Annotated in this window: 39 protein-coding genes, 3 tRNA genes, 2 rRNA genes and 1 pseudogene (1 of these 45 cut by a window edge); 36 read left to right on the forward strand and 9 right to left on the reverse strand. The window is 66.1% G+C overall.

Annotated features, from left to right (window positions below):
- Positions 1–332: 332 nt before the first annotated feature.
- The 4 genes from ASG07_RS00020 to ASG07_RS00035 all read left to right on the forward strand — a co-directional run bounded on the left by ASG07_RS00020 (position 333) and on the right by ASG07_RS00035 (position 3,738).
- Positions 333–3,128, forward strand: a 23S ribosomal RNA gene (locus ASG07_RS00020).
- Between the two features lie 145 nt (positions 3,129–3,273).
- A 5S ribosomal RNA gene (rrf, locus tag ASG07_RS00025) occupies positions 3,274–3,388 on the forward strand.
- Positions 3,389–3,494: 106 nt separating this feature from the next.
- Positions 3,495–3,571: transfer RNA gene (locus ASG07_RS00030), tRNA-Met, on the forward strand.
- Positions 3,572–3,661: 90 nt separating this feature from the next.
- Positions 3,662–3,738, forward strand: a tRNA-Met gene (locus ASG07_RS00035).
- Between the two features lie 710 nt (positions 3,739–4,448).
- Here ASG07_RS00035 and rsgA read toward each other — a convergent pair.
- Complete coding sequence (gene rsgA, locus ASG07_RS00040; RefSeq protein WP_055840518.1) at positions 4,449–5,489, reverse strand: ribosome small subunit-dependent GTPase A; 1,041 nt, start codon at positions 5,487–5,489, stop codon at positions 4,449–4,451.
- Positions 5,490–5,776: 287 nt separating this feature from the next.
- On the opposite strand from rsgA, the gene ASG07_RS00045 reads away from it, so the two are divergent.
- The 4 genes from ASG07_RS00045 (at position 5,777) to ASG07_RS00060 (ending at position 9,543) form a co-directional block, all read left to right on the forward strand.
- On the forward strand, positions 5,777–6,142 hold the full coding sequence (locus ASG07_RS00045) for a hypothetical protein (protein WP_055840521.1): 366 nt from the start codon (positions 5,777–5,779) through the stop codon (positions 6,140–6,142).
- Positions 6,143–6,189: 47 nt separating this feature from the next.
- Positions 6,190–6,528, forward strand: a complete 339-nt coding sequence (locus ASG07_RS00050; RefSeq protein ID WP_055842624.1) for a hypothetical protein — start codon at positions 6,190–6,192, stop codon at positions 6,526–6,528.
- A gap of 270 nt (positions 6,529–6,798) precedes the next feature.
- Positions 6,799–8,391, forward strand: coding sequence for a tetratricopeptide repeat-containing sulfotransferase family protein (locus tag ASG07_RS00055; RefSeq protein WP_055840524.1), 1,593 nt, complete (start codon positions 6,799–6,801; stop codon positions 8,389–8,391).
- 432 nt (positions 8,392–8,823) lie between these two features.
- A complete protein-coding gene (locus ASG07_RS00060) occupies positions 8,824–9,543 on the forward strand; it encodes a PEPxxWA-CTERM sorting domain-containing protein (RefSeq protein WP_055840527.1) in 720 nt (239 codons plus the stop codon).
- Positions 9,544–9,687: 144 nt separating this feature from the next.
- Here the strand turns inward: ASG07_RS00060 and ASG07_RS00065 are convergent, their stop codons facing one another.
- Positions 9,688–10,512 (reverse strand): TrmB family transcriptional regulator, encoded by an 825-nt coding sequence (locus tag ASG07_RS00065; RefSeq protein ID WP_055840529.1) that lies wholly within the window; start codon positions 10,510–10,512, stop codon positions 9,688–9,690.
- A gap of 316 nt (positions 10,513–10,828) precedes the next feature.
- Between ASG07_RS00065 and ASG07_RS18070 the strand changes: the two genes are divergently transcribed.
- Genes ASG07_RS18070 through ASG07_RS00085 form a run of 4 tightly spaced genes read left to right on the forward strand, consistent with a single transcriptional unit; the run spans position 10,829 to position 19,597 of the window.
- Complete coding sequence (locus tag ASG07_RS18070; RefSeq protein ID WP_055840532.1) at positions 10,829–16,063, forward strand: M10 family metallopeptidase C-terminal domain-containing protein; 5,235 nt, start codon at positions 10,829–10,831, stop codon at positions 16,061–16,063.
- A gap of 41 nt (positions 16,064–16,104) precedes the next feature.
- The gene (locus ASG07_RS00075) at positions 16,105–16,527 is read left to right on the forward strand and encodes a hypothetical protein (RefSeq protein ID WP_055840534.1); all 423 of its coding nucleotides are present in this window, start codon (positions 16,105–16,107) and stop codon (positions 16,525–16,527) included.
- The gene (locus ASG07_RS00080) at positions 16,524–18,278 is read left to right on the forward strand and encodes a type I secretion system permease/ATPase (protein ID WP_055840536.1); all 1,755 of its coding nucleotides are present in this window, start codon (positions 16,524–16,526) and stop codon (positions 18,276–18,278) included. Before ASG07_RS00075 ends, ASG07_RS00080 begins: the two co-directional genes overlap by 4 nt.
- Positions 18,278–19,597, forward strand: a complete 1,320-nt coding sequence (locus ASG07_RS00085) for an HlyD family type I secretion periplasmic adaptor subunit (protein ID WP_156361668.1) — start codon at positions 18,278–18,280, stop codon at positions 19,595–19,597. The genes ASG07_RS00080 and ASG07_RS00085 overlap by 1 nt, the downstream gene beginning before the upstream one ends.
- Positions 19,598–19,604: 7 nt before the next feature.
- Here ASG07_RS00085 and ASG07_RS00090 read toward each other — a convergent pair whose 3' ends face one another.
- Positions 19,605–20,351, reverse strand: a complete 747-nt coding sequence (locus ASG07_RS00090) for a FadR/GntR family transcriptional regulator (RefSeq protein WP_055840539.1) — start codon at positions 20,349–20,351, stop codon at positions 19,605–19,607.
- A 208-nt stretch (positions 20,352–20,559) separates the two neighbouring features.
- Here ASG07_RS00090 and manD point away from each other — a divergent pair, with 208 nt between their 5' ends.
- The 20 genes from manD to ASG07_RS00190 all read left to right on the forward strand — a co-directional run bounded on the left by manD (position 20,560) and on the right by ASG07_RS00190 (position 50,196).
- The gene (gene manD, locus ASG07_RS00095; RefSeq protein ID WP_055842627.1) at positions 20,560–21,771 is read left to right on the forward strand and encodes a D-mannonate dehydratase ManD; all 1,212 of its coding nucleotides are present in this window, start codon (positions 20,560–20,562) and stop codon (positions 21,769–21,771) included.
- A 148-nt stretch (positions 21,772–21,919) separates the two neighbouring features.
- Positions 21,920–25,159, forward strand: coding sequence for a TonB-dependent receptor (locus ASG07_RS00100; protein ID WP_055840542.1), 3,240 nt, complete (start codon positions 21,920–21,922; stop codon positions 25,157–25,159).
- A gap of 212 nt (positions 25,160–25,371) precedes the next feature.
- The gene (locus ASG07_RS00105; RefSeq protein WP_236694451.1) at positions 25,372–26,622 is read left to right on the forward strand and encodes an MFS transporter; all 1,251 of its coding nucleotides are present in this window, start codon (positions 25,372–25,374) and stop codon (positions 26,620–26,622) included.
- 45 nt (positions 26,623–26,667) lie between these two features.
- A complete protein-coding gene (locus ASG07_RS00110; RefSeq protein WP_055842633.1) occupies positions 26,668–27,114 on the forward strand; it encodes a cupin domain-containing protein in 447 nt (148 codons plus the stop codon).
- 13 nt (positions 27,115–27,127) lie between these two features.
- Entirely contained in the window at positions 27,128–28,297 is a 1,170-nt protein-coding gene (locus ASG07_RS00115) for a Gfo/Idh/MocA family protein (RefSeq protein ID WP_055840546.1), read from the forward strand.
- Positions 28,294–29,673: a Gfo/Idh/MocA family protein gene (locus tag ASG07_RS00120; RefSeq protein ID WP_055840549.1), complete on the forward strand. Its 1,380-nt coding sequence runs from the start codon at positions 28,294–28,296 to the stop codon at positions 29,671–29,673. Before ASG07_RS00115 ends, ASG07_RS00120 begins: the two co-directional genes overlap by 4 nt.
- 71 nt (positions 29,674–29,744) lie before the next feature.
- On the forward strand, positions 29,745–32,417 hold the full coding sequence (gene galB / locus ASG07_RS00125; RefSeq protein ID WP_236694452.1) for a beta-galactosidase GalB: 2,673 nt from the start codon (positions 29,745–29,747) through the stop codon (positions 32,415–32,417).
- Positions 32,418–32,520: 103 nt separating this feature from the next.
- A complete protein-coding gene (locus ASG07_RS00130; protein WP_168377279.1) occupies positions 32,521–33,045 on the forward strand; it encodes an RNA polymerase sigma factor in 525 nt (174 codons plus the stop codon).
- Positions 33,045–34,022, forward strand: a complete 978-nt coding sequence (locus tag ASG07_RS00135; RefSeq protein WP_055840556.1) for a FecR family protein — start codon at positions 33,045–33,047, stop codon at positions 34,020–34,022. Before ASG07_RS00130 ends, ASG07_RS00135 begins: the two co-directional genes overlap by 1 nt.
- A 98-nt stretch (positions 34,023–34,120) precedes the next feature.
- Positions 34,121–36,988, forward strand: a complete 2,868-nt coding sequence (locus ASG07_RS00140) for a TonB-dependent receptor (protein ID WP_055840559.1) — start codon at positions 34,121–34,123, stop codon at positions 36,986–36,988.
- Positions 36,989–37,089: 101 nt separating this feature from the next.
- A complete protein-coding gene (locus tag ASG07_RS00145; protein ID WP_168377280.1) occupies positions 37,090–39,771 on the forward strand; it encodes a TonB-dependent receptor in 2,682 nt (893 codons plus the stop codon).
- A 66-nt stretch (positions 39,772–39,837) separates the two neighbouring features.
- Positions 39,838–41,613: a hypothetical protein gene (locus ASG07_RS00150; RefSeq protein ID WP_055840564.1), complete on the forward strand. Its 1,776-nt coding sequence runs from the start codon at positions 39,838–39,840 to the stop codon at positions 41,611–41,613.
- A complete protein-coding gene (locus tag ASG07_RS00155) occupies positions 41,610–42,374 on the forward strand; it encodes a FadR/GntR family transcriptional regulator (protein ID WP_055840567.1) in 765 nt (254 codons plus the stop codon). Before ASG07_RS00150 ends, ASG07_RS00155 begins: the two co-directional genes overlap by 4 nt.
- Positions 42,375–42,462: 88 nt before the next feature.
- Positions 42,463–45,297, forward strand: coding sequence for a glycoside hydrolase family 127 protein (locus ASG07_RS00160; RefSeq protein WP_082474475.1), 2,835 nt, complete (start codon positions 42,463–42,465; stop codon positions 45,295–45,297).
- On the forward strand, positions 45,294–45,641 hold the full coding sequence (locus ASG07_RS00165) for a hypothetical protein (protein ID WP_201780932.1): 348 nt from the start codon (positions 45,294–45,296) through the stop codon (positions 45,639–45,641). Before ASG07_RS00160 ends, ASG07_RS00165 begins: the two co-directional genes overlap by 4 nt.
- A 69-nt stretch (positions 45,642–45,710) precedes the next feature.
- A complete protein-coding gene (locus tag ASG07_RS00170) occupies positions 45,711–46,316 on the forward strand; it encodes a TetR/AcrR family transcriptional regulator (protein ID WP_055840577.1) in 606 nt (201 codons plus the stop codon).
- 41 nt (positions 46,317–46,357) lie between these two features.
- Positions 46,358–46,978 (forward strand): hypothetical protein, encoded by a 621-nt coding sequence (locus ASG07_RS00175; RefSeq protein WP_055840580.1) that lies wholly within the window; start codon positions 46,358–46,360, stop codon positions 46,976–46,978.
- Between the two features lie 159 nt (positions 46,979–47,137).
- Positions 47,138–47,446 carry a hypothetical protein gene (locus ASG07_RS00180; protein WP_055840583.1) on the forward strand — a complete coding sequence of 103 codons (309 nt, stop codon included), beginning with the start codon at positions 47,138–47,140 and terminating at the stop codon, positions 47,444–47,446.
- A 90-nt stretch (positions 47,447–47,536) separates the two neighbouring features.
- A complete protein-coding gene (locus tag ASG07_RS00185; protein WP_156361670.1) occupies positions 47,537–48,286 on the forward strand; it encodes a hypothetical protein in 750 nt (249 codons plus the stop codon).
- A gap of 86 nt (positions 48,287–48,372) precedes the next feature.
- Positions 48,373–50,196 carry a DUF885 domain-containing protein gene (locus ASG07_RS00190; protein WP_082474386.1) on the forward strand — a complete coding sequence of 608 codons (1,824 nt, stop codon included), beginning with the start codon at positions 48,373–48,375 and terminating at the stop codon, positions 50,194–50,196.
- Positions 50,197–50,344: 148 nt separating this feature from the next.
- Here ASG07_RS00190 and ASG07_RS00195 read toward each other — a convergent pair whose 3' ends face one another.
- Positions 50,345–51,199: a 3-keto-disaccharide hydrolase gene (locus ASG07_RS00195; protein WP_236694453.1), complete on the reverse strand. Its 855-nt coding sequence runs from the start codon at positions 51,197–51,199 to the stop codon at positions 50,345–50,347.
- 165 nt (positions 51,200–51,364) lie between these two features.
- Between ASG07_RS00195 and ASG07_RS00200 the strand changes: the two genes are divergently transcribed.
- Both ASG07_RS00200 and ASG07_RS00205 read left to right on the forward strand, forming a co-directional pair.
- Positions 51,365–52,363, forward strand: coding sequence for a bile acid:sodium symporter family protein (locus tag ASG07_RS00200; protein ID WP_055840591.1), 999 nt, complete (start codon positions 51,365–51,367; stop codon positions 52,361–52,363).
- 197 nt (positions 52,364–52,560) lie between these two features.
- Positions 52,561–53,025: a hypothetical protein gene (locus ASG07_RS00205; protein WP_055840594.1), complete on the forward strand. Its 465-nt coding sequence runs from the start codon at positions 52,561–52,563 to the stop codon at positions 53,023–53,025.
- A 1-nt stretch (position 53,026) separates the two neighbouring features.
- Here ASG07_RS00205 and ASG07_RS00210 read toward each other — a convergent pair whose 3' ends face one another.
- Both ASG07_RS00210 and ASG07_RS00215 read right to left on the reverse strand, forming a co-directional pair.
- Positions 53,027–53,470 carry a hypothetical protein gene (locus tag ASG07_RS00210; RefSeq protein ID WP_055840596.1) on the reverse strand — a complete coding sequence of 148 codons (444 nt, stop codon included), beginning with the start codon at positions 53,468–53,470 and terminating at the stop codon, positions 53,027–53,029.
- A gap of 40 nt (positions 53,471–53,510) precedes the next feature.
- A tRNA-Arg gene (locus tag ASG07_RS00215) sits at positions 53,511–53,587 on the reverse strand.
- Between the two features lie 144 nt (positions 53,588–53,731).
- On the opposite strand from ASG07_RS00215, the pseudogene ASG07_RS17725 reads away from it, so the two are divergent.
- Positions 53,732–54,436 (forward strand): annotated as a pseudogene (locus ASG07_RS17725) (glycosyltransferase); the annotation flags it as partial.
- A 210-nt stretch (positions 54,437–54,646) separates the two neighbouring features.
- On the opposite strand, the gene ASG07_RS16755 reads toward ASG07_RS17725, so the two are convergent.
- Genes ASG07_RS16755 through ASG07_RS17385 form a run of 3 tightly spaced genes read right to left on the reverse strand, consistent with a single transcriptional unit; the run spans position 54,647 to position 57,070 of the window.
- Complete coding sequence (locus tag ASG07_RS16755; protein WP_082474388.1) at positions 54,647–55,228, reverse strand: class I SAM-dependent DNA methyltransferase; 582 nt, start codon at positions 55,226–55,228, stop codon at positions 54,647–54,649.
- A complete protein-coding gene (locus ASG07_RS17115; RefSeq protein WP_168377281.1) occupies positions 55,218–55,934 on the reverse strand; it encodes a PIG-L deacetylase family protein in 717 nt (238 codons plus the stop codon). The genes ASG07_RS16755 and ASG07_RS17115 overlap by 11 nt, the downstream gene beginning before the upstream one ends.
- 26 nt (positions 55,935–55,960) lie before the next feature.
- Positions 55,961–57,070 carry a hypothetical protein gene (locus ASG07_RS17385; protein WP_055840605.1) on the reverse strand — a complete coding sequence of 370 codons (1,110 nt, stop codon included), beginning with the start codon at positions 57,068–57,070 and terminating at the stop codon, positions 55,961–55,963.
- A 378-nt stretch (positions 57,071–57,448) separates the two neighbouring features.
- Between ASG07_RS17385 and ASG07_RS00235 the strand changes: the two genes are divergently transcribed.
- A protein-coding gene (locus ASG07_RS00235; protein ID WP_236694454.1) for a methyl-accepting chemotaxis protein crosses the window boundary here: on the forward strand, positions 57,449–57,671 show its 5' portion. Its footprint extends 1,214 nt past the window's final position; the window shows 223 of its 1,437 coding nt (coding positions 1–223); it begins with the start codon at positions 57,449–57,451; the stop codon falls past the right edge of the window.

The raw sequence follows: 57,671 nt of genomic DNA on the forward strand, positions 1-57,671 counted from the left end.
ATTGGCAGCGGTATTTGGAGCATCTGGCTCCTCTTTGACATTGTGAATGGGTTCTTAAAATCGATGCCGTGAAGGTATCGGCTTTTGAGTGGAGGTGAGCGGGCCGCAAGGCTGGCGCATCGCTGCGAGACAAGGTCGGTAATTCACTTAAACGGCATGTCGGTGGGGTTTTGCCCCGACGATGTGCCGGTACAATCTGGCTGAGATTATAATCATCCGCACCAGGCTGGCGTTTTCCGCAAGGGAGACGATCCGGCGCCACAGCGACGTCGCTCTGCCGAGTTGATGGTCCGAGAGGACTGTCCGGCGTTGATGTTGGTGGTGTGGACTCTCAAGCGTGAGGTAAGGGCAATTCGTGGATGCCTTGGCATGTACAGGCGATGAAGGACGTGGCACGCTGCGATAAGCTGCGGTGAGGTGTGAGCAACCTTTGACCCGCAGATTTCCGAATGGGGAAACCCACCTATCCGTTTAATCTCGATCGTGTGGCGACACACGGGCGAAGGTTAGGCGGAAACAGGTATCTCGAGACTGAATACATAGGTTTCGAGAAGCGAACCCGGTGAACTGAAACATCTCAGTAGCCGGAGGAAAAGACATCAACCGAGATTCCGTTAGTAGTGGCGAGCGAACGCGGACCAGGCCAGTGCCTTCAATTCAAGTAGCAGAAGCTTCTGGAAAGTAGCGCCATAGCGGGTGACAGCCCCGTATGCGAAACTGATGTTGAAGGACTCGAGTAGGGCGGGACACGTGTAATCCTGTCTGAACATAGGGGGACCACCCTCTAAGCCTAAATACTCGTACATGACCGATAGCGAACTAGTACCGTGAGGGAAAGGTGAAAAGCACCCCGATGAGGGGAGTGAAACAGTACCTGAAACGGATTGCCTACAAGCAGTAGGAGGGGTCTTGTGCCCTGACTGCGTACCTCTTGCATAATGGGTCTGTGACTTAATGTTTCAAGCAAGCTTAAGCCGTTAGGTGTAGGCGCAGCGAAAGCGAGTCTGAATAGGGCGCCATAGTTTGAAGTATTAGACCCGAAACCCGGCGATCTAGGCATGACCAGGATGAAGGTGCGGTAACACGCACTGGAGGTCCGAACCGATTAACGTTGAAAAGTTACCGGATGAGTTGTGTTTAGGGGTGAAAGGCCAATCAAGCCGGGAAATAGCTGGTTCTCCGCGAAAACTATTGAGGTAGTGCCTCGAGCGAATACCGTAGGGGGTAGAGCACTGGATGGATGCGGGGGTCGCGAGATCTACCAACTCTAACCAAACTCCGAATACCTGCGAGTACTACTCGGGAGACAGACGGCGGGTGCTAAGGTCCGTCGTCAAAAGGGAAACAGCCCTGACCTACAGCTAAGGTCCCCAAGTCACGTCTAAGTGGGAAAGCATGTGGAAATCCCAAAACAACCAGGAGGTTGGCTTAGAAGCAGCCATCCTTTAAAGAAAGCGTAACAGCTCACTGGTCTAAACAAGGGTTTCTGCGGCGAAGATGTAACGGGGCTCAAGACGTGCACCGAAGCTTAGGGTGTGGATTTATTTCCACGCGGTAGCGGAGCGTTCCGTAAGCCTGTGAAGCGATCTGGTAATGGGTCGTGGAGGTATCGGAAGTGCGAATGCAGACATGAGTAGCGATAAAGAGGGTGAGATGCCCTCTCGCCGAAAGACCAAGGGTTCCTGCGCAAGGCTAATCCGCGCAGGGTGAGCCGGCCCCTAAGACGAGCCCGAAGGGGGTAGTCGATGGGAACCACGTTAATATTCGTGGGCCTGGTGGTGTGTGACGGATGGTGTGTGTTGTACGTCCTTATCGGATTGGACGTGCTTCGAAACTGTCCCGGGAAATAGCCCCACCGTATAGACCGTACCCGAAACCGACACAGGTGGTCAGGTAGAGTATACCAAGGCGCTTGAGAGAAGTGTCCTGAAGGAACTCGGCAAATTGCCTCCGTACCTTCGGAAGAAGGAGGCCCTCACAGCGGGCAACCGTTATGAGGGGGCACAGGCCAGGGGGTAGCGACTGTTTAGCAAAAACACAGGGCTCTGCTAAGTCGGCTTCAAGACGACGTATAGGGCCTGACGCCTGCCCGGTGCCTGAAGGTTAAGTGGAGGGGTGCAAGCTCTGAAATGAAGCCCAGGTAAACGGCGGCCGTAACTATAACGGTCCTAAGGTAGCGAAATTCCTTGTCGGGTAAGTTCCGACCTGCACGAATGGCGTAACGACTTCCCCACTGTCTCCAGGACATGCTCAGCGAAATTGAATTCTCCGTGAAGATGCGGAGTACCCGCGGTTAGACGGAAAGACCCCGTGCACCTTTACTGCAGCTTCAGAGTGGCATTAGGAAGGAACTGTGTAGCATAGGTGGGAGGCTTTGAAGCCAGGTCGCCAGATCTGGTGGAGCCATAGGTGAAATACCACCCTGTTGTTTTCTGATGTCTAACCTCGATCCCTGAAGCGGGATCAGGGACCCTCTGTGGCGGGTAGTTTGACTGGGGCGGTCGCCTCCTAAAGAGTAACGGAGGCGCGCGATGGTGGGCTCAGGCCGGTTGGAAACCGGCTGCAAGAGTGCAATGGCATAAGCCCGCCTGACTGCGAGACTGACAAGTCGAGCAGAGACGAAAGTCGGTCATAGTGATCCGGTGGTCCCTCGTGGAAGGGCCATCGCTCAACGGATAAAAGGTACGCCGGGGATAACAGGCTGATAACCCCCAAGAGCTCATATCGACGGGGTTGTTTGGCACCTCGATGTCGGCTCATCACATCCTGGGGCTGGAGCAGGTCCCAAGGGTTTGGCTGTTCGCCAATTAAAGTGGTACGTGAGCTGGGTTCAGAACGTCGCGAGACAGTTTGGTCCCTATCTGCCGTGGGCGTCGAAATTTGAGAGGAGTTGACCCTAGTACGAGAGGACCGGGTTGAACGTACCTCTGGTGTACCTGTCGTCGTGCCAACGGCGCAGCAGGGTAGCTATGTACGGACGGGATAACCGCTGAAAGCATCTAAGCGGGAAGCCTCCCTCGAGATAAGATTTCTCAGAGCGGTCGAAGACCACGACCTTGATAGATCGGATGTGGAAGCGCGGTAACGCGTGAAGCTAACCGATACTAATCGCTCTATTCGCGCTTGAGAGTTCCACCATCAACATCAATCCCGGGCAACCGGCCGATGACGATGGTGCGGATGATAGGCTCGACGCCAGAATACGAACACAGGTGCATCGATTTCAGAACCCCGTGCGATAAAACGCATCCTCGACACGCACAGGCTTCATTGCCTGGTGACCATAGCGTCGGTGTCCCACCCGATCCCATCCCGAACTCGGCCGTGAAACCCGACCGCGCCAATGGTACTACTGCTCAAGCAGTGGAAGAGTAGGTCGTCGCCAGGCATTGTAGCTTGTGCGTCGTCGAGAACGCATCCCCGCACGGGAAAGAACCCATTCACATGTTACCCTCCCCAAACGGGAGGCGCGCCCAAAAGGCCATACACAGTGTCGCGGGGTGGAGCAGCCCGGTAGCTCGTCAGGCTCATAACCTGAAGGTCACAGGTTCAAATCCTGTCCCCGCAACCANCCTGCTCCGGCTCGCGGGGCAGCAGCAGCGCCCATTCACATGTTACCCTCCCCAAACGGGAGGCGCGCCCAAAAGGCCATACACAGTGTCGCGGGGTGGAGCAGCCCGGTAGCTCGTCAGGCTCATAACCTGAAGGTCACAGGTTCAAATCCTGTCCCCGCAACCAAACAGATAGCAGCTGTACCGTCTCGGGGTCTCCCGCGGCGGTTTTTTTGTGCATTTCTTCTGCGGCTTGGGCCTGGTCAAATACTAGAGACGCGCCCAGCGCTTTACGCCATGGGTGCGATGCCTCGTGATGTAGAACCTGCACGATAGACAGCAAGGCGTGATGTCGAGCCCCTTTTCGCAAGTCATCGCCTCATCGCTCGCGTCGCTCCTGCCCGGGTCGACACCGTACATCGCGTGATTGACCACTGGAGTGCCTCAATCCGGTGCGCCCCGGTACGGCCCCTAAACGGGTCCGATGCATTCCGAACATCGCGTCGTGCCATGCCGCTCGCCGCTTTGAGCGATGATGTTGCCGGCACCGACTGGGCGAAGATGCGTCCGCCGACACAGCGGCACGAACACGTCGCTGGCGTGCGATGCGCGCCATGGGTGCGTTGCGTATGATCCTGTTCGTCAGTGCGCCGCGAGACGATATCCGGTTCCCATATCAGCAATCCCTGCGCAGGAAGATGCGGTCCGCCTGCTGGTCGCTTACGGCCGGGCGGGAGCGATCAAAGGCGCTCGAATAGTTAGGGTTCTCCGTACCACCGGACAGGGCCCAGCTTCTTGCCACGCTTTTGAACCGAGGTATCGGCGTTCATGCGATGGCTCGCCAATGGTCGAGTTTCGGGGCGAAAGCGTCTGTCGCCACATCGTAGACCAAACCTGTCACCCTCTCCTTGCCGAACCCGCTTTCCCGCCACGCGCACGCCGACCGGCGACGATACCGGTGTTCACGTTATCCTCCAGATCGAGCTTGCGCCAACGATCGACGCGGGCGGGATCGAGGTCGCCATCCGCGATGGCGCGGCGGATGGCGCATGCGGGCTCATCGCCATGCCCGCAATTGGTGAACCGGCATTCCAGAGCAACCGCCATCACGTCGTCAAACACCTCCGTGACGCCGGACGCGACCTCGGACATCTGAAGCTCACGCATGCCGGGCGTGTCGATCAGCCAGCCGCCCCTGTGCGCACCGCCGGCAAGGCGGTGCATCTCGCGAACGGTTGTCGTATGCCGGCCCTTCCCGTCGTCGTCGCGAACGGCCTGCGTCGCGATCTGATCTGACCCTCTCAGCGTGTTGACGAGGGTCGACTTGCCAACGCCGGACGATCCCACCAGCGCGACCGTTTCCCCGAAGCCGCAATATGCAGCCAGCCCGGCGGAACTCGTCGGATCACGTCCGTCGACCCGCACCACATGCAAGCCTGACTGGAGTGCGCGAGCCGCATCTACGAAATGGTCCGGTGTGGCGGAAAGGTCGGTTTTCGTAACAACCACGACCGGCTGAACACCCGTCTCGCGTGCGAGTACGAGGTAGCGTTCGAGACGTGCGAGGTTGAAGTCCTGATTGCCGGACGTGACGATGAACAGGGTGTCGACGTTTGCGGCGATGAGTTGTGTCCGGCGATCGTCGCCGGGAGCTGGCCGCTTGAACAGGCTCGTCCGGGCAAGGAGGCGGACAAGATTTCGGGTACCGCGATCGATCAGCAGCCAATCGCCGACCGTCGGCCTGTCATCCGCCTCGCCACAGGCTGGCATTCTGGACGAGATGGACTCCTCGCCCGCTTCGCCTGCGATGGTCACTCTTCCTCGATGAACCGATATGACGCGGACAGGCGTGCAGGCACCGAACTCCTCGACCGAAATCTGCTTGCCGAAGAAGGATGTCCATCCGAGTTCCGCAAGAGCGGCAGAGATGGTGTTCATCGTCGTGTCAACGGTCCTGAGCATCCCCTGACGGATCGGGATTCGCGGTCACCTGCCCGCCCGCCCGCTTCTCCGCCTTGGCCTGCGCCTTTTTGGCCGCATCCGCCGTTCTGGTCTTTTCGCGCTCGCGGCGTTCGAAATCGTAATTTGGTTTGCGAGGTATGTCCGTGCTCCACACATCGGTAGCGCATCGGAGCGAAGTGCCCGGTCGCCGAATTGTTCACAACGGGGTACACCGATCCGTCGCGCGGGACCAGCCTCGCGATCCAGGATCAGGACTGTGCGACATGACAAGCGGATCTTCGGAAGCGTGGGACGGCGATCGTGTTCGCACGTGGCTCGAACGCCGGCTCACTGCGGCACGTCTCGATCAGGCGGCAGCGGACAGGCAGGGTTATGCGGCCCGAGACGATTATGACAAGGCCGCGGCCGAGGAGTGGGTCTACCGCGCCCTGCAAGCCGGCGGCCATGCCGACGGCCAGTCCGCATTCGCCGGACATGTGAAAGCGCTGCTGGACCAGGACGTCTATCGCGCCACGGGAGTCCATGACGATCTGCGGTTCGAAAGGCACGTCCGTGGCGTGCTTCGGAAGCTTGCCAAGATGACCAAGACCAATGATGGGTTCGGTAACACGTTGCGGTATCAGGGGTGACCCCGCCATGCGGGCAACGCACGCGATAACGCGATTCAGGGATGTCTATGGCTCGTAAACACCCGAAGCATGGCCCGTACCCGGACGTCGAACACGAGGATGATGCGCCGCCCGTAGCGGTGGCGTGCTGGCTGTGTGGACGCCCGACGGGCAAGACGATCGTCTGGCACCATCCCGTTCCCAAAAGCCGGGGCGGGCGGGACGTCGTTCCGATGCACTCCATCTGTCAGCAAACACTGATGGTCAACTTCACCAACTCGGAACTTCAACGCCATGGGCTTGATGTGGAGGCTTTGCTCGCCAACCCCGGGGTGCGGAAGTTCGTCGAGTGGGTCGCGCACAAGGACCCCGATTTTACGGCGACGATAGCCAGGAAACAGCGTTAGCACCTCTCCCGATCGGCCATGTTGATTTCGGCTGTTCGAACGCTCCCTGCGGCAGGCTTGACGCTGTATCGTCGCTGACGACCATGACCGGCCTGCCGTGCACGGCGGCTCGATCGGCCGGTTCGCGCACGACGTGCCGGCGCGAAAATCACCTCTGGTCGCGGCGCACGACCTATACGTCGGGAGGCCGGCAAGCGCACCCGGTCGGTCATGACGCTTGGCCGGATGCCCGTTCCGGCGTTAGCTATCGGACATCGAGCGGGAGGTGTGATGTCCGAGGCGGTGAAGCGGGTGATGGAGCGGGTCGCGCAGGCGGATCGTGCGGGCGCGCTGGCGCTGGCGGGGCAAGCCTTCGCGTCGGGCGAGCGCCATCCCCTGGTGGTGATGCTCGCGGCCGAGCAGATCGAGGCGATGGACGATGCCGGGCGCGCCATCCAGATGCTGCGCGACGGGGTCGGCGATGCGCCGCACGAGCCGGAGGCTTGGCGGCGGCTGGGCGTGCTGCTGGGGCGTACGGGCCAGCACGTCGAGGCCCGGGCGGCGCTGGAGCAGGCGGACATGCTGTGGCCGGACCAGCCGATGATCGTGGAGCCGCTGGGACACGCGTGCCTCGCGCTTGCCGATCTCGATGCCGCCGACGCGCATTACCAGCGGCTGGAGGCAATGATGCCCGGCCGGGCGGCACCGCTCGCCGCCAGGGCGGCGGTGGCGGTGCGGCGTGGCGACGTTGCCGGTGCCACGATGCTGGGCGAACGCGCGCTGACGGTCGAGCCCGACAACATCACCGCCGCACTGTCGCTGGCGCGTCTGGCGCTGGACCAGGGCGACGCCGCGGAGGCAGAAGCGCGCGCCACGGCGCTGCTCACAAGGGTCGGCGAGCATGGCGAAGCGGCGGTCGGCGTACTCGGCCTGCGCGCCGATGCCCGGGACGCCATGGGTGCTTATGATCTCGCCTTCGCCGACTATGTCGCGCGCAATCAGGAGGTGCATCGTCGCACTGCGCCGCTGCTCGCCCGTCAGGGCAAGGAACGCCGCGTCGATCAGGCGCGCCGCCTGCACCGCGGCCTGAAACCGCTGCCTGTCACGGGCAGCCTGCCGCGGGAGGAACACGGCCTTCGTGGCCATCTGTTCGTGCTGGGCTTCCCGCGATCGGGCACGACCCTGCTGGAAAAGGCGTTGGCCGGCCATGACGCGATCCGGACGCTGCCGGAGATCGACATCGTCGGCCGCGTCGCCGGCGGGCTGCTGGAGCGGGATCAGATAACGAGGCTGGACAGTCTGACTCCCGCCGATATCGCGGCGCTCCGCCAACGGTATTTCGACGCCGCCGCCGTCGAGGTCGGACCGTTGCAAGGCATCGTGCTGGTCGACAAACTCCCCCTGCACAGCGTCGCGCTGCCGCTGATCGCCAGGCTGTTTCCCGATGCGACCCTGCTCCTGTCGCTGCGTGATCCGCGCGATGTCGTGTTGAGCTGCATTCGCCGTCGTTTCCAGATGAATGCCGCGATGTTCGAACTGTTGCGTCCCGTCGACGCGGTAAATTATTACGAAGCGGTCATGCAGTTGATCTTGGCGTGTCGCCACACGTTACCCGTCACGCTGCACGAGGTGCGTCACGAGGCTCTGGTGACGGATCTGGAGAAGGAGCTTTGCGGGATATTGCGGCTGGTAGGGCTGGAATGGCAGCCGGCCATGGCGGACTTTGCCGGCCGCGCCGCCGCGCGCGCGCGAACGCCCAGCGACCTCCAGTTGACCCTCGGCCTTAACGCGAACGGCGTAGGCTATTGGCGTCGTTATACCGATGTGCTGGCACCATGGCTGCCGCGAATGCAACGCTGGGTGGATCATTGGGGCTACGCCTGAGGCGATGTAGACGAACAACAGGAGTTCACCTGTAAACTGCAAGATCACTGGTTCGTAAAAACTGAAAGACATGACCATCGCATTACTGCCGTTGTCGTTCCGACGCGTGCCGACCTTTTTGGGTCGCCCCGCGACGGCGCGTTGTGAAGTTTCCATGCAAGTACAAGCTCATGGGGTTTGCAGTACTACGATCATGACATTGTAGTGTCTGCCCGTTTTACACGTCGTCATCGATCTGGACGATGTCCCATCATCTCGGAACGGTTCACCCGGCCGGATCATCACATAGTATATAGTGATCGGGACTCTGCTTGTCGTTGACACTGTGTTAACCTTGGCATCTGGGATGCAACGAGTCGCCGGTATCTTTGGTGATGAAGTGCAGACTCAGGGGCAGGGCATCCCGATGGGGATACAACAGGGGTAATATCAATGCGCAAGACAGCGATGGCCGTAACGATGGCACTGGGAGCGTTCGCAGCCGCACCCACGTCCGCTCAGGTGGTCAGCCTGAACTTCGAAGGGGTGAACTCTACCTATCCGTCCGGCTTCGCCCAGATCCGTGATTTTTATAATGGCGGTACCAGCGGCGACGGTACGACCGGCACCAATTACGGTATCTCGTTCGGCAGCAACGCGCTGGCGATCTGTCTGAACACGCCGGGTGTGAGCTGCTCGAATACATCCCGTGGCGGTGTGGGTGATCCCGGATCGACGCGCGGCGGACTGTTCTTCATCAATGGCAGCGAGACGTTTCTGAACGTCGACGCGGGGTTCACGACGGGCTTCTCGCTGAACTATGTTTCGGTCAGCTTCGCCGGGGCCGTGAATGTTTATGATGGTCTGAACGGCACGGGCAATGTGCTGGCCAGCCTGAACCTCACGCCGAACGGCGTCGGGTGCGGCGCTCCCTATGGCGCAGGGTTCTGTCCGTTCGGGGCAGCCGGGGTGGCGTTCAACGGCACCGCCCGTTCGATCGGCTTCGGCGGCGTCGCCAACCAGATCGTGTTCGACGACATCACCTTCGGATCGATTACTCCGGGCGGAACGGTTCCCGAGCCGGCCACATGGGCCATGCTGATCGCGGGCGTCGGTATGGCGGGCGGTGCTCTTCGCCGCCGGCGTGGCGCGGCAAGGCCCAGCCTCGCCTGATCGCAGCGAAGCTGAAATACATCGTGAGGGCCGCCGGTCGAAAGACCGGCGGCCCTTTTGAATTTCCGGCATGCGGTTGCGGAACGGGCGTGTGGCGGCCCATCCGGACGGTGGAGCTACCGAAGGCCCGTCAAGCCTCGCCGCTCACCCCGCCACCGCGGGTACGTCCGTCTGCAGATCGCGCAGCCCCGGCGGCGGGGTGATGGTCAGGGTCAGGTCGGCAAGGGGATCGGTCGCATCGGCACGCAGGGCGACGAGCCGGATGTCCGACGAGACGGCGCTATGTAGCACGGAACTGAGGAACACGCTGTCGGAATAGACGGCGTTCAGGACGTTTTCCATGTCGCGCGTGAGCTGCGCGATGAGCTGTTCGCGACCGTCGATGATGAGGATGAGGCCCAGCCCCGGCCAGCGGCTCTCGACGTCGCTGGTCTTTTCGCCGTTATAGGGGATGGTCGCGGCCGCATCTTCGGGGCGATAGGCTATGCCGACGACCTTGACCCCGCGCTGCGCGGCCTGATCGATCGCCGGGCGCAGCCGGGCCGAGATGGGCGGCATCATGTCGAACAGGATGATCTCGTCCGCGGCCTCGATCATCGCGAGCGCGCGTTCGAAGACCTGCTTGACGTTCCGCAACTGGTAGACCGATTCGTGCGCGGTTGGCGCATGGATCGCCTCCAATATGGTCAGCGCAGCGTGGTGACGCTCCGCAAAGTCGTCCTTGATCGCGGCGAACAGCTGGCGTGGCGGCACGGGAAAGTAACTCGTCGCGCTTTCGGCATCTTCCGCGGCGACGATCGCGCCTTTTTCGACCAGTCCCTTGAGCGTCTGATAGATGTTGGGCGGCGCTTTGCCGACATCGCGGGCGAGTCGATAGCCCGTCGAGGGCGCGCTGCGAAGAAGCTCGGCGTAGATCAGGGCTTCCAGTTGCGTGAAACCGAAGCCGCAGAGTGCCGAGTTTGCGTCCATGTTCCCGCATTGGCACAGATGCCGTTGCCGTCAACCTTTGCAATCGCTGGCATCGGGTGCCCGTATCGAACCATGGATCGGGAACGCGTGCGGAGTGGGGTGCGAGGGCGTGGGCTTTCGGACCGACCGTCGCCGCGCTTGCGTGCGGATCGCGTGCGGATCGTCTCACGGACATGCGGTCGTAGCAGCCTTCCACCGAACGGATGCTGACATCGCGGCAACACCCGCCATAGAGTTATATGCGATGGCAAATAACCCCTTTACATCTTTTGTGGGGCGTGCTGACTTGCATTAACGAAATTGTAAGGAACCCGTCATGACGACCGCTGCACAGGAACTCTCCTATTTCGACGTCACGTCGGGTGCTCTTTCGGGCATGGCGTGCGGCTGTGGGGCGTGCGGTGGGTTGACGTCGGCGAAGGGTAGCTTCGGGTCGCCGATGTCCTCGGTCGCGGCGGGCATCCATTCTGGCGTGCGCGGAGCCGAAATGCTGCCGCAGGTCGCCAATGGCGACGGCACCTTTTCATTCAGCGGAGATCGCAACATCGATGCCGTGCTGATCGGATCGCGCTGGACGAGTTCGACGTTGACCTTCACCTTTCCCGACAATGGCGACTATGCCGATCCGAACTACGGCGCGGGTCAATTTTCGTTCAACGCGCAACAGCAGGTTGCCGCGCGCGATGCGTTCCGCATGATCGAGGGCTACACGAACCTGACGATCACCGAGGTGGCTCCGGATCAGGTCAAGGACGCGACCTTCCGCCTGTCGAACACGGTGTCGCAGGCGGTCCCGTCCGCGCAGGGTGGCTTCCCCAACTTCGTCGACGACGAAGGCGGCAACATCTGGTTCGGCCGCACCGAGCAGCCCTATTACGAAGCTCCTCAGCGCGGCAACTGGGGCTATGCCACCATGCTGCACGAGATCGGCCATACGATGGGCCTGAAGCACGGCCAGGACGATTACTCGAAGGAGGATTTGGGCGGCATCTTCGAAGGCGGCCCCACGCTCTACGGCACCCGGGCCATCGAATACGACAAGGACGGTCAGGCGTGGTCGTTGATGACCTACACCGGCGGCCCCTACGGCGTGACGAGCTTCGAGGGCGAGGGGAAGAACCAGGCACAGACCTATATGCAGCTGGATATCGCCGCGCTCCAGTATCTGTATGGGGCGAACTTCACGACGCAGGGCGGCGACAGCGTCTATCGCTGGGATGCCGCGACCGGCCAGGGCTTCATCAACGACGTCGGGCAGGGCATGCCGGGCGGCAATGTCGTGTTCGAGACGATCTGGGACGGTGGCGGCAACGACACCTATGATCTGTCCAACTATGGCGGCGGCATCACCGTCGACCTGCGGCCCGGCGCCTTCTCGACCTTCTCCGTTGAACAGCGCGCCGACAATAATGCGCTGACCGGTGGCGATATCGCGGCGCCCGGCAATATCGGCAATGCCCTGTTGTATCAGGGCGATGTGCGCTCGCTCATCGAGAATGCGATCGGCGGGGCGGGCGACGACCGGATCACCGGCAATCAGGTGAACAACGTCCTCGTCGGTCTGGCCGGCGACGATGTCCTGGCCGGCGGTGCGGGCAGCGATACGCTGATCGGCGGCAGCGGCACCGACATCGCCGATTTCACGGGAGCCACCAGCGGCATCAGCGTCGCGGTCGATCGCGACGCGACCGACTTGCGGGTCGTCAACGGCGTCGACACCGACGTGCTGAACGGCATCGAGGGCATCATCGGCACCGCCTTCGACGATCGCCTGACCGGCGACGACGGCGCCAACACGCTGTCGGGCGGCGCGGGCGGGCGGGACGTGCTGATCGGTGGCGGCGGCGACGACGTGCTGATCGGTGGCGGCTATACCCTGGCATATCGCGACGAAGCCGATATCGTGCGGGACGCGACCGCGCTCAACCGGTCGATCGCGTCCGCCATCACGCTCGACGGCGCGTTCGAACTGGCCGGTCGCGACGGCGTCTCGACGTTTCCGGCCTATGGCGGAGAGGTGTTGCCGCATGCGACGGTCGTCGCGGCAGCGGCGGGCAGTCTCGGCGTCGACTATTACAGCTTCACGGCGGTCGCCGGCGCGCGGTCGCTGTTCGATATCGATGCGACGAACAACTATACCGGGCTGGAGATCCTCGACGCGACTGGCACCGTGATCGCCTCCAACTATCTGGAATTTACGACCGACGACGGCAGCCGCCGCGGTTACGACGCACGACTGGCTTATACATTCCTGGAAAGCGGCACCTACTACGTCCGCGTCACGGGCAGCACGTTCAGCGCCGAGGCGCGCGATCTTCGTGAGGATCAGCCCTATACGCTGCATGTCTCGCTCGAAAGTGCCGCCGTCGCCGCGCCGGTGATCCGGCAGACCGGGTCCGCCATGCTGGACGGGGGTCTGGGCGACGATCTGCTGGTGGCGTCGGCGGGCGATGACCGGATCGACGGTGGCGCGGGGATCGACACCGTCAGCTACGCGAACCACTTCCGCGGCGTCGCCGTCACGCTCGGCACAACGGCGCAGGATACCGGTGCCGGCCGCGACACGATCCTGAACGTCGAGAATATGACGGGCACGCGGTTCGCCGATCGTCTGACCGGCAACGCCGGCGCGAACGTCATCGATGGCGGCGGCGGCAGCGACGTGCTGGACGGCGGCAAGGGCATTGATACCCTGTCCTTCGCATCGCAGGCGACGGCGGTGTCGGTCAGCCTGGCGGCACAGGGCGCGGCCCAGGCGTACCGGCTGGGCCAGACGGTGGACGCGCGCGGTTTCGAGAACCTGACGGGCGGTGCAGGCGACGACGTGCTGGCGGGTGACGACCGGGCGAACACGATCGACGGCGGCGCGGGCGACGACGTCCTGATGGGCGACGCGCTGGGTCGCCGGTCCGGGCTGGACATGTTGATCGGCGGTGAGGGCAACGATACCGTATCCTTCGTGACGTCGAGCGCAGGGGTCACCGCGGCTCTGCGCGACGGTGCACTGGGCAGCGCCTCTATCGGCAACCGCACGGTCGCGCGGATGCAGGATGTCGAGAACATCACGGGCGGCAGCGGCGACGACCGGATCAGTGGCAACGCTGCGGCGAACACTCTGATCGGCGGCGCCGGCAACGACATACTCTGGGGTGCGGCGGGCGACGACCGGATCGACGGCGGACTCGGCAACGATACGATCAGCGGTGGAGACGGTATCGATACGGCCGTGTACGCGGGCGCGATCGACACGACCATCGACCTGCGGAACCATGCGTCGCAGCAGACGGGCCACGGGATCGATCGACTGACGAGCATCGAGAACCTCGTCACCGGGGCCGGCAACGACACGATCTCGGGCAGCGACGGCGACAATCTGTTCGTCGACGGCGGCGGAACCGACATGTTCAATGGGCGCAGGGGCTTCGACACACTCAGCTTCGCCCAGGTCGGCACGCGCGTGACGATCGATCTGTCATCGACGCAGAGCCAGGACAGCGGCGCAACCGGCATCAAGACGCTGGTCGCCATCGAAGGACTGGTCGGCGGTTCGAACGTCGATTACCTGACGGGCAGCGCGGCGGACAACGCCATCGATGGCGGCGACGGCGGTGACGTGCTGGTCGGCGGCCTGGGCCGTGACGTCATCACGGGCGGCGACGGCAACGACTTCCTCGTCGGCGACACGCTTGGTCTGTCAGCAGACTCGAACGCCGACAACTCGATCGACACGCTGTTCGGCGGCGCAGGATCGGATGTCGTGATCGGCGGGGCCGGCAACGACGTGTTGAGCGGCGGCGACGGCGACGACACGCTGTCCAACGGCAGCTTCGCGACGACCGTCTTCAACTCGTCCTTCGGCCTCTCCGTCGATCGCGGCAACCTGATCCGCGTCGACGGCGGTGACGACGTTATCGATGGCGGCGAGGGCATCGACTTCGCGATCCTCGCCTATAATGGCCGTTCGGAGGGCATCTTCGTCGATGTGCGCGATCCGAACGCGAAGACGACGATCCTGTCGGGCGGCCGTGCCGCCGGATCGATCGTCGGTATCGAGAAGCTGGGCTTCGAAGGCGGCGATGGCGACGACGTTGTTTTCGGCGGCGCGGGATACGACTTCATCGCGACCTATGGCGGCAACGACCGGGTCGATGCCGGCGCAGGCGACGACACCGTGTTCGGCGGAACGGGCGACGACGTGTTCGACGGCGGCGCGGGATATGACATGATGAGCTTCGCGAACGCGCAGGCCGGTGTGACGTTCGACCTGATGCGGACCGACGCTCAGGATACCGGCGGCGCGGGCCGTATCACCGCCACGAACTTCGAGACGGTGGCGACATCCGCCTATGGCGATACGATCTATCTGACCGATCGATCGGACAATCTGCAAGAGCAGGACGGCGGTAGCGATCGTCTCTACGGGCGGGGCGGGGACGACAAGCTCTTCGTCCTGCGCAGGGGCGGGCCGGCGGACGACATCCTGCTCGACGGCGGCGATGGCAATGACGACCTGTCGTTGTTGTCGTTCGTCAATGATCTTCACGCGATCACCATGTCGGGCGGCGCCGGCGACGACGTGATGGTCATCGTCGGCGCCCTGTCCGCAACGCTGGATGGCGGCGATGGGGACGATTATATCGGCCTGAGCCTGGGTGGCGAGGCCGGGACCAACACCTTCCGCGCGACGTTCGGGGCGGGCAACGACCGGCTTTACTTCAACGCGGACCTGTTGACGGTCGTCGTCGACCGACACGACACGATCATCACCGATTTCTCGGTGGCAGACGACGTGCTGTCGATGAACAACCTGCTGGAAGTGCATTACGACGACAGCTTCAATCCCATCAGCCTGCTGGATGGATACACGTTCGGAGACGATCCTTTCCAGACGGGGCACTATCACCTGACCCAGAGCGGATCGTCGACGCTGGTCCAGGTCGACAAGGACGGTGGCGGCGATGAGTTCGGCACAGTGACGATCCTGACGCTGGAAAATCTGGTCGCGACCAGCCTGACCGCAGAGAATCTGAATATCCGTCCCTCGGATGTTGCGAGCACGCTGGTCGGCGATCCGAGCTGGGCGTTCGTCACGCCGACCTATGGCACCGACGGCGGCGACATGCTGTCCGGCAGCGATGGCCGCGACAGGCTGTTCGGGCTGGCCGGCGACGATACGCTGGCGGGGCTGGGTGGCGACGACGTGCTGAACGGCGGCGGTGGCAACGATGTGCTGATCGGCGACGCGGGCAAGGACCTGCTGTATGGCGGTGCGGGCGATGACGTGTTCCGGTTCGTCGGCGCCAACGCCGTGGATGGCGACGGTATCCGCGATTTCGCCGTCGGCGATGCGATCGACTTCTCGGCGATGGCGGACGGTCTGGTCTGGGTCGGCGAGGACGCGTTCTCGGGCGTCGCCGGCCAGATCCGGATCGGCGGCAGCCTGGACGGGTTGTACACTCTGCTCGGCGATCTCGATGGCGACTCGATGGCCGAGTTCACGATGACGGTGCGCAGCGACCACTTGCTGACGAGCGCCGACTTCCTGCTCTGACCGTGGCGCACGGGCCGGGTAACGCGTACGGAGATCGGCGGATGGACATCGACAAGCCCCCCTCTGCCGAACCGGCGTTCGTACAGGGTCGCGCCGCGCCGGTTCGGGCCGGTGAGGCGCAGGGTGCGCAGATCATCGCCAGCGGCGTCGGCTGGACGCTGGTCGACCTTGGGGAGGCGATGGAACTGCGGCTGGCCGGCGCGGCACCGCTGGTGGCGAACGACGGTCGCTGGCGCGACACGCCGCGCGGGCCGCGGCTGACCGCTGTCACGGCCAACGGGCCGTTGATCCTCGACGTCACCCACGGCCTGTGCCGTCCTGCGGACCTGCCGCCGGGCGCGGAGCCCGCGACGGGGGGCTTCGCGCGCATGACCCTGCCCGACGGGCGGCAGGTGCATGGCTGCATGTTCGCCGCCGGCCCCTATGTCGGCTCCCGTGGCGACCGGGCCTATCCCGCGCGATGATCGAGAAGGGTTCGATGACGGGGGAACTGGGCGTGGCCGTCGCGCGGTACCGCCTGGCCTTCGTCACGGTCGCCATTCTGAGTGCAGCGCTCAACGTGCTGGTGCTGGGCGGTTCGCTGTACATGATGCTGGTCTACGACTCGGTGCTCCCGAGCCACAGCCTGCCGACGCTGTTCGGACTGCTGGCGATGGTGCTGGTAGTGTATCTGTTCCAGTCCCTGTTCGACACGATGCGGACGCGCATCCTGTCCGACGTGGCGGCGGGTCTCGGCCGGTCGCTGGCGGCGCGGGTGCAGCAGGCGACGTCCGATCTGGCGCTGCGCGGCGGCAAGGTCGCCGGCGACGGGCTGACGGCGATGCGCGATCTCGACCAGATCCGCGGCTTCCTGAGCGGGTCGGGGCCGGGCGCGCTGATCGACCTGCCGTGGATCATCTTCTTTCTCGGCGTCCTGTTCCTGCTCCATTACTGGCTGGGGATCACGGCGCTGGCCGGGGCGGTCGTCCTGCTCGGCCTGACCTTCGCGGCGGATCGCCGGACCCGTGCGCCGCTCCGCACGGCATCGGACCTGTCGGCGCGGCGCAACGGCATGGCGGAGTCCAACCTGCGCCATGTCGAGGTGCTGACCGCGCTGGGCATGCGGCGGCGGATGCAGGATCGGTGGGAGACCGTAAATACCGCGCATCTCGTCGCGCAGGACGACATGGCGCGAACCGCCGGCGTGCTGGGCGGGGTGAGCCGGATGTTCCGCCTGTTCCTGCAATCGCTGATCCTGACGGTGGGCGCATTGTTGGTGATCGACGGCAAGGCCTCCGGCGGTGTCATCTTCGCCTCCTCGATCCTGTCGGGACGTGCGCTGGCACCCGTGGACTCGGCGATCGCCAACTGGCGCGGATTCGCGGGCGCGCGGCTGGGATGGAAGCGGCTGACCGAACTGCTGGAGCGCGTGCCCCAGCCGAACGAGCCGCCCACGAAACTGCCGGTGCCCGAACGCACCTTGACGGTGCAGCAACTGGCGGTCGCACCACCCGGTACGCAGCGCGTGACGGTGCACAATGCCGATTTCACCCTCAATGCCGGCGAGGCTTTGGGCATCGTCGGCCCGAGTGCGGCGGGCAAGACGTCGCTCGGTCGGGCGCTGATCGGCGTGTGGAAGCCGGTGCGTGGCTTCGTCCGGCTGGACGGAGCCACGCTGGACCAGTGGCATCCCGAAACGCTGGGCGGGTTTATGGGATATCTGCCGCAGACGGTCGAACTGATCGACGGCAGCGTCGCGGATAATATTTCCCGCTTCGACCCGGAAGTTGAATCCGCAGCGGTGATCGCCGCGGCTCAGGCGGCGGGCGTGCACGACCTGATCGTCCAGTTGCCGCAGGGGTACGAAACGCCGGTCGGTACGGACGGCAATACGCTGTCCGCCGGCCAGCGCCAGCGTATCGGGCTCGCCCGCGCGTTGTACCGCGATCCGTTCGTCGTTCTGCTCGACGAACCCAACTCCAACCTCGACGTGGCGGGGGAGGCGGCGCTGGAGCGCGCGATCCGGAGCATCCGTATGCGCGGCGGCATCGCCATCCTGATCGCGCATCGCCCGTCCGTGCTGGCGCAGGTCAGTCATGTGCTGTTCCTGCGCGATGGCCGGATGGAAGCATTCGGTCCGCGTGACGAAGTACTGGCGAAGATCGCCGCAAAACCGGCGCTGCCGAAGCCGAAGCACGATCCGACGCGGGCCGATCCCGCCGGAAAGGACGTTTGATGGCCAGCATCGCTCCCGCCGGATCGCCGGCGTTCGACGCCGATGCCGGCATCCGCGCCAAGACGCGCGTATCGCTGATCGCGCTGGGCGTGCTGGTGTTCGGTCTGGGCGGGGCGGCGGCGTTCGTCCCGATCGGCGGCGCGGTGGTCGGTACCGGTCAGGTCGGCGTCGAGTCCCGGATCAAGCGGATCGCGCACCCCGTCGGTGGCATCATCGAGGCGATCTCCGTCAAAATGGGCGATCATGTCCGCAAGGGCGACATCCTGATGCGGCTCGACGATACGGTCAGCGGTGTGGACGCGGAACTGACGACGCTGTCGGTCGACCAGATGATGGCGCAGCGTGCCCGGCTGGAGGCGGAGCGACTGGGCGCGCCGACGATCGACTTTCCCCGCGCCCTGCTCGACCGGGACGATGCGGGCGCGCGCAAGGCGATGCAGGACGAGCGCCGGCTGTTCCGGATCCGCCGCGACGAGGCGGGCGGGATGCGCGCGCAATTGCTGGCGCGGATCGGCCAGTACAACCAGCAGATCGCCGGCTATGCCGCACAGATCGGCGCCTTGCAGCAGCAGGCGGTGCTGATCGGGCCGGAGCGCAAGGGCGTCAAACAACTCTACGAGCGCGGGCTGGTGACGATCGGGCGGATGAACCAGCTGGAGCGGACCGAGGTCGACCTTCAGGGCAACATCGCTTCGCTGCGCGCGCAGATCGCGCAGACCGAGGCGAAGATCACCGAAGCGCGCGAACAGATCATCCAGACACAGCAGACCCGCCGGTCGGAGGCGGGAACGCAGCTGACGACGGTGAACGCGACGCTGAACCAGCAACAGGTCAGGAGCGTCTCGGCGGGCGACCTTCAGGGGCGCAGCGTCATTCGCGCGCCGTATGCAGGCGTCGTCGACAAGCTGGCGTTCGCGACGATCGGCGATGTCGTTAAACCCGCCGAGACGATCATGGAGATCGTCCCCGACAACGACACGCTGCTGGTCGAGGCGGCCGTCAGTCCCGCCGATGTCGACCAGCTCCGCCCCGGCCAGACCGCGCGCATCCGCTTCACCGCGTTCAATTCCACGGCGACGCCGGAAATCCACGGACGTGTCACGGTCGTCGCACCGGAACGCACCACCGAGGCGCAGTCGCAGCGCAGCTTCTATGCCGTGCGCGTCGCCATCGATCAGGCGGAACTTGCCCGCGAGCACATGACGCTGGTGCCGGGAATGCCGGCGGACATCTTCATCGAAACCGGCCACCGGTCGATGCTGTCCTACGTCACCAAACCCCTGCGCGATCAACTGGCGCGCGCGTTCCGCGATAATTGAACCGTACTCAGGCCGCGCGATAGTCGGCGAAGATACGCTGACGGAGATGGGCGCTGCGGCGGCGCACAGCGGCGACTTCCTCGTTCTCCGTCTTCGCGAGCAGATGTTCGATCACCGCATCGAGGTGCCGCCTCATCTCCGCACGCGCGGCATCGGTGTTGTGCGACCGCAGGGCATCCAGAACGGCGCGATGCTCCTCGACGCGCAGCAATTCGCCGCCCCCGCGGGCGCGTTCGTGGATCGTCCGCGCCAGATCGCAGCGGTCGCGCATCGCCCAGAGATCGGTGACGACCGCGACCATCGCGCTGTTGCCCGTCGCTTCGGCGATGACGAGGTGGAAGTCGCGGTCTGCCCGCTCGCTGATCGCGATATCCGGATCGGTCATCGTGGCGAGCAGCGTCTCCAGTCGGGCGAGATCCTTGTCGTCGATCCGTGGCGCGGCCAGCGCCGCCACCTCCGCCTCGATACTTCGCCTCGCCTCAAGGATTTCGAAGGCACCGATGTCGAGAGTCTCGGCCTGCTGACCGGGCAGGCGCAGGGCGGCGACATAGATCCCCGATCCCTTTCGCATTTCGACGACTCCCATCATCTCCAGGGCGACCATCGCCTCGCGCACGGTCGTACGACTGACGGCGTGATGTTCGGCGATCTCGCGCTCGGTAGGCAGGCGGCTGCCGATCTCGAACTCACCGGTGCCCAGACGCTGGAGGATGCCGTCGGTGATGCGGCGATAGAGCTTGTCGGATTGGGCCATGGCACCAGCATCGCCGGTTCTGCGTCCACGCGCAACGCTCCTCATCGCGCTGCCATCGGACTTAAATGCATGAATGTGCCCGGCCAAAATACTTGACCTGCCGGGCCAAATGGCGAAGATCGGCCGTATGTTCGGGAGGTCCGCCGAACGGGTCCCAGATTTTCCCCGGCAGCGGTCGACCCTGCCGCTTCAGGAGCAGCGTTCCGTCATGCCCCGTATCGTGTCCGCCCGCGTCATCGTTACGAGCCCGGGCCGCAACTTCGTCACGCTGAAGATCATCTGCGACGACGGCACGACGGGGGTCGGCGACGCGACGCTGAACGGCCGCGAGATGGCGGTGGCGAGCTATTTGTCGGAGCATGTCGTGCCCTGCCTGATCGGGCGCGACGCGCACCGGATCGAGGATATCTGGCAGTATCTGTACAAGGGCGCGTACTGGCGGCGCGGACCGGTGACGATGACGGCGATAGCCGGCGTCGATATGGCGTTGTGGGATATCAAGGGCAAGGTCGCGGGCCTGCCTGTGTACCAGTTGCTCGGCGGTGCCAGTCGCGAGGGGTGCATGGTCTATGCCCATGCCAACGGCACGACGGTCGCGGACACGATCGCAGTGGCACAGGCCGAGGTGGCGAAGGGGTACAAGGCAGTCCGCCTGCAATGCGGTGTGCCGGGCCTCGCCAGCACGTACGGCGTCGCCAAGGCGGGGCAGCGCTACGAACCCGCCGATGGCGACCTGCCGACGGAGAGCGTCTGGTCGACGGAGAAGTACCTGCGCATCGTCCCGGAGCTGTTCGCGGCGGCGCGCGAGGCGCTGGGCTGGGACGTGCACCTGCTCCACGACGTGCACCACCGGCTGACGCCCATCGAGGCGGGGCGGCTGGGCCGGGATCTGGAGCCGTATCGCCCGTTCTGGCTCGAGGATCCGACCCCGGCGGAGGATCAGGAGGGTTTCCGCCTGATACGCCAGCATACCACGACGCCGATCGCGGTGGGCGAGGTGTTCAACAGCATCTGGGATGCCAAGCACCTGATCGAGAACCGTTTGATCGACTATATCCGGGCGACGGTAGTCCATGCCGGCGGGATCACCCATCTGCGCCGGATCGCCGCGCTGGCCGACCTGTATCACGTCCGCACCGGTTGCCACGGCGCGACCGACCTGTCGCCGGTCGCGATGGCCGCGGCGCTGCACGTCGGATTGTCGATCCCGAACTTCGGCGTTCAGGAGCATATGCCGCATACCGACGAGACCGACGCCGTCTTCCCACATGCCTATACCTATGCGGACGGCATGATGAAGCCAGGCGATGCGCCGGGACTGGGCGTCGACATCGATGAGGAGCGGGCGTCCAGCCATCCCTACAAGCGGGCGTTTCTGCCGGTGAACCGACTGGAAGATGGTACGCTTTTCAGCTGGTAACGCGATGTATCACGACGGGATGCCATACAGATAATGCGAATTGGACAGGTTGCCTGTTGACAGTCCAATTTCGGTAGCGCTAACATCAATTCATGACAGGACGGCCAGGACAATGGCTGCCTGATGTTTTCACAGGGGAGGATCAACCATGACCCGATCAGCACTCCGCCACGTCGGCACGCCTATCGCGCTCCTGCTCGGCACCGCCTCCTGGCCGGCATTGGCCCAGAGTGCATCGACGCAGACCGTCGACCAGCCGGCACCCACCGCATCGTCAAGCAGCAGCGCCACGACCGTGCCGACGCCGACGACGCAGGATGGCGCGGGCAACACCGCCCCGACCGAGATCAATTCGACACAGGACGCCGCGGCGGATCCGTCGGCGACCGGCAATCAGGACATCGTCGTCACCGGCTACCGCGCCTCGCTGCAAAGCCAGGCCAACGCCAAGAAGAACTCGATCGGGTTCACCGACACGATCTTTGCCGAGGATATCGGCAAGTTTCCCGACACCAACATCGCCGAATCGGTCAACCGCATTCCCGGCGTGACCATCAGTCGTGAAGTCACCGGCGAGGGCGCGAACGTCGCGATCCGCGGTCTGGGCACCAACTTCACCCGCGTGCTGCTCAACGGCGCACCGGTCGCGATCGCATCCGTCCGCTTCGATGCGCAGAGCACTAATCGCGAAGTCGATCTCGACCTGATCCCGACAGAGTTGTTCACGCAGTTGACGGTCAGCAAGTCGCCGATCGCCAGCCAGCTGGAGGGCGGCGCCGCCGGTACCGTCAACCTGCGGTCGGCGCGGCCGTTCGACAATCCCAAACCGTATGTCAGCTATGGCTTTCAGGGGTCGAAGGTCAGCGGCGCCGACAAATGGGGCTATCGCGGCTATGCGCTGGCCAGCGCCACGTTCGGCAATTTCGGCATTCTGGTCGGCGGTGCGGCGGTCAAGAACCGCTTTCAGGTCGACGGATACGAGACGATCGGCTTCACCAATCCCAACCTGACGGCCGCGCAGAACACCGGAACGCGCAATGCCACCGGCGGCGGCAACTTCACGATCCCGGCGACCGTGCCGGCCAATGCGGGTAACGGGCTGGTTCCGGGTACCGTCATCGATCAGGCGTTCCTGCTGGCGCGCAATCCCGGTGCGACGATCCAGCAGATCGACAACGGCCTGCTGCCGCGCCTCAGCCGTCCCCGCAACGAGGTCGGCGAGCGCACCCGGTACAACGGACTGGTGTCGCTGGAATGGCGTCCGAGCGATGCGCTGCATTTCTACGTCGACGGCATGTATGCCAAGCGCGATACGGATTTCGAACGCTCGGCAATGAACTGGGTGGTGCGCAACGGCGCGGCCATCCCGCTGAACACCACCTATGACCAGGCGGATTGCTCGGCCGGCTGCACCGTCACCGGCGGTACCTACGCCAATTCCCAGTTCTTCCTGGAATATCGCCCCTATCGCGACCGGCAGGATTACTGGGGCGTCAATCCCGGCATGGAGTTCACGATCAACGACTCCATCAAGGGTGATCTGCAGGCCAACTACACGAAGAGCAATTTCCGTCGCGAAAGCCCGACGGTGCTGGTCATCACCCCGCCTAGCAGCGGCGTGACGGTGAACTACACCAATGGCGGCGGCATCCCGACGGTGTCGACCAACATCGACCTCAACAATCCCGCCAGCTTCGGCTGGGCGGGCGGCGGCCGCGTCAACCTGAACGGCGAGGAGCGCGACACCGAGACGAAGGGCATCCGCGGCAGCCTGTTGTTCGGCGACGAGAAGCGCTTCAGCGTCCGTGTCGGCGCGGCCTATGACGATGTCAGCCGTCGCATCACGCCGTTCGACAACACCAATCCGTGGCAGGCGGCGATCTGCGGCAACAATCCCAACGTCGTGCTGCCCGGCCCGAACCGTCAGCCGATCTGCGACGGCACCAACCTTCCCGGCACCGTCGCGCCCCCGGGCTACCCGACCTATCCGGCTTATGGCACCGGCTTTTCGGCAGGGTCGCCGCCGCTGGTCTATGCGGGTTCGATCATCCCGACCGCGGCCGTCCCCAGCTATCTGCTGCCGGGCGCGAACGGCTTCGTCACCGTCGACTGGAACAAGTTCAAGGGCGCGACCAATTACGATGCGCTACTGGCCGGCGCGACGGAGACGGGCTCCGGCAGCAGCGGCGCCAATGGCGGCCTGATCCGGGAGAAGGTGACAGGCACCTTCGTCGAGGCCAACGGTATCTTCGACGTGGGCGACGACGATACGATCCGGCTGAACGGCGGCGTCCGCTACGTCCGCACGCAGCAGATCGTCGGCGGGCGCACCAGCATCCCCGATCCGCGCAACACGCGTGGCGGGGTGACGTGCCCCGGCGTCAGCCCGAGCTTCGCGCTGGATGGGTCCTGCTATCCGGTGCAGGTCAACTTCACGCAGACCAACCGCCTGTATTCGAACTTCCTGCCGTCGGCGAGCGTCGCCTACAGCTTCGGCACCAAGGCGGTGGCGCGCGGGTCTATCTCGCGCACGCTGACGCGGCCGGACCCGAACCAGCTTCTGCCGGGCGCGAGCTTTGTCCAGCCGTCGGCGGACGTGGGGACGCTGGGCAACAATGCCCTCAACCCCTACATCTCCGACAACCTCGATCTCGGCTTCGAATATTACACCGGCGGCGAAGGCGTCATCGCGTTCGCGGCGTTCCGCAAGTCGATCACGGGCTTCACCGTGAACGGCCTGACGACGGTGCCGTTCTCGACGCTGGAGCCGTTCGGCATCACCTTCGGCTCGCTGACGCAGGCGCAGCAGCAGGCGCTGATCGACCGGGTCCGCGGCACCGGCGTCGCGCCCGAACAGGCGTTGATCCAAATCCAGCAGCAGGTGAACGCGGACGGCAAGCTGAAGGTCAACGGACTCGAGTTCCAGCTGACGCAGCCGCTCGACTTCCTCACCCAGTATATCGGCGTCCGCGGCTTCGGCTTCCAGGGCAATCTGACGCTGATCGACCAGAAGGGCGAGGGAGCCGGTGCGCCCGCGATCGCGCTGGGCGTCGCCCCCACGACCTACACGCTGACGGGCTATTACGAGGGCAACGGCCTCTCCACGCGCCTGACCTACACCTATAACGAGGGATCGCAGGGTTCGTCGCTGAACCAGAACGGCATTCCCGCGGCGGCGATCTTCGGGCGCGATTACGGACAGCTCGACTTCTCGGGCAACGTCGATCTCGGCAAGATCCTGGGCAACCCCTATCTGCCGACGCTGGTCGTCAACGTCATCAACATCACGAAAGAATCGCAGGCGAGCTACTTCCAGTTCAGCAACGCCCTGTTCAACGAGTATAATCCCGGCCGCACGCTCCTCGTCGGAATTCGTGGCCGGTTCTAGGATCCTTGGAACCCCTCCCAGGGTACTTGCAGGGGCTGGCTTTCGGGCCGGCCCCCCTTTTCCCGGATATCGAACAGAGCATCGGGGACGCGCGTGGCTGATGTGACGATCGTGGCGTGCAGCGGGTGACGGTGGCCGTTCAGCCTGCCGTTCCGGACGTCGGTCCGCCCGGCGCTCTTCCGGTCAAACCGCGGGGCAATACGCGGTGGATCGTGTGTGCCCTGCTGTTCTTCGCGGTCGTGCTGAGCTACATCGACCGCCTCGTCATCTCGGTCCTGAAACCCGATCTGTCGGCCCGCTACGGCTGGACCGAGACGGGCTATGCCGATCTCGCCCTCTATTTCCAGCTCGTCTACGGCCTCGCCTATGTCGTGTCGGGGCGCATCGTCGACCGGGTCGGGGCGCGCGTCGGCTATGCGGCGGCGGTCGCACTGTGGACGGTCGGACACGTCCTCCATATCGCCTTCACCACGACGTCCGGCATGATCTGGGCGCGGCTGCCACTGGCGGCGGGGGAGGCCGCGACGTTCCCCGCCGCGCTTGCCGCCACGGCCGAATGGTTTCCGAAGCGCGAGCGCGCGCTGGCGATCGGCATCTTCAACGCCGGCTCCAACGTCGGCGCGATCGTCACGCCGTTGTTGGTGCCCTTCATCGTCGTCACGCTGGGGCTGGGCTGGCGCGCCGCCTTCGTCGTCACGGGCGCGCTGTCGATCGTCTGGCTGCTGGCATGGTGGCGCTTCTACCGGCGGCCCGCCGATCATCCGACGCTGAGCCGGGAGGAGCGCGACTGGATCCAGTCCGAGCCGGAGGTGCCGCCGCGGCCGGTGCGCTGGTCGACGATCCTGCGCACCCGGCAGAGCTGGGCGTACATCATGGGCCGTTTCCTGATCGATCCGATCTGGTGGACCTTCCTGTTCTGGCTCCCCGACTTCTTCTCGCGCCAGTTCAACCTGTCGCTGCGGGAGTTCGGGCCGCCGCTGGTCGCGGTCTATCTGCTCGCCGATCTCGGCTCGGTCGGGGGCGGCTGGCTCAGTTCGCGGCTGATCGGGCGTGGCGCGACCGTGAACCGCGCGCGCAAGACGGCGATGTTCGCGTGCGCCCTGTGCGCGGTCCCGATCGCCTTCGCAACGGCGGCCCCGTCCATGTGGGTCGCGGTCGGGCTGATCGGCCTCGCGTGCGCCGGGCATCAGGGCTTCTCCGCCAATCTCTATGCCCTCCCGGGCGATGTCTTTCCGCGCTGGATGGTCGGATCGGTCGTCGGCCTCGGCGGGCTGGCCGGCGCGATGGGCGGCATGCTGATGGCGAAATATGCGGGCATGATCCTGGAGACGGTGGGCAGTTTCCAGCCGATCTTCCTCGTGGCGGCGGGGGCCTATCTGGTCGCGCTGCTGGTCGTCCACCTGATCGTGCCGCGCTACGCGCCGGTCGACGAGCGGACGCTGGCTGCGGAGGCGCACGCGTGACCGTCCCGCAGGACACGATACGCCAGACGATATCGGGAGAGGATGATGCGGATCGGACGTAGGGATGTCGCGGTCGCCGCGTGCGGCGCGATACTGGGCTGTGCGGGTCTGGCGTTCGCGGAGGGACGCGCGCCCGTGCTGGGACCGGCCGTGTTCGACTGGAACGCGATGACCGTGACCAGAACGGACACCGGCGAGGTGCGATCGATCGTGCGTCGTCCGACCGCCACGTTGCAGGAGCTGGAGATGCACGTCACCACCCTGAATCCGGGGCTGTCGTCCCATCCGCCCCATACGCACCCGAACGAGGAACTGGTCATCGTCGACCGGGGCGAGGTGGAGACGCTGTCGGCCGGAAAATGGCAGCGGGTCGGACCGGGATCGATCATCTTCAACGCGTCCAACACGCCGCACGCGCTGCGCAATATCGGCAAGACGCCGGCACGCTATCACGTCGTCAACTGGTCCACCGCCGCGACGCCGGCCCGATAGGAGAGCGGACATCATGGATCCCGTCAATCGACGCGCGCTGATGGGCATCGGCCTTGGCGCAGGGTTCGCGGCCGAGGCGCTGGGCCAGTCCGTCGCACAGGGCAACGCGGTGTCAGAGGTCGCGGCCCCCGCCCGGCCGGAGCCTGCCGCGAAATACCGGGTGCCGTTCGCCGTGATCGGGCTGGATCATTCCCACATCTATTCGATGACGGATGCGGTCATCCGGGGTGGCGGCGTCCTGACCGCGTTCCACGCGACCGACCCGGCGCAGATCGCCACCTTCCGCAAACGCTACGGCGCGGTCCGGCTGGCCCGGAGCGAAGCCGAGATCCTCGACGACAAGGCGATCAGGCTGGTCGCCGGCGCCCCCGTTCCGGATCTGCGCGCGCCGCTCGGTATCCGCGCCATGCGCGCGGGCAAGGACTTCCTCAGCGACAAGCCGGCGATCACCACGCTGGCGCAACTGGCGCAGGTCCGTGCCGCGGTGAAGGAGACCGGGCGGAAGTTCGCGGTGATGTATTCGGAACGGCTGGAGGTGCGGGCCGCGGTGATGGCCGGCGACCTCATCCGGCAAGGTGCGATCGGACGGGTGGTGCAGACCATCAACATCGCCCCGCACCGGATCAGCGCGCCGTCGCGCCCGGCATGGTTCTGGGACAAGGCACGGTACGGCGGTATCCTGACCGATATCGGCAGTCATCAGGCGGACCAGTTCGTCTTCTACACCGGCAGCAAGCGGGCGAACGTGGTCGCGGCGCAGGTCGGCAACCTCGCCAATCCCGATCATCCGGCGTTCGAGGATTTCGGCGATATGACCGTCGTGGGCGACGGCGGCACCGGATATGTCCGCGTCGACTGGTTCACGCCAGACGGCCTGCCGACCTGGGGCGACGGCCGCGCCTTCCTGCTCGGCACCGAGGGCTACATCGAGCTGCGCAAATATGTCGACGTGGCCGGCCGGCCCGGCGGGAACCACCTGTTCATGGCGGACCGCAAGGGCACGCGGTACATGGATTGCAGCAAGGTGCCGTTGCCCTTCGGTCCGCAATTCGTGACCGACATCGTCGAGCGGACGTCGGTGGCGCAGGATCAGGACGGGGCATTGCTCGCCGCCGAACTCGTCCTGATCGCGCAGGACAGGGCGACGCGACCGGTGCTCGCGCGGCAGGGAGAGACAGCATGACGGTCGTGATCACCGGGCAAGGCGCGATCACCCGGCGGGGCGCGATGACCGGCGCGGCGGCGCTGGCATTCCCCACCATCGTTCCCGCCAGCGTGTTCGGCGCGACGGCTCCCAGCAACCGTATCGCCATCGGTGCGATCGGCGTGGGCCGGATCAGCCGCGGGCACGACATGAAGGAAGTGCTGCGGCATGACGATGCCCATATCGTCGCGGTCTGCGATCTCGACACGAAGCGGCTGAAGGCGGGGCAGCAGTTCGTCGACGCGGCCTATGACGGCAAGCAGGGCAAGCCCTATACCGGGACGCGCGGCCACGACGATTATCGCGACCTGATCGCCGACAAGGGCATCGACGCGGTCCTGATCTCCACCCCCGATCATCAGCATGCGCGCCTCGCCGTCGACGCGGTCCGCGCGGGCAAGGACGTGTATCTTCAGAAGCCCGCGTCGCTGACGATCGCCGAAGGCCGGATTATGGCGGACGCGGTGAAGGCGTCGGGGCGCATCCTCCAGATCGGATCGCAGCAGCGTGGGCAGGAGCCGTGGCCGCAATTCCACCGTGCGTGCGAGCTGGTGCGGAACGGCCGTATCGGTCAGTTGCGCCATGTCGAGATCGGGCTGCCGGGCGATCCGTCGGGGGCGGCGGCACCGCCGATGCCGATCCCGGCCAACCTGAACTACGACGCATGGCTCGGCTCGACGCCAGAAGCCTATTACACCGAGATGCGCGTCCATCCGCAGGATTCGATCGACGCCCGGCCCGGATGGCTGCGCTGCGAGCAGTTCGGGGCGGGCATGATTACCGGCTGGGGCGCGCATCATATCGACATCGCGCATTGGGGCATGGACACCGAGCTGACCGGTCCGGTCGAGATATGGGGAACGGCGGAGTTTCCGAAGACCGGCCTGTGGAACGTGCATGGTCCGTTCGAGACGCATGCCCGCTATGCGAACGGCATGACGATGACCATATCGGGCGTGTTCCCGAACGGGATCAAGTTCATCGGCGACGACGGCTGGATCTTCGTGACCCGGTCCGGGTCGGTGACGGCCAGCGATCCGGGTGCGGCACCGGCCGCGCCGCTCGTCGCGAGCGACGCCAAAATACTCGACAGCGTCATCAGCGCGGGGGAGGTCCACCTGCGCAAGACGCCGGAACAGCATCGCGACTGGCTGGATGCGATCCGCACGCGCGGCCCCGTGTCCGCCCCGGCGGAAATCGGGCACCGGGCCTGTTCGACCTGCCTGCTCCACTGGACGGCGATGAAGACCGGCCGGCGGCTGCGCTGGGATCCGGTGGCGGAGCGTTTCATCGGCGACGACGCGGCGAACGCGCTGCTGAGCAGGCCGCAACGCAAGGGCTATGCGATTGCCTGAAAACGCCCGCCGAAACCGGCTAAGGATATCGTCGTGAACATTCCGTCGTTTACAGGAAAGTGAGAGCGGTCTTGGGCCATCGGTACGTCATTCGCTGCGTCGTCCTGCTCTTCGGGCTGGTCGCCTTTCCGGCCCTTGCCCAGCGCGAGCGCATCCGGCTCGATGACGACTGGCGCTTCACGCAGGGCGATCCCGCCGGGATCACGACCGACCTGCGCTACGATGTCCGCCCGGAGATCGTGATGAGCGCCGACGGCAAGGTCGCCGATGCGCCGCCGGAGGCCGCGGTGGCGGTGCAGGCGAACGGTGCGGGCACGCTGAAGCGGTGGATCCTGCCCAGCGCCAACGCGCTGATCGCCGACCCGGCGCGGCGGCACGTCCGCCCGGCCGGCGATCCCGGCGGCGACGTTGCCTATGTCCAGCCGGGCTTCGACGACAGCGCGTGGCAGCGCGTCACCCTGCCGCACGACTGGGCGATCGCCGGCCCGTTCCTGAAGACCGGACCCTATGGCGGCATGGGTCGCCTGCGCAGTTGGGGCATCGGCTGGTATCGCCGCACGCTGGACGTGCCGGCATCGGACCGTCGACGTCGCGTGTTCCTCGATGTCGACGGGGCGATGTCCTATGCCACGGTGTGGCTCAACGGGCGTCTGGTGGGCGGCTGGCCCTATGGCTATAATGGCTGGCGACTGGACCTGACGCCGTTCCTGCGTTTCGGCGGCTCCAACCAGTTGGCGATCCGTCTCGACAATCCGGCGGAGTCCGCGCGCTGGTATCCGGGTGGCGGGCTGTACCGCGACGTGTGGCTGGTCAAGACCGCGCCCGTCCATGTCGCGCAATGGGGCAGCGCGATCGCGACCCCCGCCGTCACGCCGGACGCCGCCACCGTGTCGCAGCGGCTGGCCGTCGCCAACGACGGCGAAGCCACCGTTACGGTAGCGGCGACCACCGAAATCTATGTCGCCGCCGCCGCCGGTGCCCGCACCGGCCGGCCGGTCGCGCGTTTCGACCTGGGCTCCGCGCCGCTCGCGCCGGGCGGCACGGCGACGTTGCAGGGGCAGGGCGGGGTCGCCAATCCGCGCTTGTGGGGGCCGCTGCCGACGCAGCGCCCGGACATGTACCTCGCCGTCACGACCGTCAGCCACGGCGGCAGGACCGTCGATCGCGTGGAAACCCCGTTCGGCATCCGCACGATCGGGCGCGACGCGAATGGCGGTCTGCTGGTCAACGGACAGGTCGTGCCGATCCGTGGCGTCAACAACCACCACGATCTCGGCGCATTGGGCGCGGCGTTCAACCGGCACGCGGCCGAACGCCAGCTCGAAATCCTGCGCGACATGGGCACCAACGCGATCCGGATGAGCCATAATCCGCCGGCTCCCGAACTGCTCGACCTCACCGACCGTATGGGCTTTCTGGTCGTCGACGAGGTGTTCGACTCGTGGGAGCGCAAGAAGACGCCGCTCGATTTCCACCTGATCTTCAAGGATTGGGCCGAGCCGGACCTGCGCGCGATGCTGCGCCGCGACCGCAATCATCCGTCCGTGTTCCTGTGGAGCGTCGGCAACGAGGTGGGCGAGCAATATACCGGCGAGGAGGGCGCGGCGATCGCGCGCCGCCTGTCGGACATCGTGCGCCAGGAGGACCCGACGCGCCAGACGATGACCGCGATGAACTATGCCAAATCCAACATGCCGATGCCCGCCGCGCTCGACACGATCGCGCTCAACTATCAGGGTGCGGGCATCCGCAGCGCGCCCAGCCAGTACCGCGCGTTTCACGAACGCTTTCCCGACAAGCTGATCTTCGAATCCGAAAGCGCGTCGGCGCTGAGCAGCCGTGGCGAGTATCTGTTTCCCGTGGCGGGTGCGTCCAGCGGCCCGGTCCGCCCCGGCTCGGGCGGTGATCCCGACCGGCAGCAGGTGTCGGCCTATGAATTGCACGCCGCCGATTTCGGCTCGACTGCCGATCGCGAATTCGCGGCGATGGACCAGAACCCGTTCGTGGCGGGCGAGTTCGTATGGACCGGCTTCGATTATCTGGGAGAGCCGACGCCCTACTACGGCGCACGATCATCCTATTCCGGTATCGTCGATCTCGCCGGATTTCCGAAGGATCGCTTCTGGCTGTACCAGTCGCGGTGGCGGCCCGACCTGAAGTTCGCGCATGTCCTGCCGCACTGGACCTGGCCGGGACGGGAGGGGCAGGTCACGCCGGTCCACGTCTTCTCCTCCGCCGACGAGGCCGAGCTGTTCGTCAACGGCCAGTCGCAGGGACGGCAGAAACGCGCGCCCTTCGCGTACCGGTTCCGCTGGGACTACGTCACCTATCAGCCCGGCGAGGTGAAGGTGGTGACGTGGAAGAACGGCCAGCCCTGGGCCACGGACACGGTGGCCACGACCGGCGCGCCCGCCGCGCTGGCGGCGTCGGTCGATCGGTCGCGGATCGCCGCCGATGGTCGCGATCTGGCCTTCGTCACCGTTCGCATCACCGACGCCAGGGGCACGACCGCGCCGCGCGCGGACAATCCGGTGCGGTTCATCGTCACCGGACCGGGCGATCTGGTGGCGACCGACAATGGCGATCCGACGAGCTTCGTACCCTTTCCCTCTGCGACGCGACCCGCATTCAACGGACTGGCGCTCGCGATCGTGCGCGGACGGGCGGGGCAGAAGGGAGCGATCACGGTGCGGGCGGAGGCGGACGGGTTGACCGGCGCGAGCACGACCGTGCGGTCGCGATGACGGTCGAGTAATAGCCTGAGCGCGCATCCGGGTCTTTAATGCGTCGTGTGCCTATAGTACGGGGGCGCAAGGGCTGGAGAGCCACGACAGGTAGAGCAGGCGATTGGCGGACCCCGAAGAAGGCAAGGCTGAAGGTCGACTCGCCGAACTCGTGCGGTCCCACCGGTCGATGCTGTCGCGCTTCTTCGTGCGTCATGCGCCGGACCAGAACGAGGTGCCCGATCTCGTTCAGGACGTCTTCCTGAAGCTGAGCAAGACCGATGTGCCCGACCCCCTGGACAATCCGGGCAACTACATGATCTCGGTCGCCCGGTCCGTGTTGATCGATCATTATCGGCGCCGGCAGGTTCGGCATGCTGCCGATCATGGCGATCTCGACAATATCGATCTGGAAAGTACGGATTTGTCCGTCGAGCGCGTCCTTGACAGCAAGGCCATGGCTCAACGGATGCAGGAGGCGTTGCTCCAGCTGCCGGAACGGACGCGGGACGTTTTCGCGTTGAGAACGCTACGGGGAATGAAGATGGCCGAAGTCGCCCGGACGCTGCAGATTTCGCTCAGCTCGGCAGAAAAGCACCATGCGCGTTCGCTGAGCTATCTCGCCACGCGGCTGGCGGATTTTCGCTGATGGCTCCGGAGCAACTGGAACAGGCGGCCTGGTGGCATACGCGGTTGGGCGAACTGGACGACGGTCCGTCGCGCAGTGCCGCGCAGGCCGGATTCGATGCGTGGCACAGCGCATCCGACGAACACCGGTTTGCCTATGCCGCGATCGTCGAGGCGGACGGGATCGCGCGCGCCTGCGCCGATGAGCCGGTGCTGCACGATCTTGGCGAAGCGGCGTTGGCACGGGCCGCCGTCCGCCGCCGGCATCGCCGCTACATCGCGGTCGTCGGACTTGTCGGGGCGATCGTGGTGATGCCGGTGGCGGCGCTGGGTATCAGCCACTTCATGCAGCCGCCGGCACCCGAAGTAACGGCAGCACCGGTGCGGGTATTTTCCACCGGTATAGGCGAGCGCAGTTCGTTCGCCATCGCCGGCCCCGCGCGCGTGATGCTCGATACGACCAGCCGGGCCACGGTTGCGGGAACGACGTTGACGGTCTGGGGACAGGCCTATGTCAGCACCCCGGGCGAGCCGATCCGGCTACGAGTACCCGGCGGCGTCATCCGTCTCCGTCTGGGCGGGTTGAACGTGAGGACGACGGGGACCGGCCTCTCCGTTTTTGCGGACGACGCGCCGCTGAACGCCGAATACGAGCGCGCCACGGGCGGCTCGGTCCGTCTCCAGCCCGGCCGATCGCTGGGGCTGGCGAATGATCGGGCGCGCGTCACCGCCCCTGCGGACGCCGCGGCGATCACCGGATGGCGTGACGGCTGGCTATTGTTCGACGACGTTCCGCTCGGTAACGCGGTCGCCGAGGTCAACCGCTACCGCCGCGTCCCGATCCGCGTATCGCCCGACGTCAGCGACTGGCGGATCAGCGGGTCGTTCCGCACCGACCAGAGCGCCGGCTTCCTCGATACGGTCGCCACGTCTCTCCCCGTTGCGATCGCCCGGTCGGGAGGCGCACCGACGATTTCAGCGCGTCGTTCGGAAAACTAAAATAAGTTAGTACTAGTAGTACGGGTTTCAAAGCCCGCCGCGTCCTCACTCATATGCTCGGCTCGGCACAGATCGGAGCAGAGCGTGGGAGCAGGGGGGTGACGCGCCTGATGGGCAAGCTGCTGGGGATGACGGCTCTGCTGACGGTTCCGACCGTCGATATCGCAGCAGCCCGGCGTGCTGCGCAGGCGTCGCCGCAGCGTGCCCCGAAGTCCGCGTCGCGCGTCCGGCAGCTTCCGCGTCTGCTCCGGATCCCGGCGACCGATCTGGTCGACGCCCTGCGGATGTTTTCGCGTCAGACGGGGCGGTCGGTGGGGTTCGCCCCGCCGCTCGTTCGCGGCAAGGTCGCGACGGCGGTCGCCGGGCGCCTCGACCCCGATCTGGGTCTCGCCCGGCTGCTTGCGGGCACCGGCTTGGCGTTCCGGGTGATCGACGGCGGCTATGTGCTGGCCGCCGTACCCGTCGATCGGCCACGACCGGTCGCGTCCCGCCCGCCCGCGGCGCACAACGACGGCGTCGACATCGTCGTGATCGGTACGCGCCTCGACGGCGGCGATCCGACGGACGTGAAGCGGCGCTCGTTGCAATCGGTCAGCGGGCTGAGCGATGACGACATCCGCAAGGTTGCCGATACGTCGCTGGCCGATGTGGTGCGGCGCATCCCCGGTGTGCAATCGTCGGTGCGGGCCGCAGGTGCCGTCATCACCATCAGGGGCCTGAGCCAGACCGAATACCGCCTCAACGGCCGTAATTTTACGAGCACGCTGTCCCGCGGCTTCGACATCGCGGCTCTACCGTCCGACATCGTTGCGGGCATCGACGTGTACAAGACGCCGTCTGCGAGCCAGATCGAGGGGGGAATCGGCGGCGTCGTCGACTTTCACACCCGGCGCCCGTTCGACGCGGCGGCGGCCAGCGCGACCGCGACGGTCAAGGGCGCGTATGGGGATCTGGACGGCCAGGTCCGGCCCTATGTGTCCGGGCATGCCGGCCAACGCTGGACAACCGACGCAGGCGAGATCGGTCTTCTGATCGGGGCCAGCCATCAGGCACAGGATGTCGCGGGCGACATCTTCCGGATCGACACCAACGCATTGCGAGCGATGGCGTCCGGTCAGGACATCGATGCGCCGGCCAATGCGATCAAGCGCTATCTTCGCGGTACGAAGACGCTGGACGCCGGCTATGCGTCGGCGCAGTGGCGGCCCGATCCGGTGATCGAGATCAGCGGCGACCTGCTCTACAATCGCAGCACGCTGGATTTCACGACGACATCCCTGACAGCGTTGCTGGCCGATGGCGTGGCGAGCGGTCCCTTCGATCTGTACGCCGACACGCGGGCGGTGCGGGGCGGCCGATGGACGCAGGTGCCGCTGGTATCGAGTACCGCGCGTGGCCAGGGCTACTTCGAAACCCGCCAATACGGGCTGAGCGGCCGTTACGAACGAGGGCCGCTCAGCCTGCTGGTCAATCTCGCGCGGACCGGAACCCGCTTCCAATATCGCGCGCCTACCGCCACGCTCCGCGCCGCGGCGCCGCAACTGGACTATGGCGTTGACGGCAACCTCCCGTATTTCACGATATCGGGCGTCGACCAGACGCGCCCCGAAGCATGGCGCTTCGCCACCTACAGCGATCTCGGTATCCGGGACGACAATCGCGAGACGAACATCCGGCTCGACGGCGTCCGGGCGTTCGACGGTCCGATCAAGGCCCTGAAGTTCGGCGGTCGTTCGGCCGGACGATACGTGGATCATCGTGTCGGCCTGTCGATGGCGCTGGCACCCGCCGGCATCGTCCCGGTGGAGGACAGCGGGGTCGTGGGGGATGGTCAGGGCCGGCTGTTCACCTCCGGCTATCCGCAGGCGCGTTGGAGCGCCCCCGCCGGAGGGGCGCTGGCGATCAGCCGGGTAGCCGCGCTGCGAAGTGCGTTCGGCCTGCGTCCGGACGCGCCCGAACGCGATCCCGAACCGGACTATCAGGCGCGAGAGATGGTCACCAACGGCTATGTCGAGGCGACGTTCGGCGTGGTGGCGGCAGGCATCCCGATCGATGGCAATGCCGGGCTGCGGTACGCCGCCACGCATCTGTCGATCAGTGGTCCGTCGACCGCGTCCGGCACCGCCTTCGAATTCGATCGCCACTATGACCATTGGCTGCCCAGCATCAACGTGCGGGCCGATCTCGATCGCCAGCTTTACCTGCGTCTGGCGTGGTCGCGGCAGATCACGCGCCCGTCGTTCACCCTGCTGTCGCCCACCGTCACGCTCGATTTCGTCAACGCGATCGGCGACGCGGGCAATCCCCGCCTGAGCGCGCTGAGCGCGTGGCAGTACGACGCCGCGCTGGAATGGTATCCGGTCCGGGGCGGCAACCTGTATGCGGCGGCGTTCTACAAGCAGGTGCAGGGTTTCATCCGCACGCGGACCGCGGCGGAGCGGATCGACGGCCGGACGTTCCTCATCAGCCGGCCCGTCAACGCGGATGCGGGCTGGATCGGCGGCGTGGAGGCGGGCTTCGCGCAACAACTGCGTTTTCTGCCCGGTCCGCTCGCCGGACTGGGATTGCAGGGCAGCTATACCTTCATCGACAGCTTCACGCAAGACAATGGTGCCGGGTTCAGCGTGCCGCTGGAACAGATGTCGCGGCATAATCATGCGGTCGCGCTGACCTATGACCGTGCCGGAGTATCTGCCGGCGTCACCTGGGTCTGGCGCAGCCGTATCGCCCAGTTGTCCAGCGGCGACGCCGTCGGCCGGCCGCTTTTCCGCAATCCCTACGGCCAGTGCGACGCGACCATCACGATACCCGTGACGGCGCGGATCGACCTGACGACCAGCGTTCTGAACGTGCTGCAACGGCGCACGCGAGAATATTTCCAGGATCACCGCTTCATCAACCAGACGTTCGACGAAAGCCGGCGCTTCTTCGTCGGTGCCAGCGTCCGGCTGGGGAAGCGACGATGACCGCCATGCGGAACGGCCCGGCACGAGGGCCTGAGTCCGTCCGATACAACATCCAGCAAGCATAAACGACGATGCGCAGCATCGCAGGGGAGAGACGTATGATGAAGAAGACCGGATATGATCGCTGGCTGTACAATGGACTGATGATGTCCATCGTGGGTCTGGGTGCGATCGGCAGCGCCCAGGCGCAGACGCAGGCGCGGACCGCGGATGCCCCGACGTCGGAGGAGCAGGTCGCACCGGGCGAGCCGGCGGCGCCGGCGGAATCGGACGTCGCCGACATCGTCGTCACCGGCCAGCGGCTGGGTTTCAGTACGACCAGCCAGATCAAACGCGACGCGCCACAATCGGTCAGCGTGCTCACCACGACCGACCTTCGCAACATTCCCGATACCATCCTGATCGACATCGTCCGGCGCGTGCCGGGCCTGCAGGTGTCGCAGGGCGGCGGCGGCGGCATCGTGTCGATCCGTGGTCTGAGCCAGACCGAGAACCGCCTGAACGGCCGCAATTTCCCGAGTGGCATCGGTCGCAATTTCGATATCGCGACGCTACCCGGGGACCTGGTCTCGGGTGTCGCGGTCTACAAGACGCCCACGTCCGACCAGATCGAGGGCGGCATCGCCGGCATCGTCGACTTCCGCACACGCCGTCCGTTCGACTTCGACGGGTTCGCCGCGTCCATCACCGCCAAGGGCGTCCACACCAATCTGGACGGCAAGGTCGACCCGATCGTCTCTGCCTATGCCTCCGACCGCTGGCAGACCGGTATCGGCGATGTCGGTGTCCTGGTGGGCGGCAGTTTCCAGCGGCAGCGCAACGGGCTGGACCTGCTGACGACCAACGGCAACACGCTCCAGACCGGCCCCGGCGGCACCAACATCGACGCGCCGACCTCCGTGTACAAGCGGTACTTCTTCAACAACAAGGAATTGGCGACCGGCTATGGTTCGGCGCAGTGGCGTCCGAACGACGCGCTGGAGATGGTGGTGGACGTGCTCTACAACAGCACGTCGAACACCGGCGGATTGCAGAATCTGAGCGTGGCGCTCGGCGCGCAGGCTTCCGATCCCGTGACCGGCGCCGCGCGCGGCGCGGTCGCCACCGGACCCTTCGCGCTGTATCCGAACAGCAATGCCTTCCGGTCGGGCAATTACCGCAACGTGCCGGTGGAATCCGGTCTCGACGTGTTCGGCGGCACGCTGAACGCGTTCCAGGCGGGATACAACGCGACCTACAAGCAGGATGCTGCGACGATCAGCTTCGACGCCGCCTATACCCGCTCCACTTTCGAAGGGCCGGGGGGCGGTATCGCGATGACCACCACCGCCCCGACGGTGGCGTACAATGCCGATGCCCGCTATCCGTCCTTCGTGATCGGCGGTGTCGATCAGACCAATCCGGCCAACTACAAGTTTTCGAACTTCTTCGAATATATCAATCGCGACAAGAGCGAGGACATCGCCCTGCGTCTCGACGGGACGTATAACTTCGAAGGAACGCTTCGTACGATCCAGGTGGGATTACGCTACGACGATCGTACGATCGGTCATACCGGCGGATTTCGCGGTGCGGGCATACCGGCGACGATCGGCAGCGTCGTCGACAGCCGCCTTACCGAACTGACCGCCAACGACCTGTACGAGAACACGCCGATATCGCAGCGGCAATGGGCGAGCTTCGGTCCGCGCGTGCTGACGCGCTACCTCGCCGGGACACGCGGCCAGTTCGGCGTCGCGGGGGGTGTCCCCGATGCGCCGGCATCCGCCTATGACGGCAAGGAGACGGTGATTTCCGCTTACGGTATGGCGACGTTCGCGGTGCCGGTCTTCGGGATTCCCGTGGACGGAAACGTCGGCGTCCGCGTGGTCCAGACCGATTTCACGCTCAACGGTACGCGGACGATCAACACCACGGTCGGCGGCGTCACGACCACCGGGCTGGCGCCGCAGAGCTCCGGCAGCAAATATGTCGACGTCCTGCCCAGCGCCAATCTGCGCCTGACGCTGGCCCGCAACCTGTTCCTGCGGCTGGCTTATTCGCAACAGGTTTCGCGTCCGGGGTTCGCGCAGCTGGCGCCGATCACCACGCTCAACTTCCAGGATCGGATCGGATCGTCCGGCAATCCCGATCTGAAGCCGTTGCGCGCGGACCAGCTCGACGCCTCGCTGGAATATTATTTCGGCCCCGACAACAGCATCTACACCGCCGGCTTCTACAAGGACGTGAGCGGGTTCATCCGCAACGAGACGACGCAGGCTGCCGTGGCCGGCTTCCAGATCACCCGGCCCGTCAACGCCACCGACGGCTATGTCGCCGGCGGCGAGGTGGGGTATCGCCAGACGTTCAGCTTCCTGCCGGGCCCGCTTTCGGGACTGGGCGTGCAGGGCAGCTACACGTACGTCGAAGGGACCAGGTCGCCGAACGCTGCCGGCTACATCGTTCCGTACGAACAGATCACGCGGCACAATTACCAGCTCTCCGGAACATACCGGAAGTACGGGATCAGCGCGAACGTCAACTGGGTGTGGCGTAGCAAGTTGCTGGAGGCGACCAGCAACGATCCGCGCGGGCGGCCGGATTATCGTACGCCATTCGGGCAGCTCGACGCGAATCTGATCTATGCGTTGAACCCGCGGGTCAATCTGATCCTCAGCGGCGTCAACCTGACCCAGTCGCTGATCCGGCGGTCGTTCCAGGACGAGCGCTTCTTCGCGCAGGATGCGCTGGAGAATCGCCGCATCTATGCCGGTGTGCAGATCAAACTGGGCGGCGGCATCTGACCGACCGGACCATCCGGGCCGTTCGCGCCCGGATGGTCGCGGCCATTCGAGGAACGGGAGATTTCGATGATCGACGACAGCATGGTTTCACGTCGCGTTCTGTTGGCGGGTGCCGCCGCGGCGAGCGGCGCGGTACTGGCACCCGGCACGGTCGCGGCGCAGGCACGCACCGCCAATCCCGCGGGGCTGCGCCTGCTGACGTCGGTCGACGACGTTCATACGCCGCCGCGCGGACCGGGGGTGATGAAGTTCAGCTTCGCAAATCCGGAACCCTCGGTCTCCTTCGGCGGCCTGATCTTCGGGTTCGAGGTCATCACGTTCGAGAATAATTACGGCATCGACCCGGCGACGGTGTCGGTCGAGCGCAGCGACGAGACCCTGCGCCTGACCGCGACGGGCCTGACCTGGGCCGGTGGGCAGCAACGCCGCGCGGGCAAGCTGGTCGCCGATCTGACCCGCGCCGCCGACGGCGCGGTCGAGTGGACGGTGTCCGCCACGATGGACATCCCCGTCAAGGCGCTGAAGACGATCGTGCGTGGCTTGCCGCGCGGACGGGTGTCGATGGCCGCGGACGACTGGCAGGATCTCGGCGATGCCGAGCGTGTGTTCGAATATCCCATGTTGATGGGCGGAATGGCCACGCCCTTCATGGCGATCGACAGCGGCAAGGGCCGCGTCTGGGGCTTGTCCGCGCTCCAGAAGGAGGTGCGGCCGGCACGTTTCGCCTTCCTGCCGGGCCCCGACGGATACAAGATCGAACTGCTGTACGAGCAGGCCGGTTGGGACCGGCGCGGCGACGTCACCAGTTGCGGCTGGCGGATCGCCCCGGATGCCGACATCGCGGCCGCGGCACGGCGACATTTCACGTCGGTCGAGCGATCATGGTCGATCCCCGATTTCGCGGGCAGGCCGGATGCTCCCGAGTGGATGAAGCACATCGCCTGCGTCGTCGCGCTGCATGGCGAACATTGGACCGGCTACGTCTTCAACGACTTCGCGCGCCAGCTGGAGATCCTCCGGTGGATCGCGCGCCAGATCGACCCCGCGACCGTGATGGTGTTCCTGCCGGGGTGGGACGCGCGATATTACTGGGACTATCCCGCCTTCGTGTCCGGCGCGAAACCCGGTGGACAGGCCGGCCTCGATCGGCTGGTCGCGGAGGGGCGCAAGCTGGGCTTCCGCTTTGCGCTGATGTTCGGCTCGAACGTCGCCAATCCCGCTTCGCCGGCGTTCGCCGCGGTGGCCGACGCCCGGCTGGTCGCCGTCTACGACGCGCCCTTTCCCGCTAATTACGTCGATTGGGACGGCGATCGCAAGGGCGACGGGTCCATGGTGTTCATGAACCTCGCGGTGAAAAGCTGGCGGGACCATCTGGCCGGTCGCATCTCGGCGATGATCGACCGGCTGAAGGTCGATGCCTATTTCCTCGATATTTGCGGATTGTGGGAGAATAATACGCAAGGCGACATGCTGATCGGTGCGCGCGATCTGGTGGATGGGCTCGCCCGTCGTCACCCCGGCGTCCCCGCGATCGCCGAGATGCAATATGATGCGCAGATGGGCTTCATCCCGATGAGCCAGGCGCCGCGTTATCCGCTCTATCCGGAGGCCAATGACGGCAGGGTCGCATCGTTCAACCATCTGAGCTGGTCGGCGCCGGGTCGCGGATCGACGGGCGTCCACGAATATGGCTTCAACACCTATCGCCCGGTGACGATCGATCAGCGGCAGATCCCGACGATCACCTTCGTCGACGACACCTTCACGACGCAACGCGACGCGGTGGCGAAGGATATCGCCACCGCGCGGGCCAGATTCGCCAAACGCGGCAATCGGACATGACACCATCGCGCTCCGCGTCCGTCGCTGACGGCCCGGCCGACGGTCTGGCTACGATACCGGAGACGCGGGGAACGGGTCGACGGCTGCGCGGGGCGGTAGCCTATCGGCTGGGCAGCGCCATCGTGTCGGGCGAGCATGCTCCGGGCGAGGTGCTGATGAGCGAGGCGGACGGGTCGGAGGCCCTGAAGGTATCGCGCGGCGCCTACCGGGAGGCGATCCGGACGCTGGTCGCAAAGGGATTGGTCGAAAGCCGTCCGCGGTCCGGCACGATCGTGCAGCCGCGCCACCGCTGGAACCTGCTCGATCCGGATGTCCTGACCTGGACCTTTTCGGGGCAGCCCGACATGGCGATCGTGCGCAGCCTGTTCGAATTGCGCATCATGGTGGAGCCATGGGCGGCATCGATGGCGGCGCAGCGCCGCACCCGCGAAGATATCAAGGCGCTGCGGACGGCGCTGGCGGCGATGGCCCGGCACGGGATGGATCATCTCGCCGGGCAGGCGGCGGACTGCGCGTTCCACGATGCGATCCTGCGCGCGACCGGCAATGATTATCTGGTGGTGCTGACCACGAGCATCGGCACCGCCGTGACCATGACGACGCAGTTCAAGCGGCGGTCGTCCACCCTGCCGCGCGATCCGATCCCCGAGCATCGTCGCGTGCTTGACGCCATTGTTGCGGGCGACGGGGCTGCGGCATCGGCGGCGATGCGAATGCTGGTCGACAGGGCGTTGGAAGACACCAGGCAGGCGATGGGATGACTGTGATCCGGAACGGCGACATCCCGACGGATCGCGAACACGGGTGCAGACGGGCGGCGCCGGACGGCCGCCGGCAGGAGACGATGCGATGAGTGATTATCACGATGATGACGCCTGTGGCCACGACCATGGCGACACGGCCGGTCGGACCGGAACCAGCCGTCGCGGGCTGTTGCTCGGCGGGGCGGGGGTCGGGGCGCTGGCGCTGTTCCCTGCGCGCGTCATCGCCGGAACCGACGCGGTCGATCTCGCGCCGGTCGCCGTGCCGACCGCGTCCACCGTGGGCGAGGACCCGCGCCTGCTGACACTGTTCGACACCAAGCTCCCGTCCGCCTCCACCGACACGCTGAAGGGCGCGTGGAGCAGTTGGCCCCATCGCGACATGCAATGGATCGATCTGCGCTGGTCGGACCCCGTCACCACGTCGCGGATCGAGGTGTACTGGGCGGTCGACGGCAGCGAGGTGATCTTGCCGCGCAGCGCCAGATTGCTGCGTTGGGACGGTGGCAAGTACGTCCCGGTCACGCTGCGCACGTCGCCGACGCTGGGCAAGGACATGTTCGACGGGTTCGACTTCGCACCCCTCAGCACCGATCGTCTCCGCCTTGAGGTCGAGCCCGCGGCAGGCAAGTCCGCCGGCGTGCTGCGCTGGCGCGTGCTGAGCGCCGGCGCGCTGCCGTCGCTGGCTCCTGCGATCGCCGCGGGGATCGACCGCAGCGTGGTCGTCGGTGGCAAGACCTATCTCTCCGCCGATGCCCGCTGGGTGCGCCGTGCGCCGGGCGACGACCTGCGCTGGACCAAGGTGAGCGGCCCGGGCAACGTCAGCTTCGCCGATCCGGCGGCATCGGACACGCTGGCCGGGTTCTCGGCGCCGGGCGACTATGTGTTGCGGCTGACCGGCAATGCGGGTGCCAGGAACGGTGCCTCGACGCTGCACGTTCGCGCCGTCGCGCCGCCGCCCGCCCAGCGCCTCGACGTCGTCTATACCACGCCCTGGTCGGTCGATAATCCGATGTGGAACGCGCGGGTGAAGTCGCTGATCGTCAACTGGATTCCCCATTGCGTCGCCTATTGCGAGCGCACCGATCTGCCGACGGGACAGGGCGGCATCGACAATTTCGTCGAGGCGGCCAAGGCGCTGCGCGGCGAACCGCACGGTACGCACAAGGGCTATGTCTTCTCCAACGCCTGGATCCACCAGACCGTGGAATCGATGTGCCTGGCGCTGATGGTGGATGCGGCCGGCGACAGGGAGATCGCGCAGGCGCAGGACACGATGCGTGCGACGCTGGAGCGGTGGATCCCGATCATCCTCGCCGCGCAGGAGAGCGACGGCTATCTCCAGACCGCGTTCACGCTCGCCGATCGCAGGGAATGGCCACGCCGCTGGTCGCCCGGGCAGCGTGCGAACCACGAAGGCTATGTTGCCGGCTATTTCCTCGAATCGGCGATCAATCACCACACGCTGACCGGCGGCAAGGACCTGCGGCTGTATGACGCCGCCAAGAAGCTGGCCGATTGCTGGGTGGCGCATATCGGACCGGGCAAGCAGGCATGGTTCGACGGGCATCAGGAGATGGAGCAGGCGCTGGTCCGCTTCGGCCGGTTCGTCAACGATGTCGAGGGCGGCCGGCGTGGCGACGCGTATGTCGGCCTTGCGCGCTTTCTGCTCGACTCGCGGGAGGGTGGGTCGGAGTACGACCAGAGCCACGTGCCGCCGGTTCGTCAGTACGAAGCGGTCGGTCACGCGGTGCGGGCCGTCTATTTCTACTCCGGCATGGCGGACGTCGCCGCCGAAACCGGCGACATCGATTACCAGAGTGCGGTGATGTCGCTCTGGGACAATATGGTGAACCGCAAATACTACGTCACCGGCGGCGTCGGCAGCGGCGATACCGCGGAAGGGTTCGGAGTCGACTATGCGCTGAAGAACGATGCGTATTGCGAGTCATGCTCCAGCTGCGGCCTCATCTTCTTCCAGTACAAGATGAGCCTCGCCTATCACGACGCCAGATATGCCGATCTTCTCGAAGAGACGATGTACAACGCGCTGCTCGGATCGGTCGACATCACGGGTAAGAGCTTCTGCTATACCAATCCGCTCGACGGGACGGAGCGGGCGAAGTGGCATTCGTGCCCGTGCTGCGTCGGCAACATCCCTCGTACGCTGCTGATGGCCCCCACCTGGGCCTACGCCAAGGCCACCGACGCCCTGTTCGTGAACCTGTTCATCGGCAGTCGCGTCAACGTCGGCAAGGTGGCGGGCACCGAGGTCGAGATGGTGCAGCAGACGGACTATCCGTGGAAGGAAGCCGTGGCGATCACTGTCAACCCGGCGGCCCCGAGCCGTTTCGCCGTGCACGTCCGCGTGCCGGATCGCGCGACCAGCACCCTGTATACGGCAAGCCCCGCGGTCTCCGGCGTGAAGCGCCTGTCGGTCAATGGCCGGTCCGTGCCGGTCGTGATCGAGAACGGCTATGCGGTGATCCACCGCGAGTGGAAGGCGGGCGACCGGATCAGCTTCGACGTGCCGCTCGCCGTTCAGCGTATCCGTCCGAGCGACAAGATCGCCGAGACCCGCGGGCATGAGGCGTTCCGCTACGGCCCCCTCGTCTACGCGTTCGAGAGCGTGGATCAGGCGAGTATCGACGGTCATGTCGCCGCGCTGCCGGTCGCGACGTGGCAACCCGATCTGTTGGGAGGCATCGTCACGCTGGAGGGGCGCTGGAAGGACGGCGCGAAGCTGCGCGCAATTCCCTATTATCAGCGCGCCAATCGTGACGGCGGTCCGCTGCGCGACTTTCCGATCGCCGACGGCTCCGTCAGCTACGCCCCCGGCGGATCGTTGCTGGCCGCCACCGCCGTCGTCGCGGAGGCTCCGGCGCAGACGGCGCGCGTCTGGGTGAGGGCTGCGCCGTCGTGACGGCCGGCCAGCCCATGGACACGTATCGGAACCGCACGTCGGGAAACATCATGAAAAGCTACTTCTGCAAATACATACCGCCCCGGCCGGACTTCTTCGCAACGATGACGCCGGTGGAAACGAACGTGATGAGCGATCGTGACGCCTGGCAGACGACGCTGCTGAACCACGGTCTGATCGCCGCGCACGGATCGGTGGACGATGCGGACGGACGTTACGACGTGGTGATCTACACGGTCGCCACTTACGACGACGTCCGCGACGTGACCGCTGAGGACCCGCTGATCCGCTCGGGGATCGGCAGCTACCAGATTTTCGATATGCCCGTATTAAGAACCCTCTGACGCCCGGCTACCAGCGCCGGCGCGACCGGCGCGCTTGGTTTTTGCCGCGCGAACCCGCATGTACGAACGATGCGGTACGGCAGCGAGCATAAGGCGCAGACGCGGACGCGGGTTCTGGAGGAGGCCGCGGCGGTCATCCGCACCGATGGCGCCGATCGCATCGGCGTCGCGCAGGTCATGTCGCGTGCCGGCCTGACGCATGGCGGCTTCTACGCGCACTTCGCGTCGAAGGAAGATCTGATCGTGCAGGCGATCGCCTTCATGTTCGAGGATGGGGCGGCGGCCTTCTTCGATCGACCGGAGGACGGCGATCCGGCCGTGGCGCTGTCGCGCTATATCGACTGGTATCTGTCGATGGCGCACCGGGACAGGATCGACCGGGCGTGCCCGATCCCGATCCTCGCCGGGCAGGCGTCGCGGTTGCCGGCGGCGGCGCGCGACCGGTTCGCGGCGGCGATCGAGCGGCTGACAGGTGCCGTCGAGGCGCTGCTGGCGCGGATGGGGCATGCGACGCCGGCCGCGACGGCCGCGGCGAGCATCGCGACGATGGTCGGCGTCGTCGCGATGGCCCGCCTTCAGCGCGACGACGCCAGGGCGCTGATCCTGCTGGAGACCGTAAGGGCATCGGTCCGGACGGCGTGCGGCCTTCCCCATCGCGAACGACTGGCGACCTGATTGCGCGTCGACGCGCGACATCGCGACCTCGAGGATCTTTCATGGCTACATCGCACTCCTCCGATCCCCCGGCACCGCCCGCTTCGCGGTTGCTCGGGACCGTGTTCGTCGGCGCGGGCTGTCTGGCTGCCATGCCCGCGGCGGCGCGCGATTATCCGACGCGCGACGTCGCGGGCTGGACGGTGGCCGCCAGCAAAGACGGCAAGGGCTGTTTCCTGACCAGGAAGTATGACCGGGCGGGCGCGACGACGCTGTTGCTGGGCATCGACACCGACGGAACCAATCATCTGACGGTGCTGAACGATAACTGGTCGATCAAGGCGAAGGACAGGCTGAAGCTGACGTTCCGCCTGTCCAGCGGAGCCTATCCGGGTCATTTCGCGGTCGGCCTGATCGCTGACGGCCAGCGCGGGTTCGTCACCAGCTTCGAGCCGCAATTCCCTACTTATTTCGCGAGGTCCGCGATGCTGGCGATCGCGCGCGGCGACACGCCGGTGGAACGGCTGGACCTGACCGGAAGCGGAGCAGCCGTCATCGAGCTGCGCCGGTGCGTCGAGTTCGTGCGCGTCAATCCCGGCCCGAAGGCGGTCGACACGGTCCGTCCGGCCGACATCCCGGAGGACCCGTTCGCCCCCGCGCCAAAGCGGACATCGCGCAAATAGCCTCGAACGGTCAGCAAATCGGCTGATCGTTCAACGGGTAACGGGTCGGGGATGCCTCGACCCACCCGAGAAGATGCACAGTCGAACAGAATCCCGATTGCTGGAACCCCGCCGCTCCGGCTTGGTTGTTGCGTTTGGTTAAGGACTGAAAGAATCGCCATGTATTCGTTTGCGTTCAAGCTGGCTCCTGCTGCGGTCATTCTGGCGGGAGCCGTCGGTCTGGGTGGTTGCGCCTCCAAATCCTATGTCCGCGAGCAGATCGCGCCGGTCAGTCAGCGCGTCGACACGCTGGAGTCGCAATTGCGGCAGACCGACGGCACCGCCAAGGCGGCATTGGCGGAAGCGCAGGCGGCGTCCGGCCAGTTGCAGAGTGCGGGCCAGCGTCTCGACCAGATCAACGGCCGCGTCGATGGCGTCGAGCAGCGGTTGCAGGCGCAGGAAGCCCGCCCGAAGCGCCCGCGCCACTGATCCCTGAAGACCATCGGGCCGAACGGCCCGTGATGCCGCCGGTCGCCCCATAGCACGGGGCGATCGGCGGCTTTCGAGTGCCGTGAATCCATGAACCTTGTCCTTCGCGGTTTTGCCGGTCTGGCGCTTGGCCTGCCGCTCGTCCTTCCGCTCCCGGCTGTCGCCCAGACCCGGTCGAAGCCGGTTGCCGCCCGGTCCGCCAAACCTGCCGTATCCGTCGCCCCGACTTCCGCCGCGCCCATTCAGGCCCCGTCGCCAGACGAGCCGATATCGCCATCGGACAGCGCCTTGCGCGTCGTCGACTGGGTCGGCGTGTCGAAGGACAATCACGCGCTGCCCTATGTGATCGTCGACAAGGTGAATGCGGCGATGTTCCTGTTCGACAGCACCGGCAAGCCGATCGCGGCGGTGCCGGTGCTGGTCGGCATCGCACCCGGTGACGAGGCCACGCCCGGCGTCGGCAGCAAGACGCTCGCGGAGATCGGGCCGGCCGAAAAGACGACTCCCGCCGGTCGCTACCTGGCGAAATTCGGGCTGGCATTCCGCAAGGAGCGGATATTGTGGGTCGATTACGCCACCTCGGTCGCGATCCATCCGATCCCGGGCGATGTCGGCAAGGCGGAGGGACGGCGCGAGCGGATGCTGTCGCCGACGCCGGACGACAACCGCATCACCTTCGGCTGCATCAACGTGCCCAGGGCGTTCTACTCGAAATCGCTGCGTCCGCTGTTCCAGAAGAAGGGCGGCTATGTCTACGTGCTGCCGGACACCAGACCGATAGAGGAGGTGTTCCCGCGCCTCCGCGTGCACGCGTTGCAGAACTCCGGCCTCTATCGATAACGATCGGGGCGACGGCAGGGGGAGGCGGGGCGATTGCCTCGCGCGGCAGGCTGGGCGAGAAGCGGCTGATCCCGAAGGAGTCTCCGATGCGTCCTGCCATTGCCCTGATGTTTCTGCCCCTGATGCCGCTGGTTCAGGCGAGTGCGCCCGACCCGCTTCAGGCGGCTTCGGCCGGATCGACAGAGGCGCAGGACGCCGCGCTGCTGCAATTCCTCGACCGCGCCTATGACGAGCAACTGGCGCTCAGTCCCGAGGCGCAGACGCAACTCGGCTTCAAAACCGATTACGGGAAGCTCGACGACTATACCGATGCCGCCGCGGTGCGATCGCGCGCGCTGGCGGAGCGGCAGCTGAAGGAGATGCGCGCGCGGTTCCGTCCTGAGCGACTGGGGGAGAGCGCGCGGGTCAGCTATCGCCTGTTCGAATATCAGGTCGAGCGGGAAGGCGAGTCCTTTCCGTTCCGCAAGCTGCGGTTCCCGGTGTCGACCAACGGCAGCCCGGCGGGCGACATCCCCGTGCTGCTCATCAACAATCACAAGGTCGACACCGTCGCCGATGCGCAGGCCTATATCTCCCGGTTGCGCGAAACCGAGCGGGTGATGCGCGAGGTTGCCGCGACGATGCGAGAGCAGGCGGCGGCGGGGATCATCCCCAACAAGGTCAATTTCGCGCCCGCCCGTGCCGACGCGAAGGCGGTCATCACCGGCGCGCCGTTCGACAATGGTCCGGATTCGACCGTCATGGCCGATTTCCGCAAGAAGGTGACGGCGCTGAAGGCACCCGATGCGACCAGGGCGAAGCTGCTGGCGGATGCGGGTGCGGCGCTGACCGGCCCGTTCCGCCGCGGCTACGACACGCTGTTCGCCGCGCTGGACGCGATCGAGCCGCTGTCGAAGGGCAACTTCGGCGCCTGGAGCCTGCCCAACGGCGCGGCCTATTATGCCGACCGGCTCAAGGGATCGACGACGACCGACCTGACCGCCGACCAGATCCACGAACTCGGGCTTCGTCAGGTCGCGGCGATTCGTCAGGAGATGGAGGCGATCAGGCGGGAGGTCGGCTTCACCGGCACGCTGGAGCAGTTCTTCGACAGCATCCGCAGCGATCCGAAATTCAAATATCCGAATACCGCCGCCGGCCGCGAGGAGTATCTGGGCGATGCCCGCGCCGTCATCGCGTCGGTGATGGTGGCCGCCCCGCGCTATTTCCGCGTGCTGCCCAAGGCACCTTTAGAGGTGCGCGCGGTGGAGAAGTGGCGGGAGGGCACCGCGTCGACCGCCTTCTACAACCCGCCCTCCGCCGACGGATCGCGGCCGGGCATCTATTACGTCAACCTCGCCGACATGAACCAGACGCAGAAGGTGCAGGTCGCCGGCATCGCCGCGCACGAGGGCGCGCCGGGCCACCATTTCCAGATCGCGCGCCAGCAGGAGATGACCGGCATTCCCAAGTTCCGCAAGTTCGGCGGCTACGGCGCCTATGTCGAGGGATGGGGCCTGTATTCGGAGCGGCTGGCGAACGAAATGGGCGTGTACAAGGACCCCTATGCGCGGTTCGGCATGCTCTCGCTGCAGGTCTGGCGCGCGATCCGGCTGGTGCTCGACACCGGCATCCACTCCAAACGCTGGACGCGCGAACAGGCGGTCGCGTACTTCAAGGCGAACAGCTCGGTGTCGGAGAAGGACATCGGCCGCGAGGTCGACCGGTATTTCAACTGGCCGGGTCAGGCGACCAGCTACATGGTCGGGCAGCTCAAGATCGCCGAGCTGCGCAAGCGGGCGGAGCAGGCGCTGGGGCCGAAGTTCGACATCCGCGACTTCCACGAAGCGGTGCTGAGCCAGGGGGCGCTGCCGCTCGCGGTGCTGGAGGAGCAGGTCGACCGCTACATCGCCGCGACGAAGGCGAAGTAGGGGGCTGCCTATCAGCGCCCATTCCCCTCCCCGGCGAAGGCCGGGGTCCAGTTGCAGCTGACCTCATGAGTCTCAATGAACTCACCGCGACTGGACCCCGGCCTTCGCCGGGGAAGTGGGGGTGGGCCGCAGCTCTCCCCCCACAAGATCACTTCAGCTCGCGGATCCAGATCGAGCGGTAGCTGATCGGCGCGCTGGGGTCGCCGTGATCCTGCAACTTGATCGGGGCCGGTCCATGCGCCTTGTAGCGGGGTGCGCCGATGTAGGCCGTCTCGCCTTTCAGCGCGACATGGTCCTGCACCAGCACGCCGTTGATGAAGGCGGTGACATAGGCGGGGCTGGTCACCGATCCGTCCGCGGCGAACACCGGCGCGGTCCAGATCACGTCGTAGCTCTGCCATTCGCCCGGCGCGCGGACCGGGTTCGCGAGCGGTGCGAACTGCTTGTAGATCGCGCCCGCCTGACCGTTGACATAGGTCTTGTTGCGATAGCTATCCATGATCTGGAGCTCGTACCCGTTGTCGCCGTCGCCGGTCGACGCCAGGAACAGTCCGCTATTGCCGCGGGCCTGTCCCTCGCCGGTGATGTTCGCCGGCACCTTCCACTCCAGATGCACCTGATAGTTGCGGAAGCTGCGTTTGGTCTGGATGTTGCCGGTCCCCTTCTTCACGGTCAGCACCCCGTCCGCGACGGTCCACTTCGCCGCACCCTTGTCCTTGGTCGAGACCCATTCGTTCAGGTCCTTGCCGTCGAACAGCACGATCGCGTCGGAGGGGGCGGGGGTCGTGGTCGCCGGGCCGGGAACGATCACCGGCACTTCGGGTGCCCAGACCTCGGTATCCTCGGGTCGGCCGGCGGGGGCGGCCTGTGCGGCGGAAGCCGCAATCGCGCTGGGCGCTGCGGGCGCTGCCTTCGCGGCGGGTGCAGCCTGCGGCTGCGGGGTAGCGGCGGCGATGCCGGTCAAGGCGATTGCAGCGGCGGCACACGCGATCATAGCTTCCATTCCTGACCCTACTCCTGTCCGACGACGATCGGTATCCGCCGCCCTTGGTAATCGCTTCGATTTCGCCGTCATAGTCGAACGCGGATCGTCTGCGTAGCCAAAGCTGCGGCATCGTATCGCCCCGCCGCCCGTTACCGTCTGGCGCGACCGGGACGATAAGCCACGATGTTCAAACGTATAGACCGTTACAGCCTGCTGCTGATCGCCACCGTCGTGCTCGCGTCGGTGCTACCATGTCGCGGCGTCGTCGCGACCGTGCTGGGCTATGCGACGGAGGGTGCGATCGCGCTGCTGTTCTTCCTGCACGGCGCGAAGCTGTCGCGCGCGGCGATCGTGCAGGGGCTGACGAACTGGCGGTTGCACCTGCTGGTGCTGGCGATCACGTTCGCGCTGTTTCCGATGTTCGGGCTGGCGGCGCACGGGGTCGCCGGCCAGGTGCTGGCGCCCTCGCTGGCGAGCGGGCTGTTGTTCCTGACGCTGTTGCCGTCGACGGTGCAGTCGTCGATCGCCTTCACCTCGATCGCGCGCGGCAACGTGCCGGCGGCGGTGTGCAGCGCCTCCGCGTCCAACCTGCTCGGCATCCTGTTCACGCCCCTGCTCGTCGCGCTGCTGATGGCCGGGCAGGCCGGAGGGGCGGGTGGCGTGTCCGGCGACGAGGTCTGGACGATCGTCTTCCAGCTGCTGGTGCCGTTCGTCGCCGGACACCTGTCGCGGCCATTGACTGCCGGGTTCGTGGAGCGGCGCAAGGCGATGCTGTCCTATGTCGATCGCGGATCGATCCTGCTGGTCGTCTACACCGCGTTCAGCGCGGCGGTGGTGGAGGGGCTGTGGACGCGCGTACCGGTGTGGCAACTGGCGCTGGTGTTCCTGTTCTGCGCGCTGCTGCTCGCGGCGGCGATGCTGACGACGAGCGCCCTGACCCGGCGTCTGAAGTTCGACCGCGCCGATGCGATCGCCATCCTGTTCTGCGGATCGAAGAAGAGTCTGGCGGCGGGCGTGCCGATGGCCGGCGTGCTGTTCTCCCCCGCGGAGGTCGGCGCGGTGATCCTGCCGCTGATGATCTTCCACCAGTTGCAGTTGCTGGTCTGCGCGAATCTAGCGCAGCGCCATGCCGACACCGCCCCACGCGAGGAGGATGTCGAGGATGCGGTGATCGCCAGCTAAAGACGGATCCTGCCGGCGACGAGGCGCGGCTGGAACGGGGCGTCGGCGCGGACAACGAGGCGGACGTCGACGAGGGTGAAGACGGCGGCGCGCGCACGATATAGATTCACGTTAGGGTCACGCTTGCCGGACTAACGCCGGCTGGGTATCGCCGCCCGTCCCGCAACCTGTCTGCCAGAGCCCGAACGCCTATGCCGATGCTGTCGGCGCGCATCGCCCTTGCCGCGCTTCTCCTTCCGGCCGCCTGTTCCAGCGGCGACACGTTCGGCAACGACACCGACGCGACACCGCGCGTCACGCTCCGCAATTTGACCGCCGCGACGTCGGCACCGGCGCGCGGGGACGATATCGGCACTTTGATCCCCACGCCGTCCGACACGCAGTCGCGCTATTACCTGCTGTGGCAGCGCAAGCCGCTGATGACGGGCAAGCTGGTGGCGGTGATCCGGCAGGAACGCGGCGGTCGCGTCGCCTATGCGCGGGTCGGGGTGAGTTGCCCGCAGCGGCTGTTCCACATCCTGGGCGTCGGCAACCGGCGGTCGTTCGCGGAAACCGCGATCGCCTATGACGGCCCGCTGCGGTCGATCGAGGGGCTACCGCTGCGCGAAGATCTGGCGACCTATGTCTGCGCCGCCGCGGGGACACCGCTCGCACCGCGATAGGTCACCCGGGTTCGTTCAGGATCGCCTCGACCGCGTCGACTGTGATCCCGAACGCACCCGCCAGCCCCGACGGCGATGCGCCGCGCCTGGCCAGTTCGCGCATCCGGCCGGCATCGACGACAGTGGTATAGGACCGCGTATCCCGCTGTTCGCGGACGACATCCTTGCGCCCCGACGAACGGTGGCGCCGGGCCGCCTCGGCGTGCGGATCGCCCGTGGCACGCAATCGTTCCTGCTCCCGCCGCTCCTCGCGGGCCTGTTCGCGTGCGACGGCGTCCGCGTCGCGGCTCGCGGTCCGGGCTTCGATGCGTTGCGCCATCAGGATGGATCGCTCGCCGGCGCGGACCTCGCGGGCTTTGGCCCGCTCCGTAGCGCGATCCTCGGGGCTGGCATTGGTTCGTACCCGGAAGCCGTTCGACGGGGACGCGCCCCAGCTCTTGTCCACGCGAAGCCTCCGCGTCCTGCCTCGATTGCGGGATGTCCAGTGGTGCGCCCGGAACGATTCGAACGTCCGACCCTCAGATTCGTAGTCTGATGCTCTATCCAGCTGAGCTACGGGCGCCTGGAAGCTGCGCGCCTAATCGCGGCGGGGCGGCGGCGCAAGTATCTTGTGGCGGATGCCGCCATTTCGGCATCCTGGCGGGTCGGCTGCGGATCGCCCCGGACGGCTACGGAACGTCCCGCCCCGTCGGGTTTTCTAATCTGAATGAATATAGGGGGTTATCAGGGGCATCGGATCGCCGTCGCATTGCCGGCGAGGGATGAGGAGGCGGATCTGCCGGCCTGCCTCGCGGCGCTGGACGATGCCGCCAGCCGTCATGGCGGGCCGGTGACGGTCGTGGTGGTCGCCAACAACTGCCGGGATCGGACCGCCGCCATCCTCCAGACCGTCCGTTTGCGTCATGCCATGTTGCGCTGGTCGGCGGTGTCGCTGCTGCCCGATCATCGTCACGCGGGCTGGGCACGGCGGCTGGCGTTCGACGCCGCCGCCGATCATCTTTGCCGGCCGACCGATATCCTCGTCTCGACCGATGCGGATACGGAGGTCGCGCCCGACTGGCTGGTGCGGACGGTCGCGCGCATCGATGCCGGGGCCGATGCGGTCGCCGGGCGCGCGCTGACCCGCCGGGCGGACCGCGCCGCGTTGGGACGTCGCGCAGTGGACCGGCTCAACCTGCTCGGCCGCTATTACACCGCGCTCGACTGGCTGCGGGCGGATACGGAGCGCGACGCGCACGATGTCTGGCCGCGCCATCATTACGAAGGGGGCGCGAGCATCGCGCTGACGCTGGACCTGTATCGCCGGATCGGCGGTGCGCCCACCCCGTCGCTGGCGGAGGATCGCGCGCTGTTCGATGCCGTGCGCCGCGCCGGCGGGCGGGTGCGCCACCCAGTCGACGTTCGGGTCTTCACATCCAGCCGCACGCAGGGGCGGGCACCGGGCGGCATGGCCGACGCCTTCGCACAGTGGATCGCGCAGGGTGACGACGATCCGCTGCACGAAACCTATGCCTTTCCCGCCGCGCTCGATCCCGCATCAGCAGGAGCTGAGGACCGGCTCAGTTTCCGGACGCTGCCTGCCGCCGTCCGGGCTGCGGGCGCGACGATCCGCGCGCGCCGGTCAGCGACGCCGCCACAGGTCGAGCCGATACTGCTCTCGTCGATCCCGGGTGACGACATCGACCGCATCGCCCAGCCGCTGCCGCAGTTCGGCGACGGCGTCGTCCCCGGACTTGGGATAGTCGGTATCCCCGGTCCAGTGGACGAGCAGCACATGCCCGCCTGACGGCAGCGCCCCACGCAGATAGTCGGCGAGCCGCGCCAGATCGGCATCGTCCCAGTAATAGATCACCTCCGACAGCAGGATCAGATCGAATCGGCCATCGGGCGCCTCCGCCGGCAATCGGCGTTGCGCGAAGCTGACGTTCGACAATGCGGCGCACCGCTCCGCCGCGGCGGCGAGCGCGGTCTGCGATACGTCGACCGCGAGCAGCCGGTCGCAATGCCCGGCCAGCAGCTCCGTCAGGACGCCGTTGGCGCAGCCGACCTCCAGCATCGATCCGACCCGCGGCTGCGGCAGGCTGGCGAGCGTGTGGTCGTATTTCTCGCGCTCATAGGGGCTGGTTGCGAAATGCCACGGGTCGCCCTGATCGCGGTACAGGGCCTCGAACCAGCCGGGTTCGATCGAGTGTTCACGGCGCATCGCGGGGCTCCAGCAGCAGGATGTGGGTCGCATCGACCAGCCGCCGCATCGATCGCGGCAGGACGAACCGGTCTGCGGCTCCGGCGATGCGGCCGCCGAGCTGCGTGCGATGACAGGCCAGCGCGCGACGCTGATGCCCGCGCCAGAGCGCGACCGGCAGGGCGACGGCCCGCATCGCGCGCAGCCGGGTCGTCAGGTCCGGCAACGTCCATGCCCAGACGCCGTAGAAACGCGGCGCGATACCCGTCCGCCGCCCGACCTCCCGCGCCAGCGCCGCCGCCGCCTCGTGGTCGCAATGCGGATCGGCATCCCAGCTCGCGACGATGTTGTGGATGCGGCGCGCACGGCAGAGCGCGACGAGCCGGCGTACCGTCGTCTCGAACGCGGTGGAGCCGGCCGGCGGCGGCGCGGCATCGCGCCATCCGAGCGCGACCGGCGTTGTCTTCAGCCTTAGCGCGCGCAGCGCGGCGCCGGCCTCTCGCGCGCGGACGCCTGCGACGCGGCGCGCGCTCCATCCGGGTGCGCCGACATGGCTGCCCGACCCATCGGTCAGGAACGCCACCGTCACCTCTCCACCCGCCGCCGCCAGTGCCGCGATCAGGCCGCCGGCCCCCAGAGTCTCGTCGTCCGGATGCGGTGCGATCACCAGCCAGCCGCCGCTCCGGACAGCCTCCGCGATCGATGACGACCGCGCCCGTCGCATCATTCGCGCCCGGTCCCGCCAGCCGGGCATCACCACCAGGGGTCGTCGCCCCAGCGATCCGCCTCCAGCCACGCGGCGGCGGCGCGGTCGCGCGCCTGATCGGGCACCGGCTGACGCAGATACAGGCCGAGATCGCGAGTGATGCGATCGACCCGGCTGCCCGCGACGAAGGACGCGGTGCCGATCGCCCGCGCGGCTCCCTCCATGACCGACAGGCCCGCATCCTCGACGATGCCGCGCGTCATCATCACGCACCCGATCGCCTCCGGCCGCGCGGCCTCCGCCAGCGTGGCGGCGCGGGCGACCCATTGTCCCGCCGATCGCGTCGCCGCCACCGCCGCGCCGAAGCGGACGCGCTGGATCGGATCGCCGCCCTTGCCGGTCGCGACCAGATGATCGCGCCAGTGCCGCACCAGCGCCTCGATCGCACCGAGCTGCACCGCCGTGAAGCGCCACGCACCCGCCGAAAAGCGCGGCTCCCGCTCGTAATCGCCCGGCTGGCCGATCAGCGCCTCCGGCGGCACGATCATCCCGTCGAAATCGAACAGGCCGCTGACCGTGCCGCGCATCCCGCGCACCTGCCACGCCGAATCGTCGACGCGATCGGTCTGCCCGGCGATGTCGACCAGCACCATCTGTTTGGTCCCGTCCGGCCATCTGGCGGTGATGAGCGCGCGGTCGAGGTGGCCGGCCCCGGTCGCGAAACTCTTCGCGCCCGTCAGCCGAAATCCACCCTCGCACGGGGCCAGCGTCATGCCCGGCGGCGGTTCGGTGTTCCACACCCCGAAGCTGCGCGACGCGGCGAGATCGTCGTGCAACACAGATCGCTGCTCGTCCGTGCCATAGGCCTCCACCAGCTGCACCGCATTGACGTGCCCCTCGTAGATGCGGCCGAGGCTGAGGTCGGCCCCGCCGATCCGCCGCAGCACGACGAGCAGATCGCGGGTCGCCGGTTCGTCGAGCAGGGAGGCGAACGCCCGCAACGCGCCCGTCCGGCTCAGCTCCGCCAGCCGTTCGGCCGGGAAGACCTCCGGTCCGTTGCCATGGTCCCATCGCGTCGCCGCGTCGCGCACATGCGCGACGATGTCGGCGGTCGGGGTGCGATCCGCGGTCGGCATGGCGGTTTCGTGGTCGATCATCGGCCGACCCTACCCGCCCGGCAGCCGGTGTCGAGAGCCGCCGACGGAACGCCTGTGCGACCCGCCGACAGCGATTCGCAATCACCCGGAAAAGCGCCGGGGAAAGGCATAACACACTGATTTTACTCTATAAAAACCGCCCGGTAATGCAAGTAACCTGCGCATGTCTGCCAGTTGAATGCGAGTAAAACAGCCGAAGACATCCGCCTGTCGAGCGGATATACCTACGATTACAACGCGTAAGCTACAGTTAATGCCGGTCTAACCTCGTCATTAACCCTGCCTTAGTCAATCGTTCACTAGAGACATCTTCGTAGCGAGGCTTTGGCGCATGGCGATTTCCCATGAGCAGCTGGCCCAATGGATGGAGATGCTCTGATGATCGCCTGGTTCCGTGCCAAAGCCCCGATCCGTCGCAAGTTCGACGTGCTGCTCGTAACCTATCTCACGCTCGGCGCGGTTCCGGTGGCGACGACCGCGATGGCGATCGGCGATCCGGCCGCCTCGACGACCCTGCTGGGTGCCGCGATGGCCGCGCTGGCGGCGATCGGGATTGTCGGCGTGGCCGCGAAGCGGCTGGTCTGCGACCCCTATGTCACCA

The organism is Sphingomonas sp. Leaf343 (genome assembly GCF_001423765.1).
Classification (GTDB): Bacteria; Pseudomonadota; Alphaproteobacteria; order Sphingomonadales; family Sphingomonadaceae; genus Sphingomonas.

Coding starts and splice junctions, on each gene's coding strand:
- rsgA (WP_055840518.1), bottom strand. CDS start 5,489: ATGAACACCATCTCTGCCGCTCTTGCGGAACTCGGATGGACATCCTTC.
- ASG07_RS00045 (WP_055840521.1), top strand. CDS start 5,777: ATGACAAGCGGATCTTCGGAAGCGTGGGACGGCGATCGTGTTCGCACG.
- ASG07_RS00050 (WP_055842624.1), top strand. CDS start 6,190: ATGGCTCGTAAACACCCGAAGCATGGCCCGTACCCGGACGTCGAACAC.
- ASG07_RS00055 (WP_055840524.1), top strand. CDS start 6,799: ATGTCCGAGGCGGTGAAGCGGGTGATGGAGCGGGTCGCGCAGGCGGAT.
- ASG07_RS00060 (WP_055840527.1), top strand. CDS start 8,824: ATGCGCAAGACAGCGATGGCCGTAACGATGGCACTGGGAGCGTTCGCA.
- ASG07_RS00065 (WP_055840529.1), bottom strand. CDS start 10,512: ATGGACGCAAACTCGGCACTCTGCGGCTTCGGTTTCACGCAACTGGAA.
- ASG07_RS18070 (WP_055840532.1), top strand. CDS start 10,829: ATGACGACCGCTGCACAGGAACTCTCCTATTTCGACGTCACGTCGGGT.
- ASG07_RS00075 (WP_055840534.1), top strand. CDS start 16,105: ATGGACATCGACAAGCCCCCCTCTGCCGAACCGGCGTTCGTACAGGGT.
- ASG07_RS00080 (WP_055840536.1), top strand. CDS start 16,524: ATGATCGAGAAGGGTTCGATGACGGGGGAACTGGGCGTGGCCGTCGCG.
- ASG07_RS00085 (WP_156361668.1), top strand. CDS start 18,278: ATGGCCAGCATCGCTCCCGCCGGATCGCCGGCGTTCGACGCCGATGCC.
- ASG07_RS00090 (WP_055840539.1), bottom strand. CDS start 20,351: ATGGCCCAATCCGACAAGCTCTATCGCCGCATCACCGACGGCATCCTC.
- manD (WP_055842627.1), top strand. CDS start 20,560: ATGCCCCGTATCGTGTCCGCCCGCGTCATCGTTACGAGCCCGGGCCGC.
- ASG07_RS00100 (WP_055840542.1), top strand. CDS start 21,920: ATGACCCGATCAGCACTCCGCCACGTCGGCACGCCTATCGCGCTCCTG.
- ASG07_RS00110 (WP_055842633.1), top strand. CDS start 26,668: ATGCGGATCGGACGTAGGGATGTCGCGGTCGCCGCGTGCGGCGCGATA.
- ASG07_RS00115 (WP_055840546.1), top strand. CDS start 27,128: ATGGATCCCGTCAATCGACGCGCGCTGATGGGCATCGGCCTTGGCGCA.
- ASG07_RS00120 (WP_055840549.1), top strand. CDS start 28,294: ATGACGGTCGTGATCACCGGGCAAGGCGCGATCACCCGGCGGGGCGCG.
- ASG07_RS00135 (WP_055840556.1), top strand. CDS start 33,045: ATGGCTCCGGAGCAACTGGAACAGGCGGCCTGGTGGCATACGCGGTTG.
- ASG07_RS00145 (WP_168377280.1), top strand. CDS start 37,090: ATGAAGAAGACCGGATATGATCGCTGGCTGTACAATGGACTGATGATG.
- ASG07_RS00150 (WP_055840564.1), top strand. CDS start 39,838: ATGATCGACGACAGCATGGTTTCACGTCGCGTTCTGTTGGCGGGTGCC.
- ASG07_RS00155 (WP_055840567.1), top strand. CDS start 41,610: ATGACACCATCGCGCTCCGCGTCCGTCGCTGACGGCCCGGCCGACGGT.
- ASG07_RS00160 (WP_082474475.1), top strand. CDS start 42,463: ATGAGTGATTATCACGATGATGACGCCTGTGGCCACGACCATGGCGAC.
- ASG07_RS00170 (WP_055840577.1), top strand. CDS start 45,711: ATGCGGTACGGCAGCGAGCATAAGGCGCAGACGCGGACGCGGGTTCTG.
- ASG07_RS00175 (WP_055840580.1), top strand. CDS start 46,358: ATGGCTACATCGCACTCCTCCGATCCCCCGGCACCGCCCGCTTCGCGG.
- ASG07_RS00180 (WP_055840583.1), top strand. CDS start 47,138: ATGTATTCGTTTGCGTTCAAGCTGGCTCCTGCTGCGGTCATTCTGGCG.
- ASG07_RS00185 (WP_156361670.1), top strand. CDS start 47,537: ATGAACCTTGTCCTTCGCGGTTTTGCCGGTCTGGCGCTTGGCCTGCCG.
- ASG07_RS00190 (WP_082474386.1), top strand. CDS start 48,373: ATGCGTCCTGCCATTGCCCTGATGTTTCTGCCCCTGATGCCGCTGGTT.
- ASG07_RS00195 (WP_236694453.1), bottom strand. CDS start 51,199: ATGGAAGCTATGATCGCGTGTGCCGCCGCTGCAATCGCCTTGACCGGC.
- ASG07_RS00200 (WP_055840591.1), top strand. CDS start 51,365: ATGTTCAAACGTATAGACCGTTACAGCCTGCTGCTGATCGCCACCGTC.
- ASG07_RS00205 (WP_055840594.1), top strand. CDS start 52,561: ATGCTGTCGGCGCGCATCGCCCTTGCCGCGCTTCTCCTTCCGGCCGCC.
- ASG07_RS16755 (WP_082474388.1), bottom strand. CDS start 55,228: ATGCGCCGTGAACACTCGATCGAACCCGGCTGGTTCGAGGCCCTGTAC.
- ASG07_RS17115 (WP_168377281.1), bottom strand. CDS start 55,934: ATGATGCGACGGGCGCGGTCGTCATCGATCGCGGAGGCTGTCCGGAGC.
- ASG07_RS17385 (WP_055840605.1), bottom strand. CDS start 57,070: ATGATCGACCACGAAACCGCCATGCCGACCGCGGATCGCACCCCGACC.